The following is a 50497-nucleotide window of genomic DNA, read 5'->3' as shown; positions in this document are numbered from 1 at the left end:
CATCACCCACCCGGTAAAACTCCTGCTGCTACAGATCCTTGAAGACCGCTACGAACGAGCCGCCACGGTGATCGTCTCCCAGCTACCCGTAGCCAAATGGCACGCTTATCTGGACGAACCGACCGTAGCAGACGCCATCCTGGATCGCCTGATACCAAAGGCTCACCGGATCGAACTCAAGGGCAAAAGCCTACGCAAACGACCGGATCACCTATCTTTATAATCCATTAACGGCGCGAGTTATCCACAGGGGGGGTCAAAGCACCGGAATGGAGGGGTCAGATAGATCGGAATACGCAATATCCTGGCCGACAAGGGATACTATGACGCCACTAACCTGGCGGGGGTAGAGGCCCTGGGCATGGAGCCCTTCGTGGCCGAGCGCAAGTCGAAGCCCCGGCAGGCCGGGGGCTACGGCCCGCGGGAGTTCGAGTACGACGAAGAGGCCGACGTGTACGTGTGTCCCGAGGGGCGGGAGTTGACCAGCCACGGGCGGTGGTACCACCAGCGGGAGAGCCGCGGAGGACGGGCCCAGACCGACCGCCGCTTCAAGCGCTACCGGCTGTCGAACACAATCTGCTCGCAGTGCCCCATCCGCGAGCAGTGCCTGAGCGAGGCGGCCCGCAGGAACCGCCACGGCAAGGTGATTTACCACCACGAGCACGCGGCGGCGCTGGCGCGCAACCACCAGCGACTGCAGGAGTGGCCGGAAGTCTACCCCAGCAGGCAAGCGATCGTCGAGCATCCGTTCGGCACGATTAAGCGAAGTTGGGGCGCTTACTTCACCCTAGTCCGGGGCCTGGATCAAGTCGACGGGGAGTTCAGTTTGCTGGCTTGCTGCTATAACCTGCGGCGGAGTGTGTCTATACTGGGCGTTCCAGAGCTAATCAGACGGTTGAAGGGGCGTACTTCACCCGCAAATGGCCCGCTTCCCGGTCTCGGAGGTTCGCTTGAGGACTTCGTAGCGGCTTTTGGGGCTTATTTACTGCTGCTATCACAGATCAAGCCGCCGCGGCCGATTTTTGCCTAGATTGGGCGTGAGCTTTTGCACAGCCTCCCGTTGTGTGCAATCAATGCTCACAGGACGTAGAACTCCAGACATAAAAGCGTCAGTGTTACGTTACACTCAGGACAGTTATGTGGCTCCTTTCGTATTAGAAGAGAAATTCGATTTATAAAACAGAATATATAAGTGCAGTATCCTCTTCAAATTCTTATAATAGTCTCTGTGTTCGCCTGTCATTCAAGCGGTAACCTGTCCAACGGGATCCTCGAAAAGGACTATATCAATTCCTCAATGATTAGTGATCCAATTCTTTATTGCTTAGACATTGACGGAACATCGAGCCAAATATGCGAATATCAGGTTAGCAGTAAAATTAACGATTCATACTACAGAGGATTTTGTGTACTAGAATATAAAGAAAAATTTGACCCAGAAAATATAGACAAAATAAACATGGATATTATTACTCAGATTGATAGCAACAAAATATATTGTGTTAGACTGAACCGTATGGGAAGCAACGATTACAAAGATTTTGTATCGAATCTTGAGACCACAACCTTTAAAGAATTATACTTTTCACGCCAGCATTTAAATGCTCTACAGGGTTACAGTAGCGTAGACTGTCAGTATGAGATGTATACATTTACCAGTATGAAGATCAGTGAGGACAGTTTAGTTTTCAATGTGCTATTTGACAAAAGGCAACTATCAGAAAAAGCTACTCTAGATACCATAAAAATAAAGGTTCCGAAATGTCAAGCTCGAGTCATTCAGGATAAAGGACGGATAATACATATTCAAGCTGAAACCTTGATAACTCAAACGGGCAACTTATATCATTATACCAATTCATCTTTGGATAGCACGAGTAGAAGTATGATTATAAGCTGCAACAAAACGTATGACTTTACTCCATACCATGAAACCATAGCATCTGACTACGATTTTTCAGGTTGCTTTACAAAAAGAATTACCAAAAAATAGATGCACACAAAGTGACGCTATGCGCACAAGAGGATCTGATCAAGAATGAAGAGGTCTTGGCCTTAGAGTCCGACGAAGGCACCTGGAAATCAAGGGGAGTGGACGCCTACGTATTAGGGGTTCGAGCCTACGATGCGCCCGACTATCTCCTTTACCGGTCGGACTTCGTATATTGGATACACCAGTTCTCTACGACTCGCAGAGATCGCAGAGGGCGCAAACACGCTAGAGGCTTCGTTGAAATCACTTTTAATGGATACAGCTATGAATAATTACGAAAGCTATTTTGAGGGCGTTGAAGACCGTGCTGTTCAGATCAGCGAGCTCATAGAGGAAATCATCAAACTAGATGATGTATTGGCAAAACATGATCAATACGGTTCGACTGGTTTTCAGCGTGAGCAATACGTCGCGAAGCGCAAGGAATACACCGATCGACTGAATCAATTTTTGCAACCTCATAGAATGAAGATAATTAATAACGAGGCCGCGTAAAGCAAGGAAATAAAAGTACTGGACCGAACACCGCCTACCCGTACAGCCGCCGGTTAAGCTTCGCGGTTCTATGGTCGATTTAGAATCAAGCGGAGTGTTCGTCGTAAGCCGTAGTGTTGGATGGTACAGGCGGCCGTCGGGTAGGCAATCGTTCGCCGACAGCAATGCCCGCAGGGCTTCAAAGAAGCCCGCTCGAAGTTGATCAAAGTCATCAACATTCCGTATCTTTCGGAGGTAAGCAACCAAGATGCCCCTTAAGAACCGCCAGTCAGGTAAGTCCCTCGTATCCACCATTGAAAAACTACGCGAGGACGATTACCATTGGCTCAGTTCTTCTCCTGACTTTCAATTCGACTGGACGGTAGAAAAGGCAAATGAGGTCTACAAAATCTCTCTGGTGGATGAAGCAGCGACCGTACTTGGCGTCATGTCGTTGACTGATGTACCGGAAGAATTCCGCATTCACCTCAACTTGATTGAGGTGGCGGATACGCAGCGAGGCAAGAAGAAAACCATCGACAACGTTGCCGGCTGTTTAATTGCTTTTGCCTGCCGACTGGCGTTCGCAAGAGGTTATCTCGGATTCGTTTCCCTTCAGCCGAAAACGAAACTGATTCAGTACTACCAGGCCGCTTACGGCTTTCGTCAGTACGGACGTTTACTGGGAATTGAACAGGATGGTGCCATCTCACTAATCCAAAAATATCGAGAGGATGAAAAAGGATAAAAAGCAACTTTATACGGACCTTCTCCAACGTTACAGCGAAGAAGAGGTAGCAGAGTCGTTTGTCGCAAGTGAAAAACTACCTGCTGAGGCGCAAGCCAAGGTCCACAAAGAGTTTTTAGAAAAGAGGATGAAATCTCTCCAGGGCACAACCGGAGATCAAAAACTCCGGTCGAAGCTATTTGCCTTTAAAATTCAGTTGGAGGACTATTTTACAGCTGACAGTTACGAAGATGAATACAAATTCGGTAACCAGCTCAAAAAGTATATTAAAATAGTGGGCAGGACTCAGACTGAAGTCTCAAGCAATCTGAGCATCCACAAAGCAAGGCTCAGCCGAATCATAAATGGAAAGGAAAATCCTAATCCGGAACTTATGTATCGCCTACAGGAACACAGTTCCGGAGCTATTCCAGCATTTTACTGGTGGAAACTTTTCGCCAAAGAACTAGAATACCAGATAAGGACCGATAAGGAAAAAATGCAGGAGGAGAGTACCAAAGTCACCAATCCGATATCTCTGAGAGCTTGAAAGATAAAAAAGCCATCGGCAAACACCACATCAGCGTCCATGCGCCCTGCGGGACGCACGGCACCGGCGTACTCGTTGGAGTGAAAGGCTACACTTCGTTCCGCCTTCCCCTCCAACGTGAGCTGTCCGCAGGGTGCCGGATTAAGGGCATTTAAAAAATGCCCTTAATCCAACATCTTGTCTTCGGCAGCTCACGCTAAACTACTGTAATCAAGCAGCAAACGACTCTAGCGATAGCTGGTGCCAGGTTGGCTAGGATTTCTTTAAATTAGACCATACGCTCAAAACATCCTTTTGCCATGGTATCCAAGCGGAGCTATATCCTGCCCCTGACAGTGCTGTCGGTGTTCCTGCTGGGCTGCTCCCCTGAATCCGATCTGGAGATCAGCGTGGATGGGGTATTTGCGCATATGGACTCTGGGGCTGAACCTGGATGCGCCTGTTCAGTCAATCAAAATGGAGAACTCGTGTACTCAAATGGCTTTGGTATGGCCAACCTGGAGTACGATGTTCCAATTGGGCACTCCACCATATTTCACGTGGCTTCCGTTTCCAAGCAGTTCACCGCCATGGCAATCGAACTCCTGGTAAACGACGGACTGGTATCCTGGGATGACGACGTACGGAAGTACGTTCCGGAGGTGCCGGACTTTGGGACACCCGTCACTTTACGGCATCTGGTCCATCACGTAAGTGGGATCCGCGATCAGTGGAACCTCTTGTACATGGCCGGCTGGCGATGGGAGGCCGATGTGGTTACCCAGAAGGATGTCCTTGATATTACGTCCCGTCAGACGTCCCTAAATTTCGAGCCGGGGGAACGATTTCTCTACTCCAATACCGGTTATACCCTGTTGGCTGTGGTGGTGGAAAGGCAGACGGGGCAGTCGCTCAGGGAGTTCTGCCGGGAACGATTATTTGAACCGCTTGGGATGAGTAACACTCACTTTCATGATGACCATGAAATGATCGTGCCAAATCGAGCGTGGGGGTATGCGCCTGACCAGGAAGGCTATCTGGGATACAGGGCGTCGATACCTGATTTTGATGTTGTGGGGGCAACCAGTCTTTTTACTACGGTGGATGATATGTCAAGGTGGGACAAAAACTTCTATACGATGGAAGTTGGTGGGGAAGATGCATATAACCGACTGCACGACAAGATCACTCTGGCAAACGGAGATACCCTGGACTATATGCACGGCCTGGGTGAAAGTGAGTACCGGGGGGTGAAAATGCAGGGCCACGGCGGAGCTGATGCCGGCTACCGCAGCTATTTCCTCAGGTTTCCGGATCATAATCTCACGGTAACCGTCTTGTGCAATTTCTCTTCGTCCAACCCGGGTCAGTTGGCGCAGGAGGTAGCTGAAATCTATTTGGAAGAATACATGGAAGCGCCCTCCGAAGGTGAAGTTGCTGAGATAGAATCAACCCCCGCAGGTAATCTGGACAATTTGGCGGGCTTTTACGTACACCCCCTGAGTAAGGCTGCATACGAGATAAAATTGGAAAACGACACGCTGGTTTTTCAGGCTGATCAGCCGTATAAGCTGATACAAACGGGCGAAAATGAATTTGTACTTGATGGAACAACGACCACCCTGGAGTTGATAGCAGGTGATGGGAGTGAAAGCACCGCCAGGTTTTTACCTGACGATGAACCACACTACAGAAAAGACAGCTGGACGCCAGAGCCTAAAGAACTGGCTGAATTCGAAGGGAGGTTTTACTCCAGCGAACTCGATACCAAGTACCACTTCGAATTGATGGATTCATCATTGATGTTCCATCACCGCAAAAAGGAGTCAGATACCATGCAGCCACTGTACCAAAATGCATTTCGTCTCGACGGGGCGACGGTGCATTTCGGAGAGGATTTGACAACCTTTACGCTATCAGATGAAAGAATCTGGAATGTAAAATTCGAGAAAATCCCGGGGATTGCAGTAAATGAATAGGGAAGGGGGTAAGAGATCCAGTGTTGTATAGTTGGTAAATGAAGAGAAGCGCACTTACCGAGAGCGGCTAACGGCACACCGACAGGAGCAATTTCCTTTACCCAGCCTCATCTTTCGGTCTCCAAAGTAAGTATAGGTCTCGTACTACCTCACTCCGGCGCAGGTCCCCAAAGGTATTGGTTCCCCCGATTCAGGTTCGCGAACTCAATCGTTACCTGTTCGCTTTCAACCAGGTTACGCGTTACTTCTCCCACGACCTCGTGCACGGACTCCGGTAGTTCCGTTGTTTGGTCGGCGGAGCGCGGGTTCCAAGCGAAGACGTTGTCGCCGTAGACGTCTTCCGCGTCAATATTGACGTTTCCACTGTTTTCCACCTGGAACTCGGTGGATGCCGAAGCCGATACAGCGCCCGTCAATCCGGACTTGGCGTCAGTATCAAACGGGCCGCTCCACACGAACCGGTTGTCGCCGAAGAAGTCCTCGCTGTTGATCACCACTTTCCGGCTATCGGATACGTGGAAAATCGCCGGGCTATGTACGTTGACCGAACTGGAAATATTTGGAGCGTTTCCATTTCGCTCTTCGACGGTCCAGGTGAAGATGTTGTCGCTGCCCTGGTCTTCAAAATCGATGTTTACATCACTACTGTTGATTACGTCGAACCTTGTCGGTACGTCAAAGCGGATGGAGCCACCTATGCTCTGACTCGATCCGGTAGTCCAGTCGAACGTCATGTCGCCCGCGGTGTCCTCGAGATCAATACGGACGCGGTCGCTGTCCTCCACCAGGAACGTTAGCGGCACTTCAAAATCCATCGATCCACCTACGAAGGCAGCATCACCCTGTTCGCCACCGGCCCACGTGAACTGACTGTCGCTGATCAGGTCTTCGATGTCAATCTGGATGTCGCTGCTGTTGTTCACCACCTCAATCCTGACGGACAGGTTAATGCGCAAGGGGCCGCCGACGCCGCCCATAATGTCGGCTGTACCGGCGACGGGGTCCGGTTCGGAAGGCGTGCCAACCATCCAGGTGAATGAATTGTCGCCGAAGATGTCCTCCAGATTGATGTTGACCTGGCGGCTATCGGAAACCCGGATCAGCACGGGCATGTCTACCTCGAAGGCACCACCGACGCGGCGGTTCTGATCTTCCAGCAACTCCAGTCGCTGCCAGGTAAAAGTGTTGTCGCCGAAGATGTCCTCAATATTCAGGGTGAGGTTGTTGCTCCCGCTTACTTCGATATTGACGGGCAGTCTCAGGAAGAAGTCGCCGGCATTCGCTCCGTTTGCTGAGTCCCGGCTGCCCGACCAGACAATCGTCGTGTCACTATAGAAATCGCCGGCGACGATGGTATCCCCGGATTGTCCCGAAACCCGGAGATTTACGGAATCAATTAAGGAGTAGGCGCTCGCCTGATCAGTCGGCCGATCTACCTCGTCGCCGTCACATCCGACGGTCGTCAAGAAGGCCAGGGCAAACAGCAGAGGAAATAAGAATTGACACAGGCTTGAATAGGTAACCGACACAGTATGGCCCCAGTTTCGGGCCGGCTGCCCGCGGTCCCCCGCACTATATGAAGTAGCGTCCCAATTAAATTTAGCCCGTAGAGACTCACAATCGGATCGGTTGCAAATGCCATTTTGGCCTCTCATCAATACCTCGATCACATAAAAATTCACGTCAATAATTATTTCAAACCCAGCGGGTTACGTTCTGTATGGTTATGCTTATTTAACGGGGCGTTTTCCGGTCGTGTTTGCTCAGCAGTGGTATTGGTAAATATGTGCGGGTAGGTATACAGTGTAATTCCCTCCTTGGAAAGGCGAACTATTTATAGGTCAGGCCTGCCAGAAGGTAGGGGTATAAATTGTGAGGATACATAGATATGGAACTGTATGCTCACGACTTTACGGGTAGCACTCGATCGAATGCCAGTCCGCTCGATCCCTCGCCCCGCCCGACCTGCTTCCGTACGCCCAGCCAGGTAAAGACTCGCCCGTCGTACCAGCGGGTGCGTTGGAAGGATTGGGACACAACGACTCCACTGCGCGGCACCTCTTCCTCAGCCAGGAAGTAGGGTTCTACGGGCCGCTCGTCCAGCCCCGGTCGCAGGAGAGTATTGCGGGGTTTGATTTTTCGGGGTCGTTCGGGGTCGCCGGTGAAAAAGCGCAGCATGCTGGACCGTTGGAGCTGAATCTGCTCCGTACTACCCGGTAGCCGGGTGGCCTGAAAAGGAATCCAGTTTTCCGGCAGGGTACTCATCACATCGTACCGCAGGTCGGCCGCAAATTCCGGTAGGTCCGCGGGCACGATGCCGGCCAGGCGTTCGAAGTAGCGGCGCGTCTCTGCCGCCGCCGCTCTGCCGTCCAGGCTTCCTCCGTTGGGCGAGGCGACCCGTGTTTCGATACCCCAAACCAGGTTAGCCATTTCATCGCGGACCAGTACGATTTCCTCCTGCGGTTTGCCCTCCTGGATCTTCGGCACGGTGGGCAGAATGGTCAGGGTGAGGTCGGCGGGCTCTTTCCTCTTGCCTTTAGTATTCAGCGTGAAGAGGCTCCAGCGGCTAAAATCGTCGTCCAGTCCTTTGCTGCCCGCCTCTACCCAGGTACGTTCTCCGAAAACGTTGGTCACGGCCAGCCCCCGCACCAGCGACAGCGTTCCGGCCCCGACCGTAACCGGCAGCAGAAACCAGTCGTTGGCGTATACCAGACCGAACTCCATGACCAGCAACCGGCCAATCTCATTGCGGTTAGGCTTGATTTCGCCGAAGTTGGTCTTGCCGTCCTCGAAAGTCCACCATCGGGTATTCGGCATACCGGCAAAAGTTACCTGGGTAGGGATGAAGGTGTTGGTGTGCGACGCTTCGGCAGTCGGGTCCGGCGGGATAGGCACCGCGCCAAGTTGTGCGGTTTGGGTATCGTGGTCCAGGTTGTACCAATCCAGGTGGCCGTGGAAATACTCCTCGGCGGCCAAGACTTTTTCCTTTCTGCCGACGGGTGCGGACAATTGGAAGCGGTACTCCAGCCGGCTTGGCTCCCAAGCGTCTTGATCAGCCTGCGGTTGGAAAAAAAGCGCCTCGAACCAGGTGATGAAACTGTCGCCCAGATCGTCCTGCGTGGCACCGGCGCCGGCGATCCCGTCGGAGGCCCGGTTGCCGGGGGCTTCCTTCAGGTAGGCATAAAGTGCGAAGCCATCCATGCGCCGTCCGCTTACCGCGGCCCACTGCTGCCATACTTCCGGGTGCGCGAAAATGGGTGCTCCGGCCGCAGTGGTGGGGTCGGGCAGCTTGAGGGCATATCGCGTACGGTAGGTGGCAGCCAGGGCGGCATTGTTGAGCAGCCGGGACCAATACCGGCCCATTAGTAACCGCAGATCCAGGGCTACATCCTGGCCCGCTATTACCAATGGCACCGGTCGGCACTCTACCTGGGTTTCGAGGGGCGTATTGTCGTCAAAAGGGCGTGCTGAACGCGAACCCGGCTGATACTGCCGAATTTTAGTGGTGTGCAGGTGCGCTTTCGCGTAAACCGGAGAGCCCGCGTCGTCGCCGGTAAGTTCACCCATTTGCCACTGCCGGGCTACCATCCAGAGGGGGTCGCGTACTTCAGCCCGCAGGGCACGGGGGAAATCGGCGCTACGCGGCCGGCCCTCCAGGCGGTTCCAGGATACGATGGAGGGATTTGACCTGCGGGTCAGTGTCTGACGGAGATCGGGAAGGTCGAAGAAGCGAGACATAGATTATCGTTTTTTGGGCCTATCAGGCATCACCGATGGCCGTGTTCACCCAGTTCAAATTCAGCGAAGGCGTGAGTGACCACGGCGTAACGGGGAATACGGTGGCCGGCGAATAGACTCCCAGGGCTGTCTTTTCTACCTGTTCTGGCTCCACCGCCCGCTGTTTGGCGGCGTCCAGAGTTTGATGCAGGGCAGCTATCAGATCTTCCCACGCCCACTCGCCCTGGTCCAGGCTTGGGGCAACCAGCAGCAGTGTCTGCGGCGCTTCCGTATTGGGCCGGTCGTAGTGAAAGGCCAGTCCGGTGGTTTCCTCTCGGGTGGGTATCACTTCCGTCCATTCGTCCAGCAAGAGCCCGCACTGACGTCCGCCGGGCTGGAAGGCGGCAAAATAGGCGGCGGTATAGAGCAATTTTTCCTCTTTAAGCTGAAAGGTTGCCGGGTATTCTACGGCCAGCCAGGGCTCGGCCCGTTCCACGCCGGGAGCCCCCTCGGGGTCGGGCACCCAGCGCCGGTGGGGAAACTGGGCTGGGGTCAGTTCTGCCGGTGTACGCCCGAAGCCTTCCGCCAGGAGGTAGGCGTTCTCCAGGTGGTGTAGTCGTTCCCGCACGCGTGCCATACCATGCAGCCAGGTATCGATGGGCAGGGGGTCGGTACGTTCGGCGTGCGCCAACAGCTCCGCCCGGGCGGCCAGCGAATTCTGCCACTCGGCTCCCTGCGGTCCCGGCAGTTGGAAATACGGGACGGTTATGAACTCGTCTCCGAACAGTGCCCGCGCCGCCGCTTGCAGGGCCGCCAGTCGTTGGGTTGCGGTAGCGCCCACGGCATCGTGATCGACCAGGAGGGCGTTTGCTGCGTCGCTGCGCTGTTGCAAAACGCGACGTAGCGTGGTGGCTTTCTCCAACAGGTCTTCCTGCAGGCGGGTGACGGACGCGTCCGCATCGTCCAGCGAAAAGTCCGTCGCGTCGAAAATCGTCAGGGGCAGGAGCGCCCGCAAATCGTTCAGGAATTGCTCCAGGGGCGAAGGGGGGTTATTCAGCACATTCGTAAGCGCCAACTGTCGCAAGCTGAAGGCATTTCCTTTAGCAATCACTGCATTCTGGTAATCCAGAAGCAACGGGGGGACGGGGGTGATAAAATCCGTAGAGACAAGGGCTTCCGCCTGGCGCAACACCTGGTGGGCCGCCGCGGCATCGGCCGCCGCCGGCAGATCCTCGGCCAGAAGCGTATCGAACTCCAGGCGGCGGTCGGCCCAGCGCGTCAGGTATTCGCGCAGCTTGTCCAGTACGGAGGTATAGATGGCCTGCCGTTCCTGGTAGGCGAAGCCGAAGTGGGCTTCCGGTAGGCCGTAGCGGCCGAGTTCATTCAGTACCGTGGCGAATTCCGTCACCTGTTGGTCCACCGGGGGGAAAGCGGCGTTCCAGGCGGTGATGCGCGTATTCAGGGAAGTTAGGTCCGGTAAGGCCTGGGCGATGCGATTGCGTTCCAGGACCAGGCTGGGCTCCCGGTCGCGGCCGGATTCACCGGGTGGCATCGCATCCGTGGGTTGTAGTGGACGACCGTTCAATACAAGAGCACGTAAGCTGCGGAGCAGCGGGGCCAGTTCGAAGTAGGTGATCGGCACCGCCGAGTCGTTCAGGGGCTCGGTATACAGGATCCGCACGGTGGCATTGGCGTGTACGCCCGGTAGATTGAATACCGTCCGCAGCAACCACTCTTCCAGTAGGCCCAGGGCCTGTGTCGGGTCCAGGTCGGGCAGGTACAGCAAGTCCAGGGCCCGCAGGCCGGCGTCCGCCAGCACAACGGTGAGGCTAACCGGTGGCGGCTGCGGCGTTCCGGGGTTGGTATAACTCACCCGTACGCCGACGGTGGAGAGCGGGGGAAGAATTCCGCTCAGCCACGCCGCCAGCCCGGGCTCGGCCCGCTCCCGTGGTGGGGCGCCCGCCGGAGCCGTAGCGTTTCCGTCGATGTGCAGCGCTACGCGGTGCGTCAGCCCCAGTCCCGAGCGGGGCGTGACCACCACGTCCGGCGTTTGCGGGAATGTGGCCTTGCTGTAGGCGTCGAGGGTCGAGGCCGCGCGCTCGTAATTACCCTGCACGATCTGGTGTACGCTTTCGGACAGGCCGAGATCGGAAAGTGCATCGTAGATGTCCAGCAGATCGCGGATACTTTCTTCGATGAAGGTACGCTGTGGGGCAGTTGGCGCGGGATCGACCAGCACGGGCGAGAGAAAACCGAAGTTGAGCTGGTTCGTCGGACCGAGTGCGGCCTTCAGCAAGGCATAACCGTCCACTACGTTGCGGGCGGCGATCGCCTCTTGGGCGGTGGGGTCGGTTTCTTTGGTCGCTTCCAGCCGGTTGGCAACCAGGGGAAATTGGCGGCGCAGCTGGTAGGAAAAGACGAACAGGGCCGGGTCCTTATCGTGCAACTTCCGCTCGAAGCGGTAGCCCAATAAAGCACCCAGACTTTGTCCGTTGCGGATCCCCTCCAGGGTGTCCAAGGCCAGCCGTACGCGCTCACTCGACAGGTTGACCGCCATCAACTCGGGCTGAGAAGGCGTGGCGTTGGACAGGTAGCCGTTGCGCAGTACCGCCGCCGTCACCGCGTGGTTGAGCGATGGGGCGTGGATATAGCCCTGGTTGGTAGTGTCGGTTGACAGCGGGGCATCGTCGGGTCGTTGAAAGATGCCGGCCAAGTCCTCTGACAGTTGTACTGGTGTGAAGATTTTGTTTTCCGGCCGCAACGCTTCCAGCCAGGCAAAGGCACCAAGGTAGAGGCCGGTGGCTGCGCCTCCTTCGCCGCGCAAACGCGCCCGCTTGCGTTCCAGTCGCTCGTGGACGATACCCTGCATCCAGGCGTCGTGGCGGTAAGTGCAGCAATCGATGTGCTCGGCGAGCAGGCGCTCGAGGCGGGCGGTCGGTAGATTGGTCAGATACGCCAGGGAGGCCTGCATTTGCCGCAATTCGGCGTTCGCAACCAGCGGCGGTACCTCCTCCCGCAGCGACATTCCCAGGTATTTGGCCAGGGATACGTCCGCGTTGCCGAGCGCGGGTTCGTTGGCCAGCAGGTGAGCAAAACGACTTTCGCTAGTCGTCGTTGCGGCAGCTACGTGGATGTAATCCGGCTCATTGGCCAACGCTTCCCGGTACGTGTTCGCATCGGTGAGCGCTGCTTCGAAGCGGGCGCCGTGACCGGCGTTACCGTAGGCTTCCAGCAGGGCGTGCCGCAGCAACAGGTACAGGAGCGCTTTCGGCCGGTCCGCGAACCCCTTTTGCGGCAGCAATTGTCCTTCGTAGTCGTCAACCGCCGCGGCCAGCCAGGCCAGGTAATTTTTTCCGTCGGTAGTGTAGGGCCGGATGAGCGCCACTTCCGACAGCGGCTGATCGTCAATGATCGGCCCGTTCAGGCGGTTCTGTCCGGTGCGGTAATACTTTTCAAAGATCTTCGGCTCGGTGGCTCCCTTGTAACCAAAGGCGGTCAGGAGCTTCTTGGCTTCTGCCAGCAACTCATCAGTCGTCGGTTCGAGTGTGGTTATTTTGGAAGGCAATAAGCCAGCATAGGACAGGTAATTGTGGTAAAACGATCGGCTATGCCCCAGGCGGGCGTGGTACTCCGCGGAGTTGGGATGCAGCCCTACGATGTCGAGCAATTGCTGCTGCGGGTCGCTGCTGGATCGACCCACGTAGGGAACCGAGGTGCTCATTTGCCGCCAGAAGTCGTCCAAATCCCGCAGAAAGCGGTGCAGCCGGGGCAGAAAAGGTGTCGGCCCTGATCTGGTACCGACCACGGGGTTGTCGAAGCCGGGCCAGGAGATCTGCCGGTAAGCACAGGTCGGCAGGATCCCGTAGGGTTGCTTGCCGATGCGGATGGCGGACAAAGCACCCCTGCCTGACACATAGCGGAGGAAAAAATCCCGTGTCTGAGCCACTATCGTCTCGTTGCGAAAGATCGGGTCCATCATTTTCTGCATCCAGTAGCCCAGCGTGGCGGGCCATAGAGCGGTATTCATGGCTTGGGCTTCGGCGCCATCGGTCTGGTCGGCATTCGGGATACGCTGCATCAGCTCATGGTCCAACCCCAACCATTCGGCCAGACGCTGACCATCGGTTTTTCGCGTGGGATCGGTCGTTGGTGCGTATAGTCGCTGCTGCTTTACGAAGACCGGGAAACTTTCGTCCGGATCGTCGGTCCGCTGGTAGCCGGCGGGTCCTTCGTCCGTGTTATTGGTCGGTGTGCCTTGGGGAACCAGGCTCAGTCCGGAGCGGCCGTAGAGGTGATGGCGCAGCAGTTCGGTGAGTTCCCCTTTAGCCTCCACCGGATCGCTGCCCAGGCGCAGGCCGAGGATGAGTACACGGTCGAATCCAAGGGTGTCCGTTAGTGGGATGCGCAGTGCCATACCCTTGTCGAGCGCGGCACCAAAATCGGTCATCCACTGCATCTCCTCCGGGATGAGCAAGTCTCCTTCTTCCGTTTCCTGAAATTGCTCCGCCTCCGGCGCGGTGGGGTTTGGGCCCACCGACAACGGGGCCTGGACCGGGCGGGCCGTAATTGCCTCCTGAACCAGCTCCAGTTTGCCTTCCACGTAGCGGTAGCCTAAAAACACGAAGCGTTCCGGCAAGAGTCGGGCTTGCGGGGCCTGGGACCAGGAAAAGGGTTTCGCCGCCGCTTCCGCGAAGGCCGGGAAGCGCAGGTAGACAACCTGGATCGTGGCCCCCTCCGGGGCGGCCTCCCTCAGATTGGCCGGCGGGTAGCGACGGGCCAGGTCGCTGGCATCGGCGGCAATTTTGGTGCCGAGGTAGACGGCACGCCAGAAATCGGCGACCGCCCCGGCATCCGTACCCAGGGGCTCGGTATCGGCGACGGGGATGGTCAGGTAAAAGGTATTGGGCGGCGGCGGGGAGGCCGGGCGGTCCGAAGGGTTGAGCGGCGCATAGTGCTCGATGATCCAGCCCGCCCGGCCCGACCCGTGGGCGGTCACCAGGTCGCGCCAGGCCCGACGTTCTTGTTCCTCGTTCCCGGCCGCAGCCCAGTAAAAGGCCCAGAAGCGGCGGGCGTTTTGCTGTTCCATCTGCGTGAGATCGGCTTCGAAAGTGTCGATCAGGCAATCGTCGGGATAAATACGGACCCAGAGTTCATCGCCCGGTCTTCCCTCGGCGTTCGTGACCCGTTTGAAACGCGTTTCTACCCGGACGGGAAAAAGCAGGACGGGCCAGTCATCGCTCCATTGCTGGATGTGCTCACGGGGATCCGTCAAGGGCAGGAGGGTTGCCCAGATGTCGTTGAGTCGTGCCCGGCTTTGGGTCCGATCACTGAGGGCTGCCTGGTAGTTAGCGGCCGCGGTGTCGGCCCGTTCGCGCAGTTTTTCGATCTCCCGCCAGGTGTCCTGGTTATTGTCGCCGGCCGAGCGCTTCAACTGTGCCGCCCGTTCCCGCAGGCTGCGTTCCCGTTCCTGCGCCAGGATGGCGCGCCGTTCCGCCGCAAGGCGAAAATCCAGTTCTTTCTTAAGGGTTGAAAAATCAGGCATGGCTCAACGTTTTTTGGCAGGGTCGGTGGCCCTGCTCACAGTTGGGAAAGGTTTCAATCCTATAAGTCTCCCGCGGCCAGGTCGGCCGGCAGCATCTCGGCGCCGTGTACCGCTACCAACACGGGTACCTGGTAGAGGATGTAGGCCAGTTCGGCCGCATTGGTCTGCGCGCTCCACTGCAGGTTCTTGTCTTCTTCGTACTGGTCGCGGCGGGCCTGGAAGCTTTCGTTGTCCTCGGCCGCTCCCTTGGTCGGGGTGGTCAGGTTGACCACTGGCGCGCTGCCGCCGACGTCTAGGGTGCCGTCCACCAGCGCTACGTCCTCCCAGGACAGGTCGTTCCAGCTGTTTTTGACCGTGGCTTTGTCGATATCCAACCCGAAGCGAGGCTCGCCCGGGCGCTCCTTGATCACGAAGAACCAGCCGGGCCGCGTCGGGGCATCGGGCTCGTCGCCCTTGGCTCCCTTTACTTCCTCCACCGTCAGGTTGAAGCCGAAGAAGTAGATGTCGGGCTTGATTTGTGCACCGTACAGCGGGGTCTTCAGTTTGGTGTTGCTGTCGGCCACCTGTCCGTCGGCCAGGTCGGCTTCGTCGGCCGTGGTCAGCGGGGCGAGTTTGCGCATCTTTTCCAGGTCGACCTTGCCGCTTGGCAGGAGTACCCATTCGGCCTTGTGCGCGTAGATTACGGCCGTCGGGTATTTCTTCAGCAGTTCGCCGCGCACCACCAGGACCACTTCTTCTTCCTGGACCTGGCCGGGCAGTTCGCGGTTGTCGTGGTCGCCCAGTTGGCTCGTAGCGGACCAGTTGTGGATGGGGGGAATATCGTAGAGCCCTTCGCGCCACTGCCGTTCTTTCTCTTTTTTGGGTTCCGGGAAGGTGGTGGGCTTTAGTACCGAGCTTACGTCCCAGAATTGACGAAAGCTGCTGCCCCGTTGGTCGGTCGGGTATTCGCGCCACAGCAGCTCCCGCCCAAACTCATGATTGATTCCCACGAGGTAAGATTCGATGAATTTCTGGTTGGTTTTCAGCAGGGAGATGGTGTTGTTCTCGATCAAATGGAGATTGGGCAGGAATCGCTCGGTCGAACCGTCGGCCAGCGGTTTGTACATCGGCAGGTCGATCACGGGGTAGGCCATGATGGGATCGAAATCGCGGACGAACTGCCCGGTGACCCACCCCGGCAGCCGGATCTTGCCCATGACCAGCGGCGGAATGGTCTGGTTCGGGTGCATTCGCTCCAGGATCGCAGCCTGCAGGGCGGGGAAATCCAGCGGGCGCAGGGGTGGCTGCCGTCCCGCTGCTTCATCCTCCCGGGCCAGGTAGGCCAGGTCAATCAAGCTTTCGCGGAAGCGCCGGCCCTCTTCGCTGTCCGACGTACCGGTACCTGGCCGGAACGGATCGCCCGGGGCGGTAAGCCGAAAATCGGGCCGGGCAGGCAATTCCTCCAACCGCTCCGGCTCGACCTGTTCGAGATCCTTAAGGACCGCCTGCCGTCGCCGTTGTTCCCAGCTGGAAATGAGCCTGAACAGCGCAACGCCCGCCACCAGCACCACGGCCGCCAAGCCCAGGCCAACGGCCAGCGGGGGGAGGAGTACGAGGAGGAGGAGAGCAAGCAGGATGGCCACGATCAGCGCGATCCATTTCAGGCGGGGGAAGCGTTGGAGCAGATCGTCGGCCCAGGTCGGGATGGTGGTGTCCACCAGTTGATCGTCTACCGCGGACAAGGTCTGCGTACTGGGTCCCGCCGTTTTGGGGGGCGCGGCGTGGATCTCGCCCGCATTGAGGCGCACGAGCAGCGAACCGGTATCGACGGGGGTGGTTCCACCCAGCCGGGTCATCAGTCGGCCGCCGGGGCGCAGGATGCGGCGCATTGCCGGCGAAACTATCGATGGAGGTACGGGGGCCTGACGCAGTGCGTGTAGTATGGTCACCCCTTCGTGTATTACGCGGCGGTGCGCGGGAGCGGTGAGCAGGAACAACTGCTGGGGACGTGGCACGGCCATTGCTGCCAGGTAGCGCTGGTGCCAGCGGGTGGACGCGTGGAGCGACAACTGGCCCTGGCGAATGAGCTGGTTGCCCTTCAGCACGTCCCCGATTTGTTGCCAGGCGGCAAACATGTAATCTTCCTGCTTGTCCTGCACCACGGCGGTACCGAAGCCGGCCGCGGCCCGGAAGCGCGGGTCCAGGTTGAGTTCGTGGATCCAGTTGTGTGTTTCGGGCAGCGCATTGCCGTCGGCATCGGTCAGCAGACGGGGGGTCTTGGCGTGCCAGCGTCCGTAGATCGGCGGCACGACGACGGGGTCCAGGTCCTCCGGGTCATCCGGATCTTCGGGTACGGCCGGGAACAGGCCACTTTGCTGGTTCGCCACTTGGGCCGCCAGCCGCTTGTAGTCGTCTTCCAGGTTGAGCAGGGCGGCCAGGGACTCCTGGAAGGGGTGCGGCGCGGGGGCCGGAGCGGCCGTCCACTCCTCGTATTTTTTGATCTTTTCGTATTCCGCAAACGAGAGCGGCGCCCGCAGGGCACCGCCGAGCTTGAAGAGCCCGCCGGTTTCCTGCCCGGCGGGCAGGCCGGGGGCTTCCTGCCAGGGCGGCAGATTGGCCCCGGGCAGGCTGGCGTCCATATCGCGCCTCCCGAGCCGGGGGTCGGCCGTCTTGGGTTGGAGGAGCCGTACCAGATATTCGAAATCACCGGCCGTACCGGTGCTGAACTGCCAGCGGTAATACACGGGCAGTTCCACGCCGGCGTCGACCGAGCTCCAGGCGGACTGCGTAGCCGTCAGGGCCGGCGGCAGCGGCTGTCCCAGTCCCGCCAAACGGCCGGCCTCAAAAACCGGTACCACGAAAGCGTAGTAGGTCGTGCTGGGCTCCAGCCGCCGTGGGCACACGATGCGGGCGCTGGCCAGGTCGGGGTTCTGGGCGAGGGTGGCGCTCAGGTTCTGAACGACCAGATCGATATTGCTTTCCGTTACCTTTTTCGGGTCGGCACCATTCAACGAGCGGTTGACGTGCACGTGAGCCCAGGCCCAGAGATCGTCCGCCAGTGGCAGGGTACGCTGCTTGGCTACGGTAATGAAGGGGAGGGGCCGGTCCAGTACGTTCTTGCCGTCCTGAAACTCGTCGGCTTTCAGCACCACCAGCATAATCCATGGCCGTAGGCGGTGGTGCGGGCCGGGCGCGGCTGGGGTGTACCGCCAGGGAAAGTCCTCGTCGTAAAACTCGATATAGGGCAGGTAGTTGGGCTCGAAGTTGGTGATCCAGTGTCGTGGTTCCACCTTCACGATGGCTTTCGCTTCGATGCCCACGATATCGCCTGGCCCGTAGAGCATGACCTGCTTTTCGATCGTCTGATCCAGGGCGGGAGTCGTTGCGACGGGCTGCCCGGTGAGCTGCAATTTGACGGACACGGAAGCCCGCAGGGGCGCGCCGCCACTTTCAACGTCGGCGGTAGTGATGGTATTCGCCACACCGTGCCGCAACCAGGGCAGGAAGGAATAGGTCGGTAGATCGCTCATGGCTCGGTTAGTTCAGGTTGACTTCGAATTCGGGAACGACGTCCAGCATCACTGCGGCGTTCGGGTTGTCGGCGATGCGCAGGTGCAGGTATTCCCGGGCTTCGGCCTCGGAAGCAAAGAGGTTCGTGACCGGTGAATTGTCCACCGTGGTCACCACGCCGAAGCCTTCCGGTAGCACGGCCAGTTTCTCCTCCAGCGGGTCGAACTGCCGTTTGGATTCCCGCGACAGTGGCGACAGCGCAACGGCATTGCCGCGCAGGAACTGGTTGAACAGACTGCCGAAGTAGCCTACCAGCCGCCGTGCAAAACGCCGGTAATTGGTATCGATGACGATCTGCTCGTAGCGGACGGTGCGTTTGGTCATGAAGCCAGTGCGCGTGGTGGTGCCGGCCACCGACAGTTCGGCACCACTTACCTCCTGCTGGAAAGACGGGCGACTGAGCTTTTCGGCGTCCGATAGATTCTGGAATTGCGCAATGGCAAAGTTTTCCCGCGGATCGCCCACCTTACCCCAGGCACTGCCCGCGGCACTGGCAAAGTTGAACCGCGAGTAATCCTTCACGGCCGGTGCACCGATTTTGTCCAGGCTAATGCCGATAGGTACGGCGCGTTGGGTGAACCGCAGTACCCCCACCGGGTGGAGCACCAGCCCCTCGCTTTCGTCCATTTTGCGTAAGCTGACCAGCAGGCGGTTGGCCCCAGCGAGCTCGGCGGTCCAGTTTTCCAGTTTATTGAGTTCCGTGGTCAGCAGTTCCAGCGAACTGACGGGTTGCAGGGTTTCGCGGCGGTCTTCGCCCCAGGTGATGTCGAAGTCCGCTTCGATGGAGAAGAACAGGAGCTCGAGCGATCCCGAGCCCTTCGCGCGCCAGGGTTCCGGTCCGGACAGCTCGAAGTTGAGCCGGATGCTGAACAGGCCCACGCCGAAGGCCTTGAGCGATACAGACGCTGAAATGGTGATGATGAAGTAGAAAGGCGAAAACTGGAAAAGGGCATCGAAGGCGATGTGCCCCGAAACACCAAAGTTCGACATGCCGATTCGCAGTTCCGCCCGGGCCCCGAACTGAACGGTATTGGACGTGATGGCGAAGTAGCCTTCCACCCGGATCGCATACGTCGGCGTATTGGCAATGTCGAAGGCAATCCGCCTGGGTGACGGGAACGGCAGCGGCGGCGGCGTGAAACTGGGGTGAAAGCCGCCGACGGAAAGCACGAAATTGGCATCGTCGCCAAAGGCCATCAGGATGCCCATTTCCCCCTCCAGGGTGAAGAACAGTACCCGCGATCCGAAGAGGGTAGCGAAAAACCAGATCCGCTTCTTGTCGAACTCGATCGCACCGATAAAACTCACCTGAAGGATCACCAGCGGCGCCGCTTCGGTGGGTAGTGCTACTTTCAGTACCCCCAGGATCGCAATGTTGCCGGGAATCTCGATGATGATGCCCAGCGAGAGGGTGATCAGGGCCGGAGTACCCCAGCCGATCTTGGCCATCGGCCCGATCAGGAACCGGCCGTTCTCGGGCGGGAACACGGTGCGCAGGTCGCTGATGATGCGCGGCGCGTTGGCTATCACGTCGGTCGGGAACAGGATGTTCTGCGCCGTTCCGGTGCGGATGCCCTGGGCGAGGGCCTCCAGTTTCATCGTTCGGTTCAGTCCCAGGAGCCCGCCGACCCCGAGCAGGACGAAGCCGAAACCCAGCTGGAACCCCGTTCCGAATTCGGCCGTGATAATGATCAGCAGGGAGAAGCCCTTGGAACCGTCCGGCATCCGGGTCGTGATCAGCCCGATAGCCTTCAAGGTGATAAAGCCGGAAAACACCAGCTCAAGCGCGCCGGCGTACTCCTCATTTTCGAAGTCGAAATAGAGGTAGCCGCCGCCCTTCACCACGCCCGCATCTACGGAGAGGCCCACTCCGTTGGGCGGTTTGAACCCGACGACCAGGTCGAGCGGTCCGGCGTTGCCGGCGCGGAAATACATATCGACACCCATCCCGATGTTTTCCACCGTAGCCTGGAGCGGTCCGAGGTCGAAGCGGAAATTGGCGCCCGCTTCGAGGCGCAATTTTTCATCGGCGATCAGCAGGGCCAGTTTAGCACTCAGGATCTTGACCGGACCCAGCTCGACGTGGGTCGGAATCTCAATGGCGAATTTTGCCCCGCCCGTGACGTAGAAGCCGCTCAGCAGGCTGTAGCCAAAACCCAGTTCGGCCTCCGTCGCAACGTTCAGGCCGGAAAGTAGCTGGGCCAGGAAGCCATCCCCCTCGCCGGGGGCGATGACCAGGCGCAGGGCCTGAATTTGGCCTTCGAAGCCCACGTCCAGCTGATTGCTCACCGACCGGGTGAACCAGGTAATCCCCAGCCCCTGTACGGCCAACCGGGTACCACCGCCGGTGCCGATGAGGATCAGCTCCGGCGCGTGATTGGGGTGCTGACGGATCTCCACCGCGGCCTGAAAGCCGCCGGCCAGGTTCAGGATGCCCTCCGCCTCGAATGGCGGCCGCACCACCAGCCCTACGCCCTTGATGTCGGCTGTAGCGGAGAACAACAGTTGCCCCCTTTCGCAGACAGCAAAATCGAATGCCGCCGCCCCCATCAGATAGGGGAGCAGCGCGATGCCCCTTTTTTTGCCACCCTGGGCTTCGGCGGGGGAGAAGGTGATGCCGAATTGGCTGTAGGTAGCTTCGGTTAGCCCGGCCTGTAAGAGCGGGAAGCGCAGTTCTTTCAATCCCGGACTGGTGTTGCCGAGCAGGGTGCGGGTGGATTCGGGCTGGTCGTACAATCCGCCGGGCAGAAAGGTGGCCCGCATCAATTTGTCCAGGCGGGACAGAAATTCGGCATCATCGAAGGCCGTATTCCACTGGTACACAGTATCGAAAATTGCCGAGGGGTTGCTGAGCATCATCCCAAAGCGATCCCAGTTGATGAGCCGGACGGGTTGCCCCGACCCGGCTACCGGATCGTGCTCGATCAGCCCGATGAGGTGCAGCGCTTCGTGCAGCTGGGCCTTTTCACTTTCGAGATAATCGAGCAACAGAAAATCGACCAGTCGGCGCGGCAGGTCGTCGATATCGGGTATTGCCCCTCCTCCGCCGGCAACAATCTCGGATTCCAGTTTTTTGGCCGCGGCGATGATCAGGCTAAGCCGGCCCATCATGTCGAGGATAGCGGCCGCTACTTCCTCGTTGCCCGGAGTTGTGGCCACGAGGCGTTGGGCGGCCGCCACGATCTCACCCGTGTGCGTCGCCAGTTCGGTCAGGCCACTGCCGAAGTTCCCGGGCGGGATCTCGTAGCCCAGTTGCCGGAAAAAAGCGGTCGCCCGGGCCGGCGAATCGACGGTACGGAAGGGAGCCAGCGCGTGACCGACTTCGGCGAGGATCGATTGTAAGGCGTCTTGCTGGGCCATGGCGGTCAGAATAAGGAGTCCGGAGTATTGGTTACTTTTTCGAGGGCCTGGTCGCAAGTCGGGTGCGGGCAGGCCGCTACGTCGGTATCGCCGGGCTCGGCCGAACGGACCATCATCGCGAAGCGACGGGCGTCGGCATTGGTGACCACGAGGGTGTCGATCGTATTAGCGGCCGGCAGGGGCTCGGCCCACAGCAAGCGGGGCCATTGGCGGAAAGCCGGGTCGCGATGCGTCGCGTGCACCACGATCCGGTTGTGGGTGGCGCTGATCCGGTGACCCGTCAGCATTCGTTCCTCCGTGCGAAAGAGAAAAACCGGTAGTCCCGCATTGATCATATAGTAGTACATGCCGGGATCGGCAGCGTCCTGGATGCGGGCTTCGCAGGCCGCCATCAAGTTGCGGATGGGGGCCAGTTGGGTGGTCTCCAGGGCGTTGATCAGCGCCGCCTGGTAGCCGGTCACCTGACTTACTTGTAGCGGCGCCGGGGCGGTATTGGGTACTAGCGTGGTACCGATTTCGGTATCGATCTGGCTCAGGGCGGTGAAGGTCGCGGCCTTGTTCGCCTCGTCGACCGTGGCGAAGAGGAAACTGGCGTACCCGTCCAGTTTCGTACTCACCAGCGGCTGCAGGGCCGTAAGTTGGGCGGCGGTAGGTACCCCGCTACCGGTCACGTTGAAAAATTCGGCCACTTTTGTCATCGCCTGTGCGAAATTCAGCAGCAGGAAGGCGGGCCACCCCACGGGCGATAGCGGTGGAGCGAGTGGGGGCAGATCGGCGCGCCACACCAGCTGGCAAAACCGAATGACGTTTCCCGAATTGCGCAGCAGGCGGGCCAACCAGAAGGGTTGGTGTCGCTCCTGCACCCGGCTGCGGTCCATCCATTCGGCGAAGGCGGCCCGGATCCCGGCGGCATCGGCACCCGTTTGGAGGAGGTTGCGCAATTCGGCGTTGTTCCCGACGACACTGCGTTCGCACGAGCCGAAAAACTGGTACCACCGGGGGGCGGTTATTTTGGGCCGGTTACCCGTACGGCCGAAAAAAGCCTGCAAGGCCCGCAGGTAACTCGTGTATTGGCCGGCCCGGCAGCCTCGCACGTCGAGGGTGGAATTGCTGTCCAGGCGATTTTTTACGGTAGTGAGTTGGGTTCTGAACCCGGCTTCGCTGGCTTCGGCGGCCCGCCCGGCCAGCAGGAATAAATTCATCGCGCCCGCCGGGAGCGTGTAGTTGAACGTATGAGTGGCGTCCGGGCCCAGGTCGTTTACGGGCCGGCCGGTCAGAAAAGTGCGTAGCGCATCCGCCCCGGTGGCCGGTGCGGTGAGGTCGATTAAGCGACGAACGGCGCGGAGGAGGCTATTCTTATCGGCCGCGTTCAGATTGCTCCCGTTGCGCTTGACGCGGTTGGCCGTGACGAAGACCAGGTCGCAGCAATAAAAAAGAAAGCGCTGCAGGTCGCCCGGTGGCAGCCCCGAAGTAGCGATGCCGTAGGGCGCCAGCAGGCCCGAATTGCCGGCCCGGATCACCGCCAGGATCGTGGAGTTGGACCAACTGAAAAAATGCTGCCCCAGGCCGAGATCCAGAATCGAGAGAATACCCCGCTCGTCGCTTTCGGCAAAACCGTTGAGGTGGTCTTCCAGCGCGTGGCGATCCGCCTGTACCGTGCTTTGTCCGAACAGCGGTATGATCAGGTCGTCCCCGTTGGCATGCGTCACCAGCCGGATGCGGTCGAAATGCGTGAGCGTGTCTTCGCTCAACAGCCGGACCATATGCGCCAGTGAATCGACCCATACCGGGGCTAGCCCACAGTTCTGGTGGTAGGTACGGGCCCCCTCGAGAAAGTCGTCACCCGCTACCCGGGGCGAAGAAATGAAGGTACGCTGGGGTACGTGTTCGGGTATGCCGTTGAAAGCAGGGGGCGGCCCGGCCGCAGGCGTCGGCCCCGGCGGGCTGCCGGGGCCGCCGGTCGGGGCGGTGTTAGGGGGTATGGCCAGGAGGGCGCACCGGTTGCTGGACTGATTGCCCGTTGTGGTAGAGCTCATGGGTTACGGGTTTCTCAGGATGGGTCCTTCACGCAGGTGGCGGGTGATCCAGACGGCGCGCGTACCCGACATGCCGCTGATCACGTCGTTGAAACTGGCGCCGGCGAAGTAGCGGTCGCGCAGGGCCACCAACAGCCGCGCGCACTGGAAAATGTTGCTCTTCGGGAACCGTAGCAAATTGAACAGGTCTACTTTGACCGTCGGGTCCAGTGCATTGATGCGGGTGCGGAGCTGTGCCTCCACCGGCGGCCGGGCGGCCGGGGTTTCGGGAATTTCGGTCCAGGGTACGGGCGGCGCCGCACCCAGCGACATCGCGAGCAGGAACAGACGGATGCCGCAGGTGCCCGTCGCTTCCGCGGCGAGTTCGGCGAAGTTGCCCAGGCTGTTGTTCAGCGATGCGGCCAGTTGCTGCACGTGCTGCCGCCGGCGATCGGCGGGTTGCCGTAGTGCACCGTCATACACGGTACTGAACAGGAAGCAACCGAATTGCTCGTCACCCGCCGCGAACTGCGTAGCGGCGGCCTGGTAGTAAGCGTTGTGATCGTTGATCAGTTCGCGCGCTACGCCCGGGTTGCCGAGGCCAGGGCCGGGTTGCTGGGAGGCGGCGGCGATCTGCTGCTCCAGGGTGGCATTGGGCGCGACGCTGGCCTGCGCCAACGCGACGCTGGCCTGTTCGGCGTTGCCGGCCCCCAGCACGCGCACCGTGAGGGTGAGCGGTCCGGCGTGGACCGGTTGGTAAGTGGTCTCCCCCTCGTCGCTGCTTTGCACCACCGGCGGGTGATCGCCTTCGCGGAAGGTCCATTCGTAGGTCTGAGCAGCGGCAACTAACGCCGCATCGGTGACAAAGAGAACATAGCTGTTAGGACGGCCCACGACCAACGGAGAAGGAATGAAGGAAACCAATACGCAGCGACCGTCGGTTGCGGTAGCGGCCTGACCCAGATCGGCGGCCGTAAAATTTGCGGGTAAGCGGCTCTCCGTAAGTCGTACTGCCATTGGGTGTTAGGATAAAATGATGCTTCAGGCGACATACCTATATGCTCCTTAGGGCCCGCACGGACTGGTGGGGCCAAAGGGGAGCTAAACGGATTTAACCTTGTTGATCGGGTATATGTAACGTAGAGAGCATACGTCACCTAAGCGTAATATGCGCGTAAAGAGTGAGTCAACCCTCGATCCGCCTAAGGAAATTAGCGGCTATTTCCCGATAATGCAAAGGGAAGCTGGATATTTATATTGGTGGCGCGTTGCTGCATCATAAGCCCCGGTTGGGGCCCTCTAAAGTGGGTTTGAGCTCCACTTTCCCGCCGAAGCACGTCGGTTAGTATTCCGTTTCGGAGGCGCTCACTCCAGGTATGCCAAGCGCCGGAAGCCGACTACCCAGCATGTCCAAAGAAGTGTCGTTTGAACCCGATCGCTGCAGCGGATTCGGGTGGTTGAGTTATCCGGAAGTAGGGCAGAAGTCTTCCGAGCAATAACCCCTGCAGGGCATTAGCCAGATGTTTTAGGCCGTGATCTCCCCGCGTGCGCAATGGATCACAGTCCTGTTCTTTGATTGGTGCCGTCAAGTAGAGAATCATGCGGTGGGCGGAAAAGCTTTTGCTCCGTTTTGAGTTCAAGGCGTCGTGGTTGTATCGTTCATGGCGTTCAGCTACGGCAGATGACGGGCATCTGGCAAGGTGTCCGCCCTGAATATGGGTGTGTTTCGACCCCTACGGTTGCTGCCGGGCCTACCTTGGAATAAATTAAAAGACAACGCGTTGAGCAGAATTAAACACACCTTGAAAATATTGTCCACAAATTGGATCCATCTGGTTGGGTTCATTGTGACGACGTATCTGACTTTAGTATTGTTTGAAATCATTGGAGTCCAGCAAGAAGGCTGGGGTAGTGTTCTGATTTGGAATTTGTTGACCATACCGCTACAGTTCCTCACTTATGGACTGCTGATAATCAGTGGGTTCCTCATAGTGATGGCAGTATTTGATGCTGTTGGCTCTAATATACGGCCCGAAAAAGTCGGATTGATGCTCATTATAGAGTGGGTAGTATTTATTCCGCCAGCGGTCAATTGGGCATTTAGATATGAATATTGGCTATGGTTGGCTTGGGTAATGTCCTTTGCTGTTACCCAATGGATTAGAAAAGGGATGATTGAAAGAATCAATAACAACGCGGTACGGTAACGTTCATCGTGTATACCCCGTAGAACACGCACCAATGACACCATCGCAGGGGCGCCCACCAGTCTCGCCCTTTATGTACCTTCAAACTGCCAGACAGCGGGATCCAGATTGCTCCAGACCGGCCCTGGATTTCTTCAGCAACCAACGCTCATTGACCCATGCATAACTTCCTCATCCTCCTGCTCGCAACCCTGGCCTGGGGAGCTTCTTTCCACCTGGCGGCCCAGGATATCCATATCGTGCCGCGGCCCCAGGAGGTAGTGGTGGGGGAGGGGAGTTTCACCTTGGACGGGGGCATCCCTATCCGGGCCGGGGCGCAAAGCGAGGCGGCGGCGCGGGTCCTGCAGGACGCCATCGGTGAGCGTACGGGCATACGGCTGGCCATCGGTGGGAACGCGGGATCCCGCGCTCCGGCGGTAAAGTTCGAAGTGGATGAAACACTGGGACAAGAAGCCTACCGGCTGATCGTGGGAGGGGAAGGAATCGAGCTCCTTGCCTCCGGTGGTGCCGGTTGGTTCTACGGGGTGCAGAGCCTGCTGCAGCTGCTGCCGGAGACCGACCATTCCGTGGAGTCCTTCCAATTGCCGGCGGTAACCATCAGCGACGCCCCCCGCTTCGCCTGGCGCGCGTTCATGCTCGACGAGGGGCGCTTTTTCAAGGGGTCGGAGCAGGTGAAGCTCCTCCTGGATGAAATGGCGCACCTCAAGATGAATGTATTCCACTGGCACCTGGTCGATGACCAGGGATGGAGGATAGAGATCAAGAAATACCCCCTGCTTACGGAGGTTGGTGGCAAACGGAAGAGCTCACAGGTGGGTCCGCTGAAGTGGGATAGCCCCATCCAGTCGGCCGAGCCGCACGAAGGATTCTATACACAGGACGAAATCCGGGAGATCGTCGCCTACGCCGCAGCGCGGCACATCACGGTGGTGCCGGAAATTGAAATGCCCGGTCACTCCAGCGCTGCCATCGCGGCCTACCCCTGGTTGGGCACCGCGAAGCAGAAGATTGAGGTACCTATTTGGTTCGGGGTCAGTCAGGACGTGTACGACGTAAGCGATCCGAAGGTGGTCCGCTTCCTTACCGACGTGCTCGATGAAGTGGTCAGCCTGTTTCCTTCCCGCGTCATCCACATTGGAGGAGATGAGGTCAAGTACGATCACTGGAAATCTTCGCCCACCGTGCGGGAATACATGGCGAATAACGGGCTGGATACCCCCGCCGAACTCCAGGTGTTCTTTACGAATGGTATCTCCCGCTATCTGGAAAGCAAGGGAAGACGGATGATGGGATGGAACGAGATCATGGGCCACAACCTCCACGATTACCAGGATACGGCGGATACCGAATCCGACCAGGAACTGGCCAGCTCCACCATAGTGCACTTCTGGAAAGGGGATCCGGAGCTGGCCACCCGCGCCGCGGAAAACGGGTTCGAGATCGTCAACTCCCTCCACAGCCGAACTTACCTCGACTACAGCTACGAAAGCATACCCCTGTCGGAAGCGTATGCCTTTGACCCCGTCCCCAAGGAGCTCGATCCCAGCTACCACGACAACATCATCGGCACCGGCTGCCAGATGTGGGGGGAATGGATTCCTACCGACGGGCAGATGCACTTTCTGGTCTTTCCGCGGATAGCGGCCTATGCTGAGGTGGGGTGGACGGAAAAAGAACACAAGAGCTTTGAAGCCTTCAAAGCCGCGCTCCCGAGGCTGCAGCAGCGGTGGATAAGTAAAGGAATCTACTACGCCCCGGATGCGGTGGTCGAAAAGCAGGCGGCCGGAAACTGAGGCCCCTTCACCCAAGGGCAAAGAACCCCAGTTGGTCGATCCAGCATTGGAGAAAGCAGACTGCAATTTGTAATTGATATCGGGGCAGAGAAGCCCGCGATATGAACAGCCCTCTGGGAGAACATTTCGTATCGCGAGTGGACCGCTATACTCGCGGAAAGCTCCTATGCGGTGACGGAAAGTTGAAAAGAGGGTATCAGTATTGTTTATCAATTCGCGTGACAGCGGAATTTACAGCATTATTGTATGACGCATCCCGAATGATGTCACAAGTCCAGGCACCTTCGCATGGTGGTAGAGGGGGGGGAGTAACCCCCCGACAACAACACCAAACTTTGGTCGGGAGCTACGAAATGCTTGACCCTGACCGAGGGAGAGCATACGAGGGGGCTTGAGGTGAATATCGATGTAATGCATGAGCACCTTGATTTTATCCTCCTTTTGAAGTATTTTGGTCAAATGGACACCCCACCGATGGTGCGGAAATTCAGCGCAAATGGACTTGGTGACTCATCGCTATACTCCTTCACTGATCATTGTTTGCCTTTGGCCACCCCGACGTTTGCGCGGCGATGTTTACCTTTACGGAGGCCGCAAAGGAGCATAAGGCTGAACTGCGCGGTCTGTCCACTATGAACTTCCGCACTACCGGTCCTGAGGCATGGTTTCGTTTAGCCCAAGCCACTGGCTGAGGAGCAGGGCTAGAATGCTGTATAATTAATAACCGATTTTTTAATTGGTATTTTAGATTTTAACTATGATGAACAACTACTCGTTTGATATTTTTGACACGCTAATTTCTCGCAAGCTGGCCAATGATAAGGGTGTTTTTGTTACCATGAGAGAAAAACTCAAGGGTAAAACTGAATTGGGTTTACCTGATTTTTTTATTGATGAATTCGTCAACCTCCGAGTACACGCGCAGAAGGTAGCCAATGAGACATGCTCATATCCTGAAATTACGCTTGATGAGGTGTATGCGGCTTTAGGTTCATATATTCCTCAGGTTAAGACTGAGCACCTCCAGGTCCTTCAAAAATTGGAGGAGACAATTGAAATTGAGAATTGTTACCCTATACCAGAAAATGTTTCTAGGGTATTGAAGATTATTGATTCCGGATCTAAAGTCTATCTGATTTCGGATATGTATCTCAGTAAGGGAGTTGTCACGAGTATGCTTAAAAATGCGGACCCTCGCTTGTGTTCTATTCCACTCTATCTTTCTTCTGAACTGAAGATGCGCAAATCTGACGGAGATCTCTTCTATCACGTCTGCAATGATCAGAATATTCAGCCTTCCACGCTTATTCACACGGGGGATAATTTCGACAGCGATTGCATTATGGCCAAACGGGCGGGGGTTAAGTATACCTTTTACCAGGACTCTCTGTTAAGCAAGGTTGAAAAGAGTTACTTCAGGGGAGAACAGAATTTATTCTTGCAACTTTTTGTTGGTGCAAGTAAGCAAACACGCCTGGAAGGTTATGATTTTAAGCCGTCTTACCGACTTGGGGCTAGTTTCGTCGGGCCTATGTTTTATGGGTTTGTTCATAATTCGCTAAAACAGGCAGTAGATGAAGGAATTAAACGGCTTTATTTCCTGGCGCGCGATGGCTATCTTCTAAAGATCATAGCAGAAGAAATTATAGCGTTTTTTCACTACGATATCGAGATCCGGTATTTATACACTTCCAGACAGGCAACGTATTTCGCGTCAATTTTTTGTCTCACCACTAGTTGCTTCAGGTGGATTTTCCAGGAAATGGATAATGCCATATCTTTTAATATTGTCGCAAAACGTTTGCATTTCAAGCCGAATGTACTGATTGATTATCTTGACCCGGATTTGAAGCATTCCCTAGTCAATCACGGCGTAGAGAATAGGCTCACAAACGCGCTGATAAGCCGTTTGCAAAATGAACTCCTGAGTAATTCAGCCCTGAAGGCTGAGGTGGAATCAAAGGCGAGAGTTTACCGTGAGACCGTCGTTTGTTATTTTGAGCAGGAAGGGCTTTTCCAGGGTGAACGTATTGGGTTTGTCGATATAGGGTGGAGGGGGACGCTTCAGGATGCGATATTCAAAATATTGAAAAGCAAAAAAGGTAATGTTAAACTGACATCTTACTATTTGGCGGTAACTTATTTTAGTGCGCATACCTCTGCAGAGAACAGAAGGGTACCCGCCTACATGTTTCCCTCGATTAGACCTGGAAAAGGACCCATCCTGGAACTACTTTTGCAATGCGAACATGGGACAACCTTGCGCTACCAAAAAAACGATGCCGGACGTTGCGAGCCGGTACTGAAAGCCCCTTCCGTGCATCTTGAAACGTGGGGAATGGACGACTATAAAAAAGGTATCCGGACGTTTTCTCGTACGCTCAGTCAATCCCTGGCCGCATACCCCGAAATTGAAACCACTTATGCAGCCATTACACCCATTTTGCTTGAAATGTTAGAGGACGCTACTCCCGAGGTGGCCGCTACACTCGGAGATCTTTATTATAGTGGCAATATTGAGGAATCTAACATTCGTATGTTCGCTCCGCCATTTACTGTTTCACAAGCTTTGAGGTACATAATTTCCAGTAAGAAACAACGAAGTTCCTACACTCAATGGTTTGATGGATCTTACGCGCGGAGCCGGTTACTTCCACGGATTATGATTCAGCTAGACCCCCGCCTTAATTTTTTAAAGATGGTAAAAAAACACGTCAGCCGGGAGGAGTTGATGGAAAAAAGGCAATTTGCAAAACGGTTTGTCAGACTGTATTTAGGTTTTATTCGAAAATAATGTATTCCAATGGTTTTGGATGAAGTAGCCAAGAAGACGACCCCGTTCGGTAATCCTCATTTGAGACCCGCTAATTTTCAATTGCGGGTAATCGCGTGCCCATTCTTATCGTGTACTTGTGCGCGCTTTCCCTAAGCTCCGACCACTCCCAGGTAAAAGTTCGGCCGCCGGCGTGCTTGAATCGGCCTGGACCAGGATTTCGCGGCCCGGGGTAACGATGCTGTTCGCCCGTTGGAGCTACTTCGGAGAGCAAACCAAAGCAGGGGCGGTACTACTATAATCTGGTTGGATTGAGGGATAGGCTTACAGCTACTTGACCGGGTGATGTTAGGTTTCGACCAAATTAGTTGCCTTGAGGCCATCACCTAATCTATCAACTATCTGGAGTCCCTGACTTGCCTGGTCGAGGCGGAAAAGTGGGATATCCTTGACCACAGAGAGATACGGTTTTTGGGTAGGGGGGCATAGCCACCGACTTGGCGGGGAAATACCATGCGCCGGATGGCAGTTTTCCCCTAACTTGATTGTCGTGAATCCCTAGCGGCCCAGCCGGTAATTGAATCTAATACCATGACGGCGAAAAGTATCTTCATAGGCTTGATGCAAATGGCCATCGTCCTGACCGGGGTCGCGGCCATAGTGGCCCTGGCCTGGTTCCCCCTGCTGGAAGGGCGGGCCGCTAACCTGAACCTTCCCGCTATATATCTGGACCCCTTCATTCTCTACGGCTACGCGGCTTCTGCCACCTTTTTCACCGGACTGTACCAGGTATTCCGGTTGCTGGGGTACCTGCGGCGGGATGAATGGCCGTCTCGGAAGTCGCGGCGGGCCCTGAGGATCATCCGCTACTGCGCCATCCTGTCGGCATTTTTGGTCGGTGCAGCCGGACTCTACATCAAAGTAGCACACCACCCTGATGACGATCCGGCCGGCTTCCTGGCCCTTTGCATGATATACGTCGCTGTCTCGGTCGGGGCGGCATTTGCCGCCGCCGGCGCGGAAAGAAAACGGCGGGGCCCGGTGGGTCAAAGGTCCTGACTGGTAGTTCGCCAGGCATACCCGGAATGATGGTTTCCCCGTCACGCCCTAACTTCCACCGAAGCAAGAGAAAATGAAACGTATCCTACTTCTCCTTTTCGGCCTGCTGGTGGCAGGGGTTGCCGCACTCTGGGCGGTCAAGATGGTCGACGTAGCCCCGGGGCGGGAAGTCGGACAGGAGATCGACCAACTGAATGGGGTAGGGGTCTACTACAACGGGGCCGTAGGCACTGTAACGGGCCGCAACACCACCCCGGACGGATACAATTTGGGACTGAAGTACCAATGCGTAGAGTTCGTCAAGCGATATTATTACGAGCACCTCGATCACCGCATGCCCGACAGTTACGGTCACGCCCGGGACTTCTTTGACCCCGCGGTGGCCGACGGCAGCCCCAACAAGCGCAGAAACCTCACGCAGTACACCAATCCCAGCCGGCGCCAACCGCAAGTGGATGATCTGCTGGTCTTTGCCGGCACCGCCTTTAACAAATACGGCCACGTGGCCATCGTTTCCGCCGTGGCCGACGACGAAATAGAGATCATTCAGCAGAACCCCGGTCCGTTGGGAAACTCGCGGGAAACCTATTCCCTCAATCACGCGAACGGAACCTGGTCCATCGGCAACGACCGCATCGTCGGGTGGCTGCGGAAGGAATAGGCAAAGCCCGGGCAGGCGAACCGGCCAGCAATCGTCGCCCCTTATAATTGACCCGATGAACGGGCATGTATAGGTGGTGAGCGTTACCCGAATCGATTTACGCTAGTTTACGCTTCCCCAAAGCGTTGCCCCGGAACAGGATTATTGCTCAGCGTCCGATCCGCAGGTAGCCCTTGCAGTGCATCCAATCCTTCCCGTATTTTATGGCAGGTTACTTTAAATAGTGCTTGCTATGAGACATTCATCCTTTCTCCAGCTCTTGTTATTTGCAGGTTGCCTGATGATCGTGGGGTGCGACAACGACTCCGTGGACCGGGACGCTGAAGCCGAGCAGTTGATGCAGGCCAGTCGCGACTGGTCGAACGCCGCCCAGGCCCGGGACGTAGAAAAAACGCTGGAATTCTGGGCCGAAGACGCGCTGGTTATTACCGCCGGTCAGCCCGATATGCAGGGGCGGGAGGCCATCCGTGGCATGATAGAGGGCTCCTTCGCGGATCCGAATTTCAGCATTAGCTGGGAGCCCGTCAGCGCCAAAATATCGGAGAGTGGGGACATGGGGTACCTGATTGAGGATTCCCGAATGACCATGGCGGATTCCACGGGCAGTCCTGTGGTACAGGAATTCCGGTCGGTGACGATCTGGAAAAAGCAGGCGGACGGCTCCTGGAAAAACGTCGTCGACGTGATGAGCCCGCTGGGGGAGGGATAGCGGATCGTAAATCCGCCTCCGGCTGGATTCGCCCTTTCCCCGGCACCTGCGCGCCGCGCCCTTATATTCGACCTTTCGTAATTTGACCACCCCAAGCAACCGGACCCGATGAAAGAGATTACGGACAGACCAACCTTCGAACTGACCCCCGGGAGTGAGCTGCGCAATTGGCAGGGCAGGAAGGAATGGTTCTTCAACCGCGACGACACCGACCGCTACGAGCAGTACTACGAAGGCCCCTACAAGCGGCAGGAGGTATGGCAGAAGCGCACCCTGGAGCAACTGATCAAGAAGGATGCCCGGGTGAAAACCCTGCTGGAGTTCGGCTGTGGCACCACCCGCTTTACCCGCTGGTGGCACGAGATCGGCATCGAGGCCACGGGGGGCGACATCTCCCCCTTCATGTTGGCCCAGGGGCGGCAGCTCTTCGGCGGCGACCTGGTGATGGCCGATTCCCACCACATGCCCTTCAAGGACCACACCTTTGACGCCCTGGCCTTCGTGACCACCTTTGAGTACTATCAGAATCCCGTACAGGTGATCCGGGAGGCGGTGCGGGTGGGCAAGTACGGGATTGTCTTCGGGATGATGAACCGCAACACCCCCAAGCTGATCCGGCGCAAGGTGCAGCAGGCCATCGGCCGGAACAACTACTACGTGACGGCCACCTTCTACACCCCGAAGACGTTGCAGGCCCTCATCCGTGAGGCCCTGCCCGACCGGGACTACACCATCAGCTGGAACGCCACGGGGCTGCCCAAGTGGTTCCCCACCCAGCAGTGGCGGGTGCCCTACGGCGACTTCTTCGGCTTGCACGTGAAACTGAACGACGTCTGATGGGAGCCTTTGAGGACCAAACCGGGAAGGTGAGCGCGCGGGTTTTCAAGGAAGACCTGCTGCCCCGCTGCGGCGCCCCAAGACCGGAGGTGATCCAGGGGCCTTCCTTTGGCGTGGACACCAGCGTGATCGACCTGGGCAACGGCCTGGCCCTGGCGGTATCGAGCGATCCGCTTTCGCTGATTCCTTCGCTGGGACTGGAGGTCTCCGCCTGGTTGTCGGTCCACCTGCTGGCTAACGACATGAGCACCACGGGCTTTCCGCCGCAGTACGCCCAGTTCGTCCTGAACCTGCCCGCGCGCCTGTCGCGGACGGACTTCAACGCGTACTGGGGCTTCGTGGACCGCCTGTGCAAAGCCCACGGCATTGCCATTACGGGCGGGCACACCGGGCAGTCCGGCGACCAGGAGTCGACCCTCGCCGGTGGCGGCACCATGTTCCTGACCGCTCCGCGCGACAGCATCCTGACCAGCAACGGTGCCCGGGCGGGGGACGCCATCGTGGTCACCAAATCGGCCGCCCTCTCCTCCACCGCCCTGCTGGCGATGGCCTTTCCGGAAACGGTGAAGGACCGGGCCGGCGTAGAGGTACAGCAAAAGGCCGCTGAGAACTTTTGGAAGCTGTCGGTGCTGGAGGAAAGCAGGATCGCCGCGGCCACCCTGACGGCCAACCTGGACCTGCACGGTATGCACGACGTCACCGAAGGCGGGGTGCTGGGGGCCCTGGACGAAATGGCGCAGGCTGCAGGATTGGGGTTTGCGGTTAACCCGGCACTGATCCCGGTGGAGCCGGAAGCGCGGGCCGTGGCCGAAGTGTTCGGCATCGATCCCTTGTTTGCCGTGGGCGCGGGTTCCATGCTCATCGCCGTGGCCCCCGCGGCGGAAGCTGCCCTGGGGAACGCCCTGGCTGCGGCGGGGATTCCGGCAACCGCGGTGGGCCACTTTACCGAAGCGGCAGACAAAACGCTCCTTGCCAACGGTCGCCGGAAAGCGTTCGCCTTCGACGGCAAGGACCCCTACTGGGCGGCATTTTACCAGGCGTACGCAGCGGGATGGAAATGAAACGACCCCACGGCGTCTACCTGGTAGTCGATCCCAAAAGGGATTGGCCGGAACTGCTCCGCCAGCTGGCCCGGGCCCTGGAGGGCGGACTGGGCCTGGTGCAAGTGTGGGACCACTGGACGGAAGGGATCTCGCGGAAGCAACAGCTCGACTTCCTCGGGGAGGTTGCCGCCCGCTGCGGCGAGTACGGGGTGCCGGTGCTCATGCACGAAGACTGGGCGCTGGCCCTTGAGGCGGAATTGCAAGGAGTACACTTTGACGAAATCCCCGCGGACCTGGCTACGATCCGCACGGCCTTGGGCGGAAAAATTATCGGGGTGACGGTCGGCAACGACCCGGTAAAAATAAAACGGGCGGGGGAGCTGGGCGCGGACTACATCAGTTTCTGCGCGGTATTCCCTTCCTCCTCTGTGGGGAGTTGCGAGATCGTCCGCCCCGAAAACATCCGGGCGGCCCGGACCGTCACCGACGTGGCCATCTTCGTGTCGGGCGGCATCCGGCCCGGTAACCTGTCGCGGCTGGCGGGGCTGGACTTCGACGGGGTGGCGGTGATCTCGGGCATCCTGGACGCGGCGGACCCGGCCGCGGCGGTGAACGCTTACCACCTGGCATTACAAAAGTTAAAACCATAAACCCATGCAGAAGGACCTCTTGAACAAGCTATGCTGCCCCTTCGACAAGGGCGACCTGCACGCCCACATCTTCCGGGAAAATGAAAACGGCGATATCCTGGAGGGGCTGCTGATCTGTCCGGCCTGTCGGCGCTATTACCCCATCATATACAGTATCCCGATCATGTCGCCGGACGAATACCGGGAACGGCAACTGGAACTGCCCATCCTGGAGCGCTGGGGACTGAAGGTGGACGCTCACAGCCCGTCCTTCGTGCTGGAGGCGGGGAGCGAGCAGAAACTGCTGGGCTGAGTGCCTCACATCCCCTAGCTTTAGGGTAAACGGGTAATGATGCACTACGGAATACCTTGCTGGATGGTCGCCGCCGTCATCCTCCTTTCTTCCTGCGCGACGCGCCTGGCTTCCTTGCCCGACCAATCCGCAAGCCAGATCGAAGCATCCTACACCGTCTACCGTAACGTCGCCTACGGATCGGATCCCGAGCAGGTGATGGACATCTACCTTTCCGAAACCGCAGCTTCCTACGGGAAGCACAATTACACCATCGTATTCCTGCACGGCGGGGCGTATTACCTGAGCGACAAGGCCAAGGAGGAAAAGTACATCGAGCCCTACCTGCGCAAGGGGCTCAACGTCGTCAACCTGAACTACCGCCTGAAACGCGGCATCGCCACCGCGACGAGCGATCTGCCCCTCGCCCTGAACTTCCTCCAGAACCAAGCTGATGCCTATTCGCTGGAACTCGATCGGGTGATCGTGACCGGATTCTCCGCCGGAGCCCAGATCGCCACCAACGTGGGACTGTCCTGGAACGACCCTTCCTATCCCGACCGGCTGGACCCGGGCACCCGTATTGTCGGCATCATCAACTTTTCCGGGCCGGTGGACCAGCTGGACGTCATCGAGCGGATCTTCGTTGACCACGAATACGAACTGTTCAGCGCGGCCGGAAAAGCCCTGTTCTCCGGTGAAGGCTACGCCGACCCCGAAGCGGTGGCTATCTACGAGCCGGTCAACTACTTCGACCGCCGCGACCCCCCGGTCTTCCTCTGGCACGGTGGACTGGACGACCAGATTCCGCCGGATACCTTCCAGGCCTTCACGGGTAAATTCCGGGCCGGCAGGGACGTGCTGCGCTTCGTCCCGCAGGGCAAGCACAGTCCTACGGACGAGGAACTCGCAGCCGCCTACGCGGAGATTTTCGCCTTTCTGGATGGCCTGCGGCGGTGAAGGGGAGAACCCTTTGCGCTGCGACCGCCTTTACGGGTACAAGACAAAACTGAAAAGATGGAAGTAGTCACCCGGTCCATCATTACCTGTCCGGTCTGCGGGCACCAGCAGGAGGAAGAAATGCCAACGGACGCCTGTCAGTATTTCTACGAGTGTGATAGCTGCCACACGCTGCTGAAGCCAAAGCCGGGAGATTGCTGCGTCTTCTGCAGCTACGGAACGGTGGCGTGTCCGCCCGTCCAGGAGGACCGGAACTGCTGTTAGTCGGCCGGCACCCGCGCGCCGCCGCCCTGGAAGTTGGGCCCTGCCTACTTTAGCCTCTCACAAAAAGTAGACGAGCATGGAAGGACTGAAGGGAAAGAAAGCGATCATCACCGGCGGCAGCCGCGGACTCGGAAAGGCTACGGCCCTGGCCTTTGCACGGGAAGGAATCCACGTGGCCATCACCGGCCGCAACGAGCAGCAACTGAAGGACACGGTGGATGAGCTGAAATCGCACGGGGTGGAAGCGACCTACGCGGCCTTCGACGTAAGCGATTACGAGAGCGTGAAAATGGGCATCGGGAAGATCATGAACCGCTTCGGCGAGGTGGACATCCTGGTGAACAACGCCGGTATCGCGGCCTTCGGCACCGTGCTGGAAATGGAGGCGGAGCAGTGGGCGCGGATCGTACAGACCAACCTCTTGGGGATGTACTACGTAACCCGGGAAGTGCTGCCCCAGCTAGTGGAAAAGAACCAGGGCGACATCTTCAACGTGGCCTCGACCGCGGGGTTGAACGGCAACGCGAAGACCTCAGCCTACTCGGCCTCGAAGTTCGGCGTGATCGGCTTCTCGGAATCCCTCATGAAGGAGGTGCGCAAGCACAACATCCGGGTGACTACCCTGACGCCGAGCACCATTGCCTCGGATATGTCCGTGGAGCTAGGCATTGCCGACCGTGATTCCGCTGACCGCGTGCTGCAGCCCGAAGACTTCGCGGAGCTCATCGTGGCCGGCCTGAAGCTGCCCCGCCGGGCGATGCTGCAGGGGGCCTCGCTGTGGTCTACCAATCCGTAGGGGAGGAGCACAACATCTCAAAGGAACACTGTCGCCGGAGCGACTGTGGTTCGCCCTAGACGATGGGAGCGTGGTGGAGTTCGACGGAGAAGCCTTCCGGCGGATATTTTAGCGGCGGATTGCCCCCTTAACCCCCCTCCTCACATGCACCTTCGCGAAGCCACCCCGTCGGATTACGACGCCGTTTGGGATATTTTTCAAGCCGTCATCCGGACCGGCGATACCTACGTCTATCCCCCCGATACCCCCAGGGCCGACCTGCAGCGGTACTGGTTCGCCGACTATATGCACACCTTCGTGGTCGAAGCGGAGGGGGAAATCCTGGGCACCTACATCCTCAAGGCGAACCAGCCTGGCCTGGGCGACCACGTGGCGGACTGCAGCTACATGGTCGGTGAGCGGGCCCGGGGCCGGGGCGTGGGCAAGCTGATGTGCGAGCACTCCATTGAATTCGCCCACCGCAGCGGCTACCGCGCCATCCAGTTCAACATCGTAGTGAGCACCAACGTGGCGGCGGTGAAGCTGTGGCAGCGGTTCGGCTTCCGCATCATCGGCACCACGCCGCAGGGCTTCCGCCACGCGAAGCGGGGGCTGGTGGATACTTACATCATGTACCGGGAGCTTTACCCGGGGCGGTGGCGCGGCAATGCATAATACTGACCCCGATGAATACCATGCAACCCGACCGCCTCCACCACATCGCCATCATCTGCTCCGACTACGGGCGCTCGAAGCGTTTTTATACTGAGGTGCTGGGCCTCGAGATCGTACGGGAAGTCTACCGCGAGGAAAGCGCCCCGAGGCCCGGGGGTTGCGGCACCTTGCGTTCGGAGTGCAAGACCTGGACCAGTGGGTGGACTACCTGAACCAACGGCAGGTGGAAACGGAACCGGTGCGCGTGGATGAGTTTACGGACCGCCGCTTCACCTTTTTCAACGACCCGGATGGCCTACCCATCGAATTGTACGCCCTGCAGTAGTCGGTTTTCGGGCGTGGACGCGGGTGCCGGAAAAGTCCGAAAAGCGCCAGGTAGGACAGGCTCCCCGGCCCAAACTTTACCACCCGCCAATGTCGGGAAAAGACCTAGCTTAACGCTGGCAGCCCGGGATCTCACCAGCGGGTTGTAAAACGGGATCACCTATGGCACCGTCTGGTCACGCCCTGCACTGGATACTCAACCCCGCCGACCTGGAGGCCCACGCCGCGCTGGTCGATCCGTTCTTTGCGCTGTACGCCCACCCTGACAACTTTCCCGACGAGAACGAGCGGGAAGAGCCCCGCTTCATCCTGCGACGCATCCGGGAGGGTTCGGATAATCCCCACACCCACCTTATCGCCTACACCATCGACGGCAGCGTGCGGGGCGGCGCGATCTTCGAGTATTACCCGCGCAGTGCCTGCTGCATGCTTACCTACCTTTTCGTGGACAAGGCGGTACGTGGCACCGGCATCGCCCGCACCCTCATCGAAACCGACCATGAGCGGGGGATCCCGGCCCTGGTCGAGCACTTCCAATCGCAGGGAAGACCCGTGAAGGCGGTCTTTTTCGAGACGAACAATCCCTTCCTGACCCCGGTCGGGAACGACTCCATGGCCCCTGCCGACCGGCTCACCGCCTTTTACCAGCTGGGTGCCAAACGGGTCGACATCGACTACGTACAGCCCCCGCTGGACAGCGAAAAGGGGCCGGTCACCAATCTTTACCTGTGCACCTTCCCTCGACTGACCGGCGACGTCTTCTTGCTAAGTATCAATACCCTGCTGTGCTTCCTGGTGGAATTTTACCATAGCCTGGAGGCCCTGCGGGGGGATCTTCAAACCGAACTCGATAAAGCAACAACCTGGACGCCGGGAACAGCACCCGGTTTCGAAACCATGGAGATTGAGGGGATGTACGAAAGCCTGCTGCGCAACGCGTACGCCGCTTCCGGAGTCACCTACCTGCAGCAGTTGCCCCGGCAGGAGGCCCCCCAACTGGTGTTCGGACGGGCATCCGTTTGTCTGGAGCTCCTCGTCGACGAGTCGTACTACCGGGCGGGGCTGCGACGGGGAGGTTCGGGGGCCTTTCTTCCCCTGCTGGGTCGAGCCGACAACGCCGATCCGCTGTCGGCCCACCAGCAGAACGACCGATTCTGCGTAGTGACCCACTCCTTCGAGACCGACCTGCTGTCGTACGCCTACCAGTCCGCCCCACCGTTCTACACCCGCTGCTTCAATTTTCCAAAGTTCCGGGAGGTAATGGTCAGGTTCCCCCAGACGGTCACCTTCGTTTCCGAGGGAAGGCAGGAGATGTTTTATGTGTTGGCCGAAGGGGAGCAACAGCAGCACGCTACGGTCAGAACGGTGGCGCGGTGTCGCCGTGGTGGAGAGGTGGTCCACGAGGTGGTCAAGGAGATTCGGCTGAAGGTCTTCCTCAACTACAGCTACTTCTTCAGCAGCGAGATCCGGGTCTGGCACCTGGTATTTTCCGCCATTGAGGGCACCGGGATCGACGAGATCGACCTGATCAAACTGATGAAATTCTTCAGCGGCTCCCAGGAGAGCAAGTCGGAAGGGGAGAAGATTCGCGAGCTCCGGAATATCAAGTTCGTCATCCCGGATCGGGAGGAAAAGGAGTTGAACGTGATGGAGTTATTTGAGGAGCTGTCCGGCATACGCTACGCAAAGCGGCAGGACCACAGCGGTGAAACCGAGCAGCCGGAAAGGCTGTCGATCGACGCCATCCGGACCGGGATCGTAGGGATCGATACGGATTATTGCCGCTTTACCGCGGCGGGGTCGGCAGAAGAAGGTGAACGGATCCGGGAAGTGCTGGCCCAGCTCTTCGAGAACCTGCGCAGCAACGAAGAAGGCAAGAAGGTGAGCTCTCTCGACGTGCAGCGGCAGTACGCACGGAACAAGCACGCGGAATACGTCTTCGAGGCCTTCTGCGGCATCACCCTGGGGATCCTGGACTTCGACCGTATGGGCTTCGAGGAAGTCAGCGATACCCTGATTCCACGCAGCGCTACCGAAAGCTCCTTCCTGACCATCAACCGCGGGGTGCTGTCCTCTTTCGGTTACGGCGATAGCGTGTTCGCGGCTTCCGTCAATACGATCGGCATCAACCCCTACCTGCAGATCCCGAGTGCCGTGCTGGCCCACAACGAATACGTGGTGAATGACGCCTTCGCGAGGAGTCAGGCGGTGCTGGAGGAGGTGATGGGCGACGAGAGCGTGGTCGACATCCGCAAGCTGGAAGCCAGCCGAAAGCAGATCCGCCAACTGCTGAACATCGACTTCCTGCCGAACGTGTTCCAGTACCCGACGGAGCAGGACCTCTTCGAATATGGGTTGATGCACCGCGGCATCCTCGAAAAGCGCACGCGGACGCTGGCCAACCTGGAACAGATCGACAACCTCATCGATGAGAGCAACGCCAACCTGGATCACCGTTACCAGTTTTGGGTGAACGTGTTGCTGATGGTGATCTCCATCTTCCAGATCTACGAGGTGGTCACCGGTCTGATCACCGAGATCGGCGGCCCCCGACTGAATACCTTCCCGATAATGATGAAGTTGGTGGTTTTGCTGGTGCTCATCGCCATCAGCGTGTACATTGCCTACCGCCTGTACCGCAATTCGTCCATTGATGCGGGCAAGCGATTCATTCTGCGCAAGTGACCGACCACCGCCCCCGGAGACCGTCCCTTACGGACCCCGATCAGGCGTGGTGGCCCTAAACAGGTTACCTTCGCACTGCGGACCGTGGGTCAATTGATCCCGGCCGCACGGAGTTGATTAAGGAATAACTGTCAAAGTGTGTCGGGATGAAAGGAGTGATGTTCAATATTTTGGAGGATTTCCTGGAAGATCGGGTGGGAGAAGAAAGGACCGAAAGGATCTTCACAGCGAGCGATATTTCTACCCGCGAACCCTTCGTGGCACCCGGAACTTATCCCGACGGCGACTTCCTCGCTATCATCGGGGAGTCCATCCGCGAACTCGGGTGCACCCAACAGGATTTTATGCGACAACTGGGACATTTTGCCTTTTTCAAGTTAGTGGAACGGTATCCGGTATTCGTAACTCCCTATCAACATCCGAAAGACTTCCTGAAAACCATCGAAAAAGTCGTCCACGTAGAGGTGAAAAAACTGTACACCGATACCTACCTTCCCACCTTCGTATACGAAGAACCTTCGGAGCAGGAATTGATCATTACCTATTACTCCAAGCGCAAGCTGTACCATATGATGGAGGGACTGATCGGTGGCGTGGCCGAATATTTTGATTACACCATCGATCAAACGCACCGCATCTATACCCGGGATGGCGTCGAGTTCTGCGATTTTCACCTAAACTTTGTTCCGGGGAATGGAAAGTGAAGCGGACAAGATCGAGCGGTACCGGAAGAAACTGGAAGTAGCGGAACGCAAGGTCCGGATCCTCGAAGACATGATCGAAGACCGCACCCGTGAGCTGCACCTGAAAAAAGAGGAGAACCTCGAGCTGGAACTCTTTGCCTACCTGACCTCCCACGACCTGCAGGAGCCGCTGCGTACCATCATCAGTTTCGTGGAGATCCTCGAGGAAGACTACAGCGATAAGTTCGAGGGGGAGGCGCGCATGGCCCTCGATTACATCCGCGACGGAGCCGACCGCATGTCGCTGCTGATCAAAAGCCTGTTGCAGTATTCCAAGGTGGGCAAGAACCGCACCAAGAGGATGGTGAACACCAACAAGGTGATGCAGCAAATCATCAACGGCCTCCAGAAATCCATCAGGGAGACGGAAGCCGAGATCAGCTACTCACCCATGCCCCACGTGAACGTCTTCGAAATTGAATGGACGCAGCTGTTTCAGAACCTGATCCACAATGCGATCAAATTCCGCCGCAAAGGAGTGGCTCCCAAAATTCACCTCGGGGTGAAGGAACGGGAAAATGAGTACGAATTCTTCGTGGAAGACAACGGCATCGGGATAGAAGAGCGGTTCAGGGAAAAGATTTTCGTCATCTTCCAACGGCTGCACAGCAACGACGAATATCCGGGCACCGGCATCGGGCTGGCGAATTGCAAGAAGATCGTCGAACTCCATGGGGGTAAGATCTGGTTAGATTCAGAAGTAGGAGTAGGTAGCACCTTTTACTTTACGATCAACAAAAGCCTGGCCACATGACCTCGGAGCGCAAGTTGCTGTCGGTTTTACTGGTGGAGGACAACCCGGCCAACGTGTTCCTGCAAAAAAGAATCATCAGCAAGCTGGGATGCGCCGAGGAGATCACCGTAGCCCGCACCGGCCTGGAAGCCTACGAACTGGTAAAGGAGTGGAAGGACGAACCGGAGCGACTCCCGGACCTCATTTTTCTGGACATCAACCTGCCCGCCATGAACGGTTGGGAGTTCATGGACCGGTACAATGCCCTAGACATACCCGAGGAACAACGCCCCGTCGTACTCATCCTGACTTATTCCGAATACAATAAGGACCGCAAGCGCGCCAACCGGATGCCGGGGGTGAAGGGTTTCTACAACAAGCCCCTCACCGTACCCCTGCTGGAAAGCATGCTCGGAGAATACTTTCCGGATCGCTTTTCCTAGACCACACCCCGCGATCCGAGCCCTGCTGAAAATCCCCCGATCATGCGAATGGCTTTTCTGTTCCTCTGGCTCGTTTGCGGAAAGTGCTACGCTCAGGCCACGCCCGATGATTTGTACCGGGAATTCTCCGCAGCCTACGACCGGCTGGACGCCGCAGCCGTCACCCGCTTGTATCTCGACAGTGCCTACCTGCTGAATCTTTACGACGGTCAGCCCGCCAAATCCTTGCGGGGGCGAGAACGGATCAAAGCCTATTTCGAATCGTTTTTTGCCGGAGTCCGGGAAAGGGACCAAAGGCTCGTACTGACCTTCCGTTTGGTGGACCGCCAGTCGGAAGGTCAGGAACGACTGGACAACGGATACTATCGGCTGGCCGCCGTGGCCGCCGATGGGGAGCCCCTGTTCGTTTCCTACGGAAAGTTTTCCACCGTCGTAAGGCCGACCCCGGTTGGGTACCGTTTCCTCATCGATGCCACCTCGAACGCCGATGCCGCCGAGTTCGACTCGGCCGGAGGGTGGGAGATACCGCCGCGGCAGTAACGAGGTCCGGCGGCCTACCTTAGTGAAACGAGGGCCATGCCCCGCCCAAAAGTGATCTATGCGAATGCCACTCCTGCTACTCTTACTCTGCCTGTTTGGGTCCTGCTGCCTCCAGGCCCAGCAGCGGACCTACTGCAACCCCGTCAATATCGACTACGGCTACACCCCCTTCGAGCGGTTTTCGGTTGAGGGGCGGCACCGGGCCACGGCAGACCCCGTGATCGTCAATTTCCGGGATACGCTCTACCTCTTCTCCACCAATCAGGAAGGCTACTGGTACAGTGCCGATATGCTCGACTGGACGTTCGTCCATCGCCGATTCCTACTCGACGATAAATACACCCACGACCTGAACGCCCCGGCGGCCTGGGTGATGGGGGATTCGCTCTACGTCTACGGCTCCACCTGGGAACTGGACTTCCCCGTCTGGAAAAGCGGCAACCCCACCCGGGATGACTGGGAGATCGCCGTGGATACCCTGAACGTAGGGGCCTGGGACCCGGCCTTCTTCTACGAGGAGGCGGACGACAAGCTGTACCTCTACTGGGGCTCCAGCAACGAGTTCCCGCTGCTGGGTACCGAAATTCACACCCATAACCTTCAGACCACCGGCCTCACCCGGCCCATCATGAAGCTGCACCCCAACGACCACGGCTGGGAGCGTTTCGGGGAGTACAACGACAACGTCTTCCTGGCCCCCTTCGTGGAGGGCGCCTGGGTAACGAAGCACAACGGCAAGTACTACTTCCAGTACGCCGCTCCGGGCACCGAATTTAGCGGCTACGCCGACGGGGTGCTGGTGAGCGACAACCCCCTGGACGGCTTTCGCTACCAGGCGCACAATCCCTTCTCCTACAAGCCGGGCGGCTTCGCGCGCGGGGCCGGGCACGGCGCCACTTTTCAGGACGCGCACGGTCAGTACTGGCACGTATCCACCATCTTCATTTCGGTGAAGAACAACTTCGAGCGGCGGATCGGCATCTGGCCCGCGGGCTTCGACGCCGACGACGTGATGTACTGCAACACGGCCTTCGGCGATTATCCGACCCTCCTGCCCTCGCAGGCCCGGGGGAAGGACTTTACCAAAGGACTATTTGCCGGCTGGATGCTGCTCAACTACAACAAGCCCGTACAGGTCTCCTCCACCCTCGGCGGACTGCACGCCAACTTCGCCGTAGACGAAGACATCAAGACCTACTGGAGCGCCGCTACGGGGGAGGCCGGGGAGTGGCTGCAGACCGACCTTGGAGAGGTGTCTACCATCCACGCCATTCAGGTCAACTACGCCGATCAGGACGCGGAATTCCTGGGCAAGACCCTGGGCAAGAAACACCAGTACGTAATCTACGGCTCCGATAACGGAGAAGATTGGGAAGTGGTGGTCGACAAGCGGGAGAACCAGACGGACGTACCCCACGACTACGTCGAACTACCCGAACCCGTGACCTACCGCTACCTCAAACTGGAGAACCGCGCCATGCCGACGGGCAAGTTTGCCATCAGCGGTTTCCGGGTATTCGGGAAGGGGGCCGGTGAAGTGCCCGACCCCGTGCAGCACTTCGTCGTGCTGCGCTCCCCCCCGGACCGGGCCGGCAACCGACTGGCCTCATGGCTCAAGTGGCAAAAGAACCCGCTGGCCGACGGCTACAACATCTACTTCGGCAAGGACCCGGAGAAGCTGTACGGCAGCATCATGGTGTACGGCGACAATGGCTACTTTTTCACCGGCATGGACCGCGCCGATACCTACTACTTCCAGATCGAAGCCTTCAACGCCAGCGGGATTTCGGAGCGGTCGGAAATACAAAAGGTAGACTAGCACGCGAGTAGAATACCACCGTCCAACGGTGCACCCCCCCGAAATGGAGATAATCACAGCAACGGAAGCGCACCTGCCCGCCCTGGCCGAAATGGCGGTGGCCCTGTGGCCGGAAACGTCCTACGCGGGCGAACTGGCGGCCGCACGGGACATTCTGGCCGACCCGTACCAGGACCAACTGATCGCGCTAGCCGGTGAGGCGGCCATAGGATTCGTTCAACTTTCCCTGCGGACCGATTACGTGGAAGGTGCCACCTCCTTGCCCGTCGCCTACATCGAAGGCGTGTACGTGTCTCCCGCGTGGCGCGGGCGGGGCGTGGGTCGCGCCCTGGTGCAACATGCGGAGATCTGGGGCCGCGAAAAGGGCTGCACCGAGATTGCTTCCGATACCGAGTGGACGAACCGGGACAGCATCGCCTTCCACGGCGCGGCCGGGTTCCGGGAAGTGAAGCGGGTGGTATGCTTCGTAAAATCCATCGACCGTCCAACGGGGGGTCATTCCCGCCCGGAGGAGGACGCACCCCCAGATTAGGGTTTGCTGGGGAAACCGAAGGCCACTGCGCAACCACGTTCTCTGGCACCTGCGCTCCGCCGCCCGGGGGAGTTTCCGCGGTCAGGCCCTGTTTTTCATGAGGGCTCGTCAGCGGGTGCCGGGGCTGTGGAGGAAAAAGCTTAGTTTAATGGTTGGCAAACCGCAGCCCCCGCCGCAGGGGGCAGGCAAGTGGTGGCCTGCACAAAAACAACCGGCATGAAAAACACGATCCAACTACTCCTCCTCGCCCTGATCCTTACCGGCTGCAACGCCGAGCAGGAAACCGACGAACGCGTCACCGCGGTATCCGAAACCGAAACCGAAGCCGCACCCATGGCGGAGGACCCTGCCAACTACCAGGACATCAACTCCGACGAAGCGCTCGTGGAAACGGCCCTGCTGGCGGCTCCCGAGGCCAGCCGGGCCGGCGCCAAGGTCATCGGCTACAATATGGCCGGTGAGTTCGTCACGCTCCGCGAGGGCACCAACGAATTCGTCTGCCTGGCCGACGATCCCAAGCAGGACGGCTTCAATGCCGCTTGTTATCACAAGGACCTGGAACCCTTCATGGCCCGCGGCCGGGAACTGAAGGCGGAAGGGAAGAGCGCCCAGGACATCTTTGCGATGCGGGAAGACGAGGTGAAGTCCAACAAACTGAGCATGGGCAAAGCGGGCTCCACCCTGCACATCTACTACGGACCCGAAGCTCGGTACAACCCGGAAACGGGCAAGGTAGCCGGCGCGCAGTACCGCTACGTGGTGTACATGCCTTACGCCACGGCGGAGAGTACGGGGCTGCCGGAATCTCCCATTGCCCCCAACCACCCCTGGATCATGGACCCCGGTACGCACCGGGCGCACATCATGATCTCGCCGCTGGCGGGGGAGGAGTAGCGATTTTGTGGGATGGCTGTTTTCCACCGATTCGTTTTTACGACTTATCGCGGATTGTGGCCCACGCGTCGCATGGGTAGTCCGCGGGGAGTCGGTGAAACCAAACCCGTGTAATCTGTGGTAAACCAAAGCCTCTGAAGGAAGCAAGACGGACCCCGATACTTTCCCTATCCTTGCCCGATGTACCGCCCCCTGTTTCCCCCCCTGCTCCTTTGCCTTTGTTCGTGGACGCTGTCCGCCCAGCTGATCCTGCGGATCAGCGAGTTGCCCGCCACTACTCCCGATCCCGTGACCCTTTACGTAGCCGGCAGTTTCAACGGCTGGACACCGGGGAACGCGGACTACCAAATGATGCAGAACGCCGATGGGAAGTGGGAACTGCGCCTCGACCTGGCGGCCGACACTTACGAGTACAAGATCACCCGAGGCGACTGGGCCACGGTGGAAGGCACCGCTCAGGGAAATAACCGGCCGAACCGCAGCGTAACTTATACTGGTGGCGAGCAGGTCGAAGCAGTAGCTATCGCCGGCTGGGAAGACGGCGGCGGGGGCGGCGCCCAACTCTCCACCGCCGCGGAGAATGTGATCGTACTGGATTCCGCCTTTTACCTGCCGCAACTGGATCGCTACCGGCGGATCGTGATGTACCTGCCGCCCGACTATGCGGACGACGACCGTCGGTACCCCGTGCTGTACATGCACGACGGACAGAACCTGTTCGACGAGGCCACCAGTTTTTCCGGAGAATGGCGGGTGGATGAAACCCTGAACGCACTGTACGCCGCGGGCGACCCCGGGGTAATCGTGGTAGGAATAGACAATGGCGGTGCGGAGCGCATCAACGAACTGACGCCCTACGCCAACGCGCGTTACGGCGGAGGGCGGGGAGCGGAATACGTCGACTTTATCGTCGAGACGCTAAAGCCCTACGTGGACACCCATTTCCGTACCCGGGACAACGCCGAAAACACGGGAATCATGGGCTCCAGTCTGGGCGGACTGCTCTCGCTGTACGCCGCCGCCCGGCATCCCGATGTCTTCGGGCGGGCGGGCGTTTTCTCTCCGAGCCTGTGGTACACCGGGGATATTTACGACTTCGTGGCCGAAGCCGGCCGTCGGGCGCCGCAACGCTACTTCCTGCTGGCGGGCTACAAAGAGAATTCCGGCAGCAACAACGTCACGGGTGATGTGCTTCGCATGGCGCAAGTACTGCGGGAGGCCGGCTTCGGGACCAGCGAACTGCGGACCGAACTACACGCCGATGGCCAGCACGCCGAGTGGTATTGGGCCCGAGAATTCGAGGATGCCTACCGGTGGCTGTTCGCGGAGATGCCCAATCGGGTTGCCCGCCTGCAAGCCGAGCCACTGCGCCTGTGGCCGACGCTGTCCCGCGATACGCTCAATGTCGACCTGCCAGGCACCGGCCCTTATCGCGGGTGGGTGTACGATCAGCATGGCCGCACCGTACGCAGGGTGCAACTCACCGACGGACGGCTATTGATCGGCGACCTGTCGCCCGGAGTGTACTGGTTGCGCCTCCGATCGGGCCGAAAGGAGTGGACGGGCCAGTTTTTCAGGGTGGAGTAGGGGGCAGTTGCGCGAAGATAGAAGTTACTTTGAAGGAGCCCCGCCCGATCGGAAAGGGCTACTGCAGGGTATTCCGAAAGTCACCCGCGGGGGTTATATTAGTGTGCAATTAATGCATGCCGGGCGCTGACCCGGAACGGTGATCGCCTGCTGATCGCGCCACTTCCCTTCGGCGGTTACCGGAGAAATCGAGCGGCGCGGCGGACAGGTGAATGAATTCGACGGCACCCATTTATTCGGCTATGAACAAACTACTTGTACTGGCGGGGCTGCTCCTGGTCGCCCCGACCCTGCTTCCCGCCCAGTTGCGCCTTCTCGTTGCCGGCAACACCTACAACGCCACTCCCGCCTTTTACGAAGCCCTCGGGACGCGCATTGATGTTCCGGGCGACCCGGTTGCCGTCCTGTTGGCCGGCGATTACTTTCCGGTTTGCACAGAGGCCATGCTGGCTTACGGCGCCGGGGGGGAGTCCGACGCGGCGGCCTTTCCGACCCTGGCACCCCTGCTGCAGCTTATCCGGGATCACCCCCGGACCCAGTTCTACCTGCTGCCCGGCGACCGTGATTGGGACAAATCGGGACGAAACGGCCTGGCGTGCGTCCAGGCACTCGAATCCTATCTGGAGAATCAGAACCTGGATAACCTGCACTGGCCCCTCAACAAGGGCTGCCCCGGCCCCGAAACGGTAGAACTCTCGCCCACGGTGCGCTTGCTAATGCTCAATACCCAGTGGTGGAACCACCCGTTCGAAAAGCCCATACCGGCCGATGCGGAATGCGACTTTGCCGAGCCCACTATTGCCTTCGACGAGATAGTCAGCACCATTGATGAGCACCTGGACCAGAACATCATCTTCGCCGGTCATTACCCGCCGGTCTCCCAGGGTCGCTACGGTGGTAAATTTCCCCTGCGGGATCATTTCCTGCCCCCGGTGGCGGGTAGCTTTGCCCTCTCGTACCGGCAGAACGTGGGGACGCCGGAAGAACTGACCAACGTCCGTTTCGCGGAACTGGCCGATAAACTGAAAGACTACAACAGCCAGTTTGAGGGCCTGCTCTTTATCGGGGCGCAGGACCAGAGCCAGCAGTTGCTCAGGTTCGGCCGCAACTACATCGTCAACGCCGGGGCCGCCGGACCCGGGGCCTGGGTGGCCCGCCACAAACCCGCCCTGCATACGAGTCGCGCCCCCGGCTTCACCGAACTGCGCTTCGCCACCGACGGCAGTGTCGACTACCGCTACGTCACGGCTAATCCGGGCGAGTGGACCACCCGGCTGTACCGGTCGCCCTGCGAGGAGAGCGGCGGAGAGCTGCCCCGCAACCCCGCCTACCCGCCCTGTCCTACGGATACCGTGGCCTCCCCGGAAGTGGTGCCCCCCGCCACCCCTACCGTCCAACTTGCCGCCGGACCGCAGTACCGCCGTTCGGCCCTCGGGGAATGGTTCCTCGGCCGGCATTACCGCGACGTCTGGACCACGGAGGTCGAAGTGCCGGTGTTACGGCTCTCGGAAGTTTCCGGCGGTCTGCAACCGGTACGCGAAGGCGGCGGCCGGCAGACGACCTCCCTGGTGCTGCAGGCGCCGGGCGGCGAAAGCTATGCGTTCCGGTCGGTAGACAAGGACCCTTCCGGCACCT

The 50497-nt window shown here is 58.5% G+C and carries 36 protein-coding genes and 1 pseudogene (1 of these 37 running past the window's edge); 30 read left to right on the top strand and 7 right to left on the bottom strand.

Annotated features, from left to right (window positions below):
- The 6 genes from E4021_RS16210 to E4021_RS16185 form a co-directional block, all read left to right on the top strand.
- The coding region (locus E4021_RS16210) for an ATP-binding protein (protein WP_168797656.1) at positions 1-223 on the top strand (223 nt) is incomplete at its 5' end.
- Positions 224-286: 63 nt separating this feature from the next.
- Positions 287-1030 (top strand): transposase, encoded by a 744-nt coding sequence (locus E4021_RS16205; protein WP_136460427.1) that lies wholly within the window; start codon positions 287-289, stop codon positions 1028-1030.
- 1215 nt (positions 1031-2245) lie between these two features.
- Complete coding sequence (locus E4021_RS16200) at positions 2246-2488, top strand: hypothetical protein (protein ID WP_136460426.1); 243 nt, start codon at positions 2246-2248, stop codon at positions 2486-2488.
- 247 nt (positions 2489-2735) lie between these two features.
- Positions 2736-3215, top strand: a complete 480-nt coding sequence (locus E4021_RS16195; RefSeq protein ID WP_136460425.1) for a hypothetical protein — start codon at positions 2736-2738, stop codon at positions 3213-3215.
- Positions 3202-3744, top strand: a complete 543-nt coding sequence (locus tag E4021_RS16190; RefSeq protein ID WP_136460424.1) for a helix-turn-helix domain-containing protein — start codon at positions 3202-3204, stop codon at positions 3742-3744. Before E4021_RS16195 ends, E4021_RS16190 begins: the two co-directional genes overlap by 14 nt.
- 299 nt (positions 3745-4043) lie before the next feature.
- A complete protein-coding gene (locus tag E4021_RS16185; RefSeq protein ID WP_136460423.1) occupies positions 4044-5702 on the top strand; it encodes a serine hydrolase domain-containing protein in 1659 nt (552 codons plus the stop codon).
- Positions 5703-5851: 149 nt separating this feature from the next.
- On the opposite strand, the gene E4021_RS16180 is transcribed toward E4021_RS16185, so the two are convergent.
- From E4021_RS16180 to E4021_RS16150, 7 genes are all read right to left on the bottom strand, one after another.
- On the bottom strand, positions 5852-7168 hold the full coding sequence (locus E4021_RS16180; RefSeq protein WP_136460422.1) for a hypothetical protein: 1317 nt from the start codon (positions 7166-7168) through the stop codon (positions 5852-5854).
- Positions 7169-7604: 436 nt separating this feature from the next.
- A complete protein-coding gene (locus E4021_RS16175; RefSeq protein WP_136460421.1) occupies positions 7605-9440 on the bottom strand; it encodes a hypothetical protein in 1836 nt (611 codons plus the stop codon).
- A 22-nt stretch (positions 9441-9462) separates the two neighbouring features.
- Complete coding sequence (locus E4021_RS16170; RefSeq protein WP_136460420.1) at positions 9463-14961, bottom strand: hypothetical protein; 5499 nt, start codon at positions 14959-14961, stop codon at positions 9463-9465.
- 59 nt (positions 14962-15020) lie between these two features.
- Positions 15021-18470 carry a hypothetical protein gene (locus E4021_RS16165; protein WP_136460419.1) on the bottom strand — a complete coding sequence of 1150 codons (3450 nt, stop codon included), beginning with the start codon at positions 18468-18470 and terminating at the stop codon, positions 15021-15023.
- A gap of 7 nt (positions 18471-18477) precedes the next feature.
- Positions 18478-21870 carry a DUF6603 domain-containing protein gene (locus tag E4021_RS16160; RefSeq protein WP_136460418.1) on the bottom strand — a complete coding sequence of 1131 codons (3393 nt, stop codon included), beginning with the start codon at positions 21868-21870 and terminating at the stop codon, positions 18478-18480.
- A gap of 5 nt (positions 21871-21875) precedes the next feature.
- Entirely contained in the window at positions 21876-23906 is a 2031-nt protein-coding gene (locus E4021_RS16155) for a hypothetical protein (RefSeq protein WP_136460417.1), read from the bottom strand.
- A gap of 3 nt (positions 23907-23909) precedes the next feature.
- Positions 23910-24902 carry a hypothetical protein gene (locus E4021_RS16150; protein WP_136460416.1) on the bottom strand — a complete coding sequence of 331 codons (993 nt, stop codon included), beginning with the start codon at positions 24900-24902 and terminating at the stop codon, positions 23910-23912.
- A 1348-nt stretch (positions 24903-26250) separates the two neighbouring features.
- Here E4021_RS16150 and E4021_RS16145 point away from each other — a divergent pair.
- The 24 genes and pseudogenes from E4021_RS16145 to E4021_RS16030 form a co-directional block, all read left to right on the top strand.
- Positions 26251-27885 (top strand): beta-N-acetylhexosaminidase, encoded by a 1635-nt coding sequence (locus E4021_RS16145; protein WP_136460415.1) that lies wholly within the window; start codon positions 26251-26253, stop codon positions 27883-27885.
- A 757-nt stretch (positions 27886-28642) separates the two neighbouring features.
- The gene (locus tag E4021_RS16140; RefSeq protein WP_136460414.1) at positions 28643-30679 is read left to right on the top strand and encodes an HAD family hydrolase; all 2037 of its coding nucleotides are present in this window, start codon (positions 28643-28645) and stop codon (positions 30677-30679) included.
- Positions 30680-31249: 570 nt separating this feature from the next.
- The gene (locus tag E4021_RS16135) at positions 31250-31717 is read left to right on the top strand and encodes a DUF2975 domain-containing protein (RefSeq protein ID WP_211097050.1); all 468 of its coding nucleotides are present in this window, start codon (positions 31250-31252) and stop codon (positions 31715-31717) included.
- A gap of 73 nt (positions 31718-31790) precedes the next feature.
- Entirely contained in the window at positions 31791-32378 is a 588-nt protein-coding gene (locus E4021_RS16130) for a CHAP domain-containing protein (protein ID WP_136460413.1), read from the top strand.
- A 232-nt stretch (positions 32379-32610) separates the two neighbouring features.
- On the top strand, positions 32611-33087 hold the full coding sequence (locus tag E4021_RS16125) for a YybH family protein (protein WP_136460412.1): 477 nt from the start codon (positions 32611-32613) through the stop codon (positions 33085-33087).
- Positions 33088-33195: 108 nt separating this feature from the next.
- A complete protein-coding gene (locus E4021_RS16120; RefSeq protein WP_136460411.1) occupies positions 33196-33924 on the top strand; it encodes a class I SAM-dependent methyltransferase in 729 nt (242 codons plus the stop codon).
- Positions 33924-34985, top strand: a complete 1062-nt coding sequence (locus E4021_RS16115; RefSeq protein WP_136460410.1) for an AIR synthase-related protein — start codon at positions 33924-33926, stop codon at positions 34983-34985. Before E4021_RS16120 ends, E4021_RS16115 begins: the two co-directional genes overlap by 1 nt.
- Entirely contained in the window at positions 34982-35617 is a 636-nt protein-coding gene (locus tag E4021_RS16110) for a thiamine phosphate synthase (RefSeq protein ID WP_168797655.1), read from the top strand. The genes E4021_RS16115 and E4021_RS16110 overlap by 4 nt, the downstream gene beginning before the upstream one ends.
- A 4-nt stretch (positions 35618-35621) precedes the next feature.
- The gene (locus E4021_RS16105; protein WP_136460408.1) at positions 35622-35909 is read left to right on the top strand and encodes a Trm112 family protein; all 288 of its coding nucleotides are present in this window, start codon (positions 35622-35624) and stop codon (positions 35907-35909) included.
- Between the two features lie 63 nt (positions 35910-35972).
- Positions 35973-36848 carry an alpha/beta hydrolase gene (locus E4021_RS16100; RefSeq protein ID WP_168797654.1) on the top strand — a complete coding sequence of 292 codons (876 nt, stop codon included), beginning with the start codon at positions 35973-35975 and terminating at the stop codon, positions 36846-36848.
- 57 nt (positions 36849-36905) lie between these two features.
- The gene (locus E4021_RS16095) at positions 36906-37112 is read left to right on the top strand and encodes a GDCCVxC domain-containing (seleno)protein (RefSeq protein WP_136460406.1); all 207 of its coding nucleotides are present in this window, start codon (positions 36906-36908) and stop codon (positions 37110-37112) included.
- A 76-nt stretch (positions 37113-37188) separates the two neighbouring features.
- On the top strand, positions 37189-37908 hold the full coding sequence (locus E4021_RS16090; protein ID WP_136460405.1) for a 3-ketoacyl-ACP reductase: 720 nt from the start codon (positions 37189-37191) through the stop codon (positions 37906-37908).
- A gap of 144 nt (positions 37909-38052) precedes the next feature.
- Positions 38053-38562 (top strand): GNAT family N-acetyltransferase, encoded by a 510-nt coding sequence (locus E4021_RS16085; protein ID WP_136460404.1) that lies wholly within the window; start codon positions 38053-38055, stop codon positions 38560-38562.
- A gap of 20 nt (positions 38563-38582) precedes the next feature.
- Positions 38583-38887, top strand: a pseudogene (locus tag E4021_RS18625) (VOC family protein).
- A gap of 161 nt (positions 38888-39048) precedes the next feature.
- Positions 39049-41571 (top strand): GNAT family N-acetyltransferase, encoded by a 2523-nt coding sequence (locus tag E4021_RS16075; protein ID WP_136460403.1) that lies wholly within the window; start codon positions 39049-39051, stop codon positions 41569-41571.
- Positions 41572-41717: 146 nt separating this feature from the next.
- Complete coding sequence (locus E4021_RS16070; RefSeq protein WP_136460402.1) at positions 41718-42275, top strand: heme NO-binding domain-containing protein; 558 nt, start codon at positions 41718-41720, stop codon at positions 42273-42275.
- On the top strand, positions 42265-43068 hold the full coding sequence (locus tag E4021_RS16065; protein ID WP_136460401.1) for a sensor histidine kinase: 804 nt from the start codon (positions 42265-42267) through the stop codon (positions 43066-43068). The genes E4021_RS16070 and E4021_RS16065 overlap by 11 nt, the downstream gene beginning before the upstream one ends.
- Positions 43065-43490 carry a response regulator gene (locus E4021_RS16060; RefSeq protein ID WP_136460400.1) on the top strand — a complete coding sequence of 142 codons (426 nt, stop codon included), beginning with the start codon at positions 43065-43067 and terminating at the stop codon, positions 43488-43490. Before E4021_RS16065 ends, E4021_RS16060 begins: the two co-directional genes overlap by 4 nt.
- Positions 43491-43532: 42 nt before the next feature.
- On the top strand, positions 43533-44030 hold the full coding sequence (locus tag E4021_RS16055) for a YybH family protein (RefSeq protein WP_136460399.1): 498 nt from the start codon (positions 43533-43535) through the stop codon (positions 44028-44030).
- 64 nt (positions 44031-44094) lie between these two features.
- Positions 44095-45849, top strand: a complete 1755-nt coding sequence (locus E4021_RS16050; protein ID WP_246050316.1) for a discoidin domain-containing protein — start codon at positions 44095-44097, stop codon at positions 45847-45849.
- Positions 45850-45892: 43 nt separating this feature from the next.
- Positions 45893-46381, top strand: coding sequence for an aminoglycoside 6'-N-acetyltransferase (gene aac(6') / locus E4021_RS16045; protein WP_136460397.1), 489 nt, complete (start codon positions 45893-45895; stop codon positions 46379-46381).
- 216 nt (positions 46382-46597) lie between these two features.
- A complete protein-coding gene (locus E4021_RS16040) occupies positions 46598-47275 on the top strand; it encodes a hypothetical protein (RefSeq protein ID WP_136460396.1) in 678 nt (225 codons plus the stop codon).
- Between the two features lie 180 nt (positions 47276-47455).
- On the top strand, positions 47456-48862 hold the full coding sequence (locus tag E4021_RS16035) for an alpha/beta hydrolase (RefSeq protein ID WP_136460395.1): 1407 nt from the start codon (positions 47456-47458) through the stop codon (positions 48860-48862).
- A 242-nt stretch (positions 48863-49104) separates the two neighbouring features.
- Positions 49105-50497, top strand: partial view of a BamA/TamA family outer membrane protein gene (locus tag E4021_RS16030; RefSeq protein WP_168797653.1) — the 5' portion only. It continues 2270 nt past the right edge of the window; 1393 of the gene's 3663 nt are visible here — the first part of the coding sequence; its start codon is at positions 49105-49107; the stop codon falls past the right edge of the window.

The sequence above is a fragment of the Neolewinella litorea genome, assembly GCF_004803465.1.
GTDB lineage: Bacteria > Bacteroidota > Bacteroidia > Chitinophagales > Saprospiraceae > Neolewinella > Neolewinella litorea.
This window is presented reverse-complemented; position numbering and strand designations above follow the sequence as displayed.

Coding starts and splice junctions, on each gene's coding strand:
- E4021_RS16040 (WP_136460396.1), top strand. CDS start 46,598: ATGAAAAACACGATCCAACTACTCCTCCTCGCCCTGATCCTTACCGGC.
- E4021_RS16095 (WP_136460406.1), top strand. CDS start 36,906: ATGGAAGTAGTCACCCGGTCCATCATTACCTGTCCGGTCTGCGGGCAC.
- E4021_RS16150 (WP_136460416.1), bottom strand. CDS start 24,902: ATGGCAGTACGACTTACGGAGAGCCGCTTACCCGCAAATTTTACGGCC.
- E4021_RS16135 (WP_211097050.1), top strand. CDS start 31,250: ATGACGGCGAAAAGTATCTTCATAGGCTTGATGCAAATGGCCATCGTC.
- E4021_RS16125 (WP_136460412.1), top strand. CDS start 32,611: ATGAGACATTCATCCTTTCTCCAGCTCTTGTTATTTGCAGGTTGCCTG.
- E4021_RS16165 (WP_136460419.1), bottom strand. CDS start 18,470: ATGAGCGATCTACCGACCTATTCCTTCCTGCCCTGGTTGCGGCACGGT.
- E4021_RS16185 (WP_136460423.1), top strand. CDS start 4,044: ATGGTATCCAAGCGGAGCTATATCCTGCCCCTGACAGTGCTGTCGGTG.
- E4021_RS16130 (WP_136460413.1), top strand. CDS start 31,791: ATGAAACGTATCCTACTTCTCCTTTTCGGCCTGCTGGTGGCAGGGGTT.
- E4021_RS16060 (WP_136460400.1), top strand. CDS start 43,065: ATGACCTCGGAGCGCAAGTTGCTGTCGGTTTTACTGGTGGAGGACAAC.
- E4021_RS16050 (WP_246050316.1), top strand. CDS start 44,095: ATGCCACTCCTGCTACTCTTACTCTGCCTGTTTGGGTCCTGCTGCCTC.
- E4021_RS16200 (WP_136460426.1), top strand. CDS start 2,246: ATGGATACAGCTATGAATAATTACGAAAGCTATTTTGAGGGCGTTGAA.
- E4021_RS16070 (WP_136460402.1), top strand. CDS start 41,718: ATGAAAGGAGTGATGTTCAATATTTTGGAGGATTTCCTGGAAGATCGG.
- E4021_RS16085 (WP_136460404.1), top strand. CDS start 38,053: ATGCACCTTCGCGAAGCCACCCCGTCGGATTACGACGCCGTTTGGGAT.
- E4021_RS16145 (WP_136460415.1), top strand. CDS start 26,251: ATGCATAACTTCCTCATCCTCCTGCTCGCAACCCTGGCCTGGGGAGCT.
- E4021_RS16065 (WP_136460401.1), top strand. CDS start 42,265: ATGGAAAGTGAAGCGGACAAGATCGAGCGGTACCGGAAGAAACTGGAA.
- E4021_RS16115 (WP_136460410.1), top strand. CDS start 33,924: ATGGGAGCCTTTGAGGACCAAACCGGGAAGGTGAGCGCGCGGGTTTTC.
- E4021_RS16155 (WP_136460417.1), bottom strand. CDS start 23,906: ATGAGCTCTACCACAACGGGCAATCAGTCCAGCAACCGGTGCGCCCTC.
- E4021_RS16160 (WP_136460418.1), bottom strand. CDS start 21,870: ATGGCCCAGCAAGACGCCTTACAATCGATCCTCGCCGAAGTCGGTCAC.
- E4021_RS16195 (WP_136460425.1), top strand. CDS start 2,736: ATGCCCCTTAAGAACCGCCAGTCAGGTAAGTCCCTCGTATCCACCATT.
- E4021_RS16100 (WP_168797654.1), top strand. CDS start 35,973: ATGGTCGCCGCCGTCATCCTCCTTTCTTCCTGCGCGACGCGCCTGGCT.
- E4021_RS16035 (WP_136460395.1), top strand. CDS start 47,456: ATGTACCGCCCCCTGTTTCCCCCCCTGCTCCTTTGCCTTTGTTCGTGG.
- E4021_RS16090 (WP_136460405.1), top strand. CDS start 37,189: ATGGAAGGACTGAAGGGAAAGAAAGCGATCATCACCGGCGGCAGCCGC.
- E4021_RS16075 (WP_136460403.1), top strand. CDS start 39,049: ATGGCACCGTCTGGTCACGCCCTGCACTGGATACTCAACCCCGCCGAC.
- E4021_RS16110 (WP_168797655.1), top strand. CDS start 34,982: ATGAAACGACCCCACGGCGTCTACCTGGTAGTCGATCCCAAAAGGGAT.
- E4021_RS16055 (WP_136460399.1), top strand. CDS start 43,533: ATGCGAATGGCTTTTCTGTTCCTCTGGCTCGTTTGCGGAAAGTGCTAC.
- E4021_RS16140 (WP_136460414.1), top strand. CDS start 28,643: ATGATGAACAACTACTCGTTTGATATTTTTGACACGCTAATTTCTCGC.
- E4021_RS16170 (WP_136460420.1), bottom strand. CDS start 14,961: ATGCCTGATTTTTCAACCCTTAAGAAAGAACTGGATTTTCGCCTTGCG.
- E4021_RS16175 (WP_136460421.1), bottom strand. CDS start 9,440: ATGTCTCGCTTCTTCGACCTTCCCGATCTCCGTCAGACACTGACCCGC.
- E4021_RS16190 (WP_136460424.1), top strand. CDS start 3,202: ATGAAAAAGGATAAAAAGCAACTTTATACGGACCTTCTCCAACGTTAC.
- E4021_RS16120 (WP_136460411.1), top strand. CDS start 33,196: ATGAAAGAGATTACGGACAGACCAACCTTCGAACTGACCCCCGGGAGT.
- E4021_RS16105 (WP_136460408.1), top strand. CDS start 35,622: ATGCAGAAGGACCTCTTGAACAAGCTATGCTGCCCCTTCGACAAGGGC.